This is a genomic window from Salinivirga sp., assembly GCF_035268865.1.
In the GTDB taxonomy this organism is placed as follows: Bacteria; Bacteroidota; Bacteroidia; order Bacteroidales; family Salinivirgaceae; genus Salinivirga.
In genome coordinates, this window is the sequence record NZ_DATFKB010000232.1 from 1 (window position 1) to 51,868 (window position 51,868).

General features: G+C 40.5%; 33 protein-coding genes and 1 pseudogene. 21 read left to right on the forward strand and 13 right to left on the reverse strand.

From position 1 onward, the window contains the following. Positions 1 to 329 precede the first annotated feature (329 nt). The 4 genes from VJ937_RS13875 to VJ937_RS13890 form a co-directional block, all read right to left on the reverse strand. Positions 330 to 1,358, reverse strand: a complete 1,029-nt coding sequence (locus VJ937_RS13875; RefSeq protein ID WP_324068052.1) for an aldo/keto reductase — start codon at positions 1,356 to 1,358, stop codon at positions 330 to 332. Positions 1,359 to 1,379: 21 nt separating this feature from the next. Next, positions 1,380 to 2,003 (reverse strand): flavin reductase family protein, encoded by a 624-nt coding sequence (locus VJ937_RS13880; protein ID WP_324068054.1) that lies wholly within the window; start codon positions 2,001 to 2,003, stop codon positions 1,380 to 1,382. Between the two features lie 14 nt (positions 2,004 to 2,017). Beyond that, on the reverse strand, positions 2,018 to 2,305 hold the full coding sequence (locus VJ937_RS13885; protein WP_324068056.1) for a TIGR03643 family protein: 288 nt from the start codon (positions 2,303 to 2,305) through the stop codon (positions 2,018 to 2,020). Between the two features lie 458 nt (positions 2,306 to 2,763). Then, complete coding sequence (locus tag VJ937_RS13890; RefSeq protein WP_324068059.1) at positions 2,764 to 4,191, reverse strand: sugar porter family MFS transporter; 1,428 nt, start codon at positions 4,189 to 4,191, stop codon at positions 2,764 to 2,766. A 322-nt stretch (positions 4,192 to 4,513) separates the two neighbouring features. On the opposite strand from VJ937_RS13890, the gene VJ937_RS13895 reads away from it, so the two are divergent. From VJ937_RS13895 to VJ937_RS13935, 9 genes are all read left to right on the forward strand, one after another. After that, positions 4,514 to 7,948 (forward strand): hypothetical protein, encoded by a 3,435-nt coding sequence (locus tag VJ937_RS13895; RefSeq protein WP_324068061.1) that lies wholly within the window; start codon positions 4,514 to 4,516, stop codon positions 7,946 to 7,948. 41 nt (positions 7,949 to 7,989) lie between these two features. Further along, a complete protein-coding gene (locus VJ937_RS13900) occupies positions 7,990 to 11,343 on the forward strand; it encodes an RICIN domain-containing protein (RefSeq protein ID WP_324068063.1) in 3,354 nt (1,117 codons plus the stop codon). Between the two features lie 288 nt (positions 11,344 to 11,631). Then, a complete protein-coding gene (locus VJ937_RS13905) occupies positions 11,632 to 12,381 on the forward strand; it encodes an acyl-[acyl-carrier-protein] thioesterase (RefSeq protein ID WP_324068065.1) in 750 nt (249 codons plus the stop codon). A 120-nt stretch (positions 12,382 to 12,501) separates the two neighbouring features. Further along, entirely contained in the window at positions 12,502 to 14,973 is a 2,472-nt protein-coding gene (locus VJ937_RS13910) for a TonB-dependent receptor (protein WP_324068066.1), read from the forward strand. A 141-nt stretch (positions 14,974 to 15,114) separates the two neighbouring features. Next, positions 15,115 to 15,831, forward strand: coding sequence for a 4-hydroxy-tetrahydrodipicolinate reductase (gene dapB / locus VJ937_RS13915; protein WP_324068068.1), 717 nt, complete (start codon positions 15,115 to 15,117; stop codon positions 15,829 to 15,831). 29 nt (positions 15,832 to 15,860) lie between these two features. Then, complete coding sequence (locus VJ937_RS13920; RefSeq protein ID WP_324068070.1) at positions 15,861 to 17,252, forward strand: S26 family signal peptidase; 1,392 nt, start codon at positions 15,861 to 15,863, stop codon at positions 17,250 to 17,252. 117 nt (positions 17,253 to 17,369) lie between these two features. Further along, positions 17,370 to 18,257 carry a signal peptidase I gene (gene lepB / locus VJ937_RS13925; RefSeq protein WP_324068072.1) on the forward strand — a complete coding sequence of 296 codons (888 nt, stop codon included), beginning with the start codon at positions 17,370 to 17,372 and terminating at the stop codon, positions 18,255 to 18,257. Between the two features lie 36 nt (positions 18,258 to 18,293). Beyond that, positions 18,294 to 19,574 (forward strand): serine hydroxymethyltransferase, encoded by a 1,281-nt coding sequence (glyA, locus tag VJ937_RS13930; RefSeq protein WP_057954424.1) that lies wholly within the window; start codon positions 18,294 to 18,296, stop codon positions 19,572 to 19,574. Positions 19,575 to 19,661: 87 nt separating this feature from the next. Further along, positions 19,662 to 21,689 (forward strand): M3 family metallopeptidase, encoded by a 2,028-nt coding sequence (locus tag VJ937_RS13935; RefSeq protein WP_324068074.1) that lies wholly within the window; start codon positions 19,662 to 19,664, stop codon positions 21,687 to 21,689. Between the two features lie 19 nt (positions 21,690 to 21,708). Here VJ937_RS13935 and VJ937_RS13940 read toward each other — a convergent pair whose 3' ends face one another. Together VJ937_RS13940 and VJ937_RS13945 are read right to left on the reverse strand one after the other, a co-directional pair. Beyond that, entirely contained in the window at positions 21,709 to 22,200 is a 492-nt protein-coding gene (locus tag VJ937_RS13940) for a SixA phosphatase family protein (protein WP_057954426.1), read from the reverse strand. 79 nt (positions 22,201 to 22,279) lie between these two features. After that, a complete protein-coding gene (locus VJ937_RS13945; RefSeq protein WP_324068077.1) occupies positions 22,280 to 23,551 on the reverse strand; it encodes an NAD(P)/FAD-dependent oxidoreductase in 1,272 nt (423 codons plus the stop codon). Between the two features lie 82 nt (positions 23,552 to 23,633). Here VJ937_RS13945 and VJ937_RS13950 point away from each other — a divergent pair, with 82 nt between their 5' ends. After that, positions 23,634 to 24,143, forward strand: a complete 510-nt coding sequence (locus VJ937_RS13950) for a hypothetical protein (RefSeq protein ID WP_324068079.1) — start codon at positions 23,634 to 23,636, stop codon at positions 24,141 to 24,143. A gap of 209 nt (positions 24,144 to 24,352) precedes the next feature. Then, positions 24,353 to 25,000, forward strand: coding sequence for an MBL fold metallo-hydrolase (locus tag VJ937_RS13955; protein WP_324068081.1), 648 nt, complete (start codon positions 24,353 to 24,355; stop codon positions 24,998 to 25,000). Positions 25,001 to 25,029: 29 nt separating this feature from the next. Here VJ937_RS13955 and VJ937_RS13960 read toward each other — a convergent pair whose 3' ends face one another. Then, positions 25,030 to 25,629: a hypothetical protein gene (locus tag VJ937_RS13960; protein ID WP_324068083.1), complete on the reverse strand. Its 600-nt coding sequence runs from the start codon at positions 25,627 to 25,629 to the stop codon at positions 25,030 to 25,032. A 136-nt stretch (positions 25,630 to 25,765) separates the two neighbouring features. Between VJ937_RS13960 and gcvP the strand changes: the two genes are divergently transcribed. Together gcvP and VJ937_RS13970 are read left to right on the forward strand one after the other, a co-directional pair. Then, the gene (gene gcvP / locus VJ937_RS13965) at positions 25,766 to 28,633 is read left to right on the forward strand and encodes an aminomethyl-transferring glycine dehydrogenase (protein WP_324068086.1); all 2,868 of its coding nucleotides are present in this window, start codon (positions 25,766 to 25,768) and stop codon (positions 28,631 to 28,633) included. An 88-nt stretch (positions 28,634 to 28,721) separates the two neighbouring features. Beyond that, positions 28,722 to 30,410, forward strand: coding sequence for an alpha-amylase family glycosyl hydrolase (locus VJ937_RS13970; RefSeq protein ID WP_324068088.1), 1,689 nt, complete (start codon positions 28,722 to 28,724; stop codon positions 30,408 to 30,410). A gap of 20 nt (positions 30,411 to 30,430) precedes the next feature. Here the strand turns inward: VJ937_RS13970 and VJ937_RS13975 are convergent, their stop codons facing one another. From VJ937_RS13975 to VJ937_RS13990, 4 genes are all read right to left on the reverse strand, one after another. Continuing rightward, positions 30,431 to 31,150 carry a septal ring lytic transglycosylase RlpA family protein gene (locus VJ937_RS13975; RefSeq protein ID WP_324068091.1) on the reverse strand — a complete coding sequence of 240 codons (720 nt, stop codon included), beginning with the start codon at positions 31,148 to 31,150 and terminating at the stop codon, positions 30,431 to 30,433. A gap of 16 nt (positions 31,151 to 31,166) precedes the next feature. Next, complete coding sequence (locus VJ937_RS13980) at positions 31,167 to 32,108, reverse strand: YihY/virulence factor BrkB family protein (RefSeq protein WP_324068094.1); 942 nt, start codon at positions 32,106 to 32,108, stop codon at positions 31,167 to 31,169. A gap of 95 nt (positions 32,109 to 32,203) precedes the next feature. Continuing rightward, the gene (nadC, locus tag VJ937_RS13985; RefSeq protein ID WP_324068096.1) at positions 32,204 to 33,046 is read right to left on the reverse strand and encodes a carboxylating nicotinate-nucleotide diphosphorylase; all 843 of its coding nucleotides are present in this window, start codon (positions 33,044 to 33,046) and stop codon (positions 32,204 to 32,206) included. Then, positions 33,039 to 33,428, reverse strand: a complete 390-nt coding sequence (locus tag VJ937_RS13990) for a DUF4783 domain-containing protein (protein ID WP_324068098.1) — start codon at positions 33,426 to 33,428, stop codon at positions 33,039 to 33,041. The genes nadC and VJ937_RS13990 overlap by 8 nt, the downstream gene beginning before the upstream one ends. Positions 33,429 to 33,604: 176 nt before the next feature. Between VJ937_RS13990 and VJ937_RS13995 the strand changes: the two genes are divergently transcribed. The 4 genes and pseudogenes from VJ937_RS13995 (at position 33,605) to VJ937_RS14010 (ending at position 40,001) form a co-directional block, all read left to right on the forward strand. Next, entirely contained in the window at positions 33,605 to 34,078 is a 474-nt protein-coding gene (locus VJ937_RS13995) for a 23S rRNA (pseudouridine(1915)-N(3))-methyltransferase RlmH (protein ID WP_324068099.1), read from the forward strand. 9 nt (positions 34,079 to 34,087) lie between these two features. Next, complete coding sequence (locus tag VJ937_RS14000; protein WP_324068101.1) at positions 34,088 to 37,765, forward strand: sensor histidine kinase; 3,678 nt, start codon at positions 34,088 to 34,090, stop codon at positions 37,763 to 37,765. 20 nt (positions 37,766 to 37,785) lie between these two features. Then, positions 37,786 to 38,037 (forward strand): annotated as a pseudogene (yidD, locus tag VJ937_RS14005) (membrane protein insertion efficiency factor YidD); the annotation flags it as partial. Between the two features lie 533 nt (positions 38,038 to 38,570). Then, the gene (locus VJ937_RS14010) at positions 38,571 to 40,001 is read left to right on the forward strand and encodes a hypothetical protein (protein ID WP_324068103.1); all 1,431 of its coding nucleotides are present in this window, start codon (positions 38,571 to 38,573) and stop codon (positions 39,999 to 40,001) included. 45 nt (positions 40,002 to 40,046) lie between these two features. Here VJ937_RS14010 and xerD read toward each other — a convergent pair whose 3' ends face one another. Then, on the reverse strand, positions 40,047 to 40,964 hold the full coding sequence (gene xerD / locus VJ937_RS14015) for a site-specific tyrosine recombinase XerD (RefSeq protein ID WP_324068105.1): 918 nt from the start codon (positions 40,962 to 40,964) through the stop codon (positions 40,047 to 40,049). Positions 40,965 to 41,322: 358 nt separating this feature from the next. On the opposite strand from xerD, the gene VJ937_RS14020 reads away from it, so the two are divergent. Both VJ937_RS14020 and VJ937_RS14025 read left to right on the forward strand, forming a co-directional pair. Further along, positions 41,323 to 42,867 carry an acyl-CoA carboxylase subunit beta gene (locus VJ937_RS14020; protein ID WP_324068107.1) on the forward strand — a complete coding sequence of 515 codons (1,545 nt, stop codon included), beginning with the start codon at positions 41,323 to 41,325 and terminating at the stop codon, positions 42,865 to 42,867. Between the two features lie 11 nt (positions 42,868 to 42,878). Further along, entirely contained in the window at positions 42,879 to 43,205 is a 327-nt protein-coding gene (locus VJ937_RS14025) for an acetyl-CoA carboxylase biotin carboxyl carrier protein subunit (RefSeq protein ID WP_324068108.1), read from the forward strand. Positions 43,206 to 43,348: 143 nt separating this feature from the next. Here VJ937_RS14025 and VJ937_RS14030 read toward each other — a convergent pair whose 3' ends face one another. Continuing rightward, positions 43,349 to 48,226 (reverse strand): C25 family cysteine peptidase, encoded by a 4,878-nt coding sequence (locus tag VJ937_RS14030; RefSeq protein WP_324068110.1) that lies wholly within the window; start codon positions 48,224 to 48,226, stop codon positions 43,349 to 43,351. A 207-nt stretch (positions 48,227 to 48,433) separates the two neighbouring features. Here VJ937_RS14030 and VJ937_RS14035 point away from each other — a divergent pair, with 207 nt between their 5' ends. Then, positions 48,434 to 50,578: a prolyl oligopeptidase family serine peptidase gene (locus VJ937_RS14035; protein WP_324068112.1), complete on the forward strand. Its 2,145-nt coding sequence runs from the start codon at positions 48,434 to 48,436 to the stop codon at positions 50,576 to 50,578. A gap of 517 nt (positions 50,579 to 51,095) precedes the next feature. Beyond that, positions 51,096 to 51,494: an endonuclease domain-containing protein gene (locus tag VJ937_RS14040; RefSeq protein ID WP_324068114.1), complete on the forward strand. Its 399-nt coding sequence runs from the start codon at positions 51,096 to 51,098 to the stop codon at positions 51,492 to 51,494. Positions 51,495 to 51,868 lie beyond the last annotated feature (374 nt).

Sequence of the window (51,868 nt, forward strand, 5' to 3'; positions counted from 1 at the left end):
AAAGGCAATAAAAGCAGTTAATACAAGAAGAGTAATAATGCTCCGCAATTGATAGTATTTCATTGTACGATGGTTTATAATGTGCTGATTTTATGAACCAGGCAAAACTAGGTATATTTTATTGAAACAAAATGAAACCTATGTGAAAAATGCATTTATATGGTGGTGCAATTAATACCCCTGGTTCAAAGATTACAACGATGCCCACAAACTCTGATGAGCGTTTAATCCGGCTTTTCGAAATAATTTGAATCAAGGTGCAAATCTATCAAGCTGTGGATAGTTGTGATGTGTATGTTTATCAGTTTATAAAAGGTTTTCTATTATTTTCAGGTTCTGTGGTTGTCTATTTGGTCTCCTTTTTCACTCAAAACAAACCCTTTAATTCTGTCTTGTTTTAAGAATTCATGAGGAAACCCCAGGGCAACAGCGCTAACTTTGTTTAATTGATGCATTTGTTCTTTATCAAGTTCTATGTTCACAGCATCAAGGCTGTCTTGCATTTGCTTTAACTTACGGGCACCCACAATTGGAATTACAACCTGGTTTTTTTGCATAGTCCAGCGTATGGCAATTTGAGCCGGAGAATAGCCAGTTTCACTGGCCAAATTGACTACAGCCTTAGCAATTTTATTGTTACGTTCACTCAGTCTTGGATTGTCAGCTTCCATGCGTTTGTCATCGTTGTTTGCTTTCAGGTATTTTCCTGTTAAGGCTCCTCCGGCAAGTGGAGCCCATGCGGTTACTGCCAGGTCACCAGCTTTTGCCATTGGCAGCAGGTCGCGCTCAGTAGTGCGTTCTATGAGACTGTACTCAACTTGCAGCGCATTAAAACGGGTCCAGCCACGTAAATCTGCTATGGCGTTAGCCTCTGACACAATCCAGGCCGGAGTGTCTGAAATACCGGCATAAAGAATTTTTCCGGATCTTACTAAATCGTCAATTCCACGAAGTATCTCTTCCGTTGGGGTTTGGAAATCCCATGCATGGAGGTATAAAACATCTATATGATCTGTTTTCAGCCTTTTTAAACTTGCTTCAACGGATCGCATCATGTTTTTGCGATGGTTACCTGCATAGTTTACATCATCGGGTTTGTCATACAAACTATATTTGGTTGCTAATACAAAATGATCTCTGTCGTGAGCTATAAAATCTCCAACATAGTTTTCACTTGTTCCTTCGGTATAGCGGTTTGCTGTATCGACAAAGTTCCCCCCTGCATTTACATAAGCGTCAAATATCTTTTTACTTTCTTCTTTCGTGGCGCCCCAGCCCCATTCTTCTCCAAAGGTCATGGTTCCAAGACTGAGCTCTGAAACACGTAGTCCGGTTTTTCCCAATACTTTATATTGCATACGATCTGCTTTTATGATTTTTTATTTTGTAAATTTTGGTATTTCACTCGTTCTTGCGTAAGGCAATGATTTGATTTTTTTTAAGCTATAGTAGTTATTAAGCCCGGAAACGCCTATTCCACCCAGCTTTTCCATATCAATGTAGCCATTGTCGGCCACAGTTTCATCCGGTATTTGGAGTAGCAATATTTGGCCTATCACAAGCCAGGTTTCGTTACTTTTTATAGGTATGATTTCTTTGAGCTTTAAACCTGTTTTTACCAGGCTCTCTTTTACAAAAGGTACCGGGAAGTTGTCAATGTATTCTTCACTGAGCGCGCACTGCTCAAACTCCGAAACGCCGGATTCAAATTTGGCTGAAGTGTAGTGCGCCTGTTCAATGAATGATTCGTGTACATGGTTGATGGTGAAAAAACCACTTTCACGAATATTGTTTAACGTTTGCCGTTTGGGCCGCGAAATATATCCCATATGAGCAGGGTTGCTGCCTATATGAACTACATTGCTTATAATAGCCAGATTTGTTTTACTGTCTGGAGATATGGTTCCAATAAGGTTTGCAGGCTTTATTCCGGTAATTGCATTGATAATATTTAATCTTCTTATTTTAGAAGTCTCTGCAATATCTTTTGAGGTTAGTAGCATTATGGATTGATGGTTTAACGTTTTGAGATTTTATTCATGGTAATGGCTCGTTGTCGGGTGCTTTTAAATCTGGATATCTCCGGATTTCTTTTTTTTGCATGTTTTTGACTTACCCCGCTATTAACACGCTTGCGCCAACGCTTGAAGCTTCCATTTTGTAAGTTCCTGCGCATAAGTGTAATTACATCCTTTTCAGGTAATCCAAACTGTAGATAAATAGCTTCAAACGGGGTGCGGTCTTCCCATGCCATTTCAATTATGCGATCAATATCCGCCTCAGGTAAATTATATTTTTGTCCCATTCTTAGTTTAGCTTTAAAAATCTAAACGTATATGGAAAACTTTTTGTTGAAATACGTAAAGGTCTACTTTGTTTTTTTTAGGTTTATTGAGGAGATATAAGCTATTGCAGAAAGGATTTTGTAGCCTCGTCAGGTCAGCTGATTTTACCGTACTTCTCTTCGCTATTTGTAATGGCGCAGTTGCGGGGGTACTAACGAAGACCATTAAGCGCACTTTGACAACGCTCAGTGAGCAACCGGTAGATTTGCCTGTGCAAATCGAAATGGCCTGTTATTGACAAATGTAATGATTGACGCTCGTTTCGATTCCCACTTGCTAACCGCCAAAGCGACTCAACGAACTCCGTAAATTGAAACTCCTTGTTGCCTTTTTGGGTTTTTCCGTCGGCCATTGAGTTGCATGTGGGATTGCATAGGCGAATCGAAATGGCCTATCACACTACCACACTATACTTGATTTATTGAATTCTTCCGTACTTGTTTTCCCAGATTTTTTCAATTTTCTCCAATGACCGCCCTTTGGTTTCAGGGATGTATTTCCATGTAACCCAAATTATAATTAAAATAAAAGCAATGAAAAGGAAATAGGGTAAAGACCCATTCCAGATTCCCCCGGTATTGGCTTTACTTTCAACAACCATAGGGAAGGTTTGTGATACCAGGTAATTTGAGGCCCATTGAACTGCAACAGCAATTGACATAGCTATGCTACGTATTGAGTTTGGAAACATTTCCGAAAGCATTACCCAAACAATCGGGCCCATCGACATGGCAAATGAACCAATAAATACCAGTATGCCAATAAGTGATACTATGCCAACATTATTGGTCATTAGCGTTATGCCGAGCATTAGAAAACCCGTGAGCATTCCTGCTGATCCGGCAAATATCAGTGGTTTTCTTCCCCAGCCATCAACGGTGAACATAGCCAGAAATGTAAAGGCCACATTAACACCTGCCAGCAGTATCTGCTGTGCCAGCACATCGTCCTGTCCAAAGCCCAGGGCCTTTTCAAATATGTCGGCGCCGTAGTACAATACAGCATTAATTCCGGTAAATTGTTGCAAGCCTGAAATCACAGAACCAATAAGTATAATGGGCAGTATGCTTTTTTTGAATATCGATTTCAGTGGCAACCCTTCTTCTTCTTTTATTGATTCGCGTATTTCTTTCATTTCTTGGGCAACCGCAGTTTCTCCAAGTACTTTAACAAGCACTTTTTCAGCCTCTTCTTTTTTGCCTTTGAGCATTAACCACCTGGGGCTTTTGGGTACGAAAAAAAGGAGTAATAAAAACAAGGCACAGGGTATAACCTCTGACCAGAACATCCAGCGCCAGCCTTCGTTAATATTGTAAGTTTGTCCTTTCCCGCTACCAATGAAATAAGTGGCCAGAAATACAATAAAAAAACCAATCACAATGGCCATTTGGTAGAAGGTAACCATTTTACCTCTTGTACCCGCAGGAGATATTTCTGCAATGTAAGTTGGTGCATTCATTGAAGCTAAACCTATTCCTAGTCCGCCTATTAATCTGAATACAACAAGCAACGATACCGATTCGGGCAGGAAAGCAGGTAGGCCCGATCCCCACGCTGATATGGTAAACAGTGATGCTGCAATAATTAATGAATGTTTACGTCCAGCTTTTTTACTCAATGGACCGGCTATTATCGCTCCAGCAAAACATCCCAATAACGCGCTGCCGACTACCCAACCTTTCATAGCGGCGCTTAATTCGAAATATTTGCTGAAATAGAATTGAGCTCCATTGATTACGCCGGTATCATAACCAAACAAGAAACCTCCAAGGGCCACAATCATGGCAATTGCAATCAGGTATAGCTGATGCTTACTTTTGAGCTGTTTAAGCGATTTGTCTTGCAAAATATTTGATTTTTTTGATTGTTGTATTGTAAGGTAAATGTAATGTTTTTATACAATTTATCCATATTAAGCGATTGTTTATTCCATCCTAAATTCTGGATTTTTCCGGATTTCATTTCAATTAAATCCTCTTTGATTAAGTTGAAGGTACTTTTTTACGCTTGTTTAGTTGTTTTATTATTAAAGTCAATAGCTTCAACTTATTCCATCATTTTTTTATTCCCTGATGCTTAATTCCGGCATTTGATCATATGTATATAGGTAATTTTATTTCATTTTTTATTATTTTGAGCAACTAATTATAAAAACAAAAATAAACATCATGCGAATTCAATCCCTTATTCTCCTTGTATTGTTTGGATTAACAATGTCTGTTTTACATGCACAAAAGCAAGTCAACATTCCCGGGTTTGGAACTTTACCTGTAACAAAAAATGGTGATAACTATCAAGTCACCCTGGATAATTATGGAACTTTTGATTTCAAAGGAACATTAAATCCTTTCGACCTTGAAACGGCCGTTAAAGTAGAACAACTAAAAGAGTTCCCCGGCTACGAGGTTATGTCAAACCTTGGATTAAAAGATATTAAATTAAAGGTATCCTCAGCCGGTTTATTTATCGGCGCAAAGGCTGATACAGAGAAAAACCTGAAGGTACTTTTCGATTTTTTAAATATTGAAGCACCCTATGTAACAATTAATACAAAGATCTCTAAATCGAGTTTCGCGCTTGAAAGCATTCTGAACTTTGCACGCGAACCTGTTATAGCAAAGGTGATTCCGCCGGCCGGAACAGAATTGCATGTAGAAAAGTTATCAATGCTTGCCGGAGCAGGAACAGGTGGAGCAAATATCAGTGTAATTACAGAAGTGCGTATGAAACCAACTAAATGGGATCCTGCGTTGAAAACAAAATTTGAATTGGCTTACAATTTACGAAATCAGGAAATAACAGGTAGCGGATCAATGATGGATACCTGGGCTGATCCTTTTGGACTCGATAAGCATTTGAAAAAGAACTCTATATCATTTACAAATACGGCAGTCTCATTTGGATGGGTAATTGGTGCGCCATCGCCCACAACACTTGGTCTTGCAGTTGAGAACGCCACATTTTTCGATCTTGAGTTTGGTGCAAAGATGAGCATTTCGCCTGCAAATGGTCAAATAGCACTTGAAGCCAATCGCAACAAAATGACCATGAACGATTTTTCATCGATATTGCGTGAAGGGTTTGGGCTCAGTGTTCCTGATGTATTCCCAAATAATGTATATGTAAAAGATGTTAAAATACTCTACTCTCCCAATGGAGGTGAAATTGGTGAGGTTGAAATTGAGCAGGGATTTGCTATGAAAGGAAGAGCAAACTTGTTGGGTGCTGTGGAAGCCGAAATCGACTATTTTGCCAACTGGGAAGATGGTTTTTACCTTGATTACAGGTTTGATGCTAACCTGAAAGATGCCCTTATGAAGGAAATCAAAAAAACGAATCTTCCACAAGCAGCTACAGAAAAGGTTTTAGGTACATTCCAGCTCCGTAAGGTTCACACGCACCTTGAGGCGGGCATGGATCTGAAAATGTCGGGAGAAACGCACGTGGAATTTGAGGTATTTGAAAAGACACACAAATTTGATATTCAGGCTTCTTTAGATCCTGAAACCATTGTTGATGCGATAATAGATAAAATAATCGAACAGAACGAAATGATGAAGATTGCTGGTGAGGTAGCCGGAACAGTTGGAAATGCTACCAAAAAGGCCTACGGCATAGCCAGTGATGCATGGAACAATGCAAGTAAATTTATCGGTTCAGCAAGCAGGCATATCACACATTCAAAATCAGACTGTGACAACAACTGCGTGCCTGATTTGGCAGAGGATATGTACACGCCGTTGCTAAAAGGTAGCAACGATGCCGTTCTTGCCTTTTATAAAGAAGTATATCCTCAGTTGATCAGAATTGTAGGTAACAATACTGCTGAAACAGTGAAGCTAAGAAATGATCTGGTCTGGAATGAATGGGTTAAAGTGGCTGGAAAAATCGATAGGGACTGGCATAAAATTATTTACGATGATACCTATATTTCATTTTATATCAAACCAAGCAGCGCCTCGAACGGAGGAAGAATTTACAGGAGGCTTGTACGTGAGCAAAGGGATAAACATATAAAGTTTCGAACTTTCCTTTATCGGAAGCTGATGAAAGATTTAGCAAGTCCTTCTCCCATTTTATTTTATGAGAAATCTGCGGGGCTTGGCGAGGTTTATGACATGAACTCGAATGGCAGCGTGGGTGCAAAAGTAGCATCAACTACGAATTGGAAAACCACCTGGTCTGAGGTTGAATATTACCGTGCAGGCGGTAAGGATATGGTGCTGTTTTATCAACAAGCAGACGGAGGATTTGCCGAAATGTACAGAGTGAAATCCGATGGCACCTTGAGTGGCCGGGTTGCATCAACAAAAAACTGGAAAGCAACCTGGTCGGATATCGAATACTACCAGGCCGGTGGCAAGGATATGATGCTGTTTTATGAGCATAAAGGGGGTGGCTCCGCAGCAATGTATGAAATTAAAGCCAATGGAACATTGGGAAAAAAGATAGCAACAACAAAAAACTGGAAAGCAACCTGGACGGACATTGAATATTATCGTGCGGGCAGCAAAGATATGCTTCTGTTTTATGAGCAATCCGGCGGCGGAGCTGCAGCTATGTATGAGGTTAAACCTGATGGCACATTAGGTGCCAAAATCGCAACAACAAACAATTGGCGGTCAAGCTGGTCAGACATTGAATACATTTCTGCTGAAGGAAGAGATATGATGATGTTCTATGAAAAATCTTCAGGTACTGCCGAGGTCTATGAAATAGGGGCAAGTGGTGGACTGGGAAGCCGGATAAAGCACATTGAAGACATGAAAAAAACATGGGGTGATATTGAAGCGGTTAAATCTCAGAGCATCGAAAGTCAGATTGAATATTTGAGAAACAATTGGGAGTCATTGAGTGCCGGAACCATTCATTCATCCCTTTTATTTTACGAAGACCAATCAGGGTCGGGAGAATTTTACGAAATAAATTCAAAAGGTGGTGCAGGTTCCAGGGTGGCATCGACAGATAGATGGCGGTCCACCTGGTCAGATGTTGAATATTATCGTGCTGGTGGCAAGGATATGTTGTTGTTTTATCAACAATCAGATGGCGGTTATGCAGCAATGTATACAGTAGAAGTCTATGGCACGTTGGGTCGCAGAGTAGCATCCACTAAATCATGGCGATCCACCTGGTCTGACATTGAATATTACCGTGCAGATGGTAAAGATATGTTACTTTTCTACCAACGAAAGGGAGGAGGATCGGCTGAAATGTATGAGATTAAAGGCAATGGTACTTTGGGCAGCAGGGTGGCAACCACTGACAGATGGAAATCCACCTGGACTGATATTGAGTATTATCGTGCAGGCGGAAAAGATATGATGTTATTCTACGAACAAGCCAACGGAGGCAGGGCCGAAATGTACCGAATTAATGATGATGGTACATTGGGTAATAAGGTGACATCAACGAATAGCTGGAGGTCTACCTGGACTGACATAGAATATTATAGCGCAAATGGGAAAGATTTTATGCTGTTCTACGAAAAGTCAACAGGTACTGGAGCAATTTATGAAGTTGCACCCAGTGGCGGATTAGGATCCAGGGTGGTAAATATTTCTGGTTGGAGAAAGACCTGGTCAGATATTGAAGCTCGCTGATAATTAAAACAAATATGGATAGAAACTTAAATTCACTTTTCATGAAAAAAATCATTTTTACACTCATCTTATTCCTTGCAATTACTTCAGTGTATTCGCAGGCAGAAAAAATTAGTATTCCAGGGTTTGGAACTTTACCTGTAACTAAAAGTGGTGATAACTATCAAGTAACCCTGGATAATTATGGAACTTTTGATTTCAAAGGAACATTAAATCCTTTCGATCTCGAAACCTCTGTTACAGTTGACCAGTTAAAGAAATTCCCCGGCTACGAGGTTATGTCAAATTTGGGATTAAAAGATATTAAATTAAAGGTGTCCTCTGCCGGTTTATTTGTTGGTGCAAAGGCTGATACAGATAAAAACCTGAAAGTACTTTTCGATTTTTTTAATATTAAGGCGCCCTACGTAATTATAAATTCTAAAATTTCTAAATCGAGTTTCGCGCTTGAAGGTATTTTAGATTTTTCTCGTGAACCTGTTGTAGCAGAGGTAATACCTCCGGCCGGAACAGAATTGCATGTAGAAAAGTTATCAATGCTTGCCGGAGCAGGAACAGGGGGAGCAAATATCAGTGTAATTTCAGAATTGCGTATGAAACCAACTAAATGGGATCCTGCGTTGAAAACAAAGTTTGAATTGGCTTACAATTTACGTAACCAGGAAATAACAGGTAGCGGATCAATGATGGATACCTGGGCTGATCCTTTTGGACTCGATAAGAATTTGAAAAAGAACTCTATATCATTTACAAATACGGCAGTCTCATTTGGATGGGTAATTGGTGCACCATCGCCCACAACCCTTGGTCTTGCAGTTGAGAACGCCACATTTTTCGATCTTGAGTTTGGTGCAAAGATGAGCATATCACCTGCTAATGGACAGGTTGCCCTGCAGGCAAGTCGAAACAAAATGACAATGAATGATTTTGCCCGAATATTGCGCGATGGATTTGGTTTGGATGTGCCAGATGTATTTCCAGACAACGTTTACATAAGAGATGCTGAAATACTCTATTCGCCAAATGGTGGAGAGATTGGGGAAGTTGAAATTGAGCAGGGATTTGCAATGAAAGGAAGAGCAAACTTGTTGGGTGCTGTGGAAGCCGAAATCGACTATTTTGCCAACTGGGAAGATGGTTTTTACCTTGATTACAGGTTTAATGCCGACCTGAAAGATGCCTTGATGAAGGAAATCAAAAAAACGAATCTTCCACAAGCAGCTACAGAAAAGGTTTTAAGTACATTCCAGCTCCGTAAGGTACACACCCGCCTTGAGGCGGGCATGGATCTGAAAATGTCGGGTGAAACGCACGTGGAATTTGAGGTTTTCGGCAATTCACATGATTTTAAGATGCAGGCTTCTCTCGACCCTGAGCGTATTATCAACAGTATCATTGACAAGATAAAAGCGCAATCTAAAATAATGCAAGTCGCCGAAGATGTTGTAAAAATAGCAGGATCAGCAGCTACGGCTTCAATAAAAACAGTGGAAAAAGGTTGGGCTGAAGTAAGTAAACGTGCAGGAGATGTGGCAGAATATCGGCATCACAATCCGTTACTTAATGGAGACCATCGAGGGGGAGATCGTTGTAAATCGCATTGTGTACCCAACAGAGCAAAAAAAATGGGAAACCCGGTATATGAAAAATCAAATGCTGCGGTAGAAGATTTTTATAACAAGGTAATACCGAAATTAGCGCTAATTGAGGGTTCGCATAAGCGAAAAGAACTTATTTGGGATGATTGGAAACGTTTAGTTAATAGTATTAATAAAAACTGGAAAAAAGTTAGAGACGATCAGCATTACTGGGGGTATGATAAAGACCAGGGAGATGTCGAACGTTATGGAAGACAATACCGAAGATTAATAGACGCCAAAAAAGCAAAACACAAAAAATACCGGTTACAAATATGGAAAAAAATGATGACCGAATCTATTGAGCCCATACCTGCAGAGTTCAATAAGCTTACCAATGTTTACTTTTTGAAGAATATGGCTAATGAGGATTATTATATAGATATTTCGGGTTACCATTTTACTGCGAAAAGAAAAAAGAAAACACCCGTTAGTGTGTATCCTAAAGATGGCGGCAGAAGTGGATTGCAAGGCATTGACCGGTTTATAAAATTCATTCCACATCCGTCTAGAAAAGACTATTTTTACATACAACCACAGCATTCCGACTATGTGTTTGATGTAAAGGGTGATAACAAAACACCTGGAAACGAGATAATTATATATCCCAAAAGCGATAAGCGAGAAGTTCAACTTTTTAAAAAAATACCAGTACCCGGAAAAAGGAATACGTATTATATTCAAAATAAAGAAAGTGGATTTTTAGTAACATCAAACGGAAAAAGCAAAGCGCTGACGCAAGAAAAGAAAACCGGAGCCGGTAATCAGCAATGGTATTTTGAATCGGCTCAGGCAACAGATATGGCACCCGTTAAAACTGACTATACTTTTGCGTTGCGTAATGTGGAAGCCAATCGACACCTTGACTTGCCAGGGAGAAGAGACAATGCAAAGAAAAAGGATGCCCACACTCAGCTTTGGAGTATGGATTACCATCCTGATCGTTACATTTCAATCAAAAAATCACGCTTTGAAGGCATTAATTATGTGCAGCATATGCATTCAGCGCATCATTATTGGGATATTGAAGGCGGCAGTAAAAGCAATGGGGCAAAGCTCCAGTTATGGACTCTGAACCGAAACGATAATCAAAAGTTCAGATTTATTTATGCCGGTTCGCCCATGACATTTTATATTGAAAATCCGGCAAGTGGCAAATTTTTAGATGCCTCCGCCTCAAAAATTAATCAAAACGGATGCCCGGTTCAAATATGGACTCCCGATGGCTCTGCCAATCAACAATGGAAACTGGAACCCGCCGGACCCAAATGGTTTGCACCCAAACGCAAAAAAGTAAAAGTAAAAGTAGCCTACAGTGATAAAACCTGGGACCTGGCAGGCGGTCCGGAAAAAGCCAAAGAAAAACGAAGCCGCGTGCAAATCTGGTCAGATGAAGAAAAAGTGGACCGGTATTATGTCATAAAGCGTTCAGGAGATCACGATTGGGCCTGGATGGAACTCCACGGCGGAATGCGTGTCGATGTGGAAGGCGGAAATGTCAGGGACAAACGTACTAAATTGCACACCTGGACAAGACATAACGGTGACGCACAAAAATTTGCCATACACCCCACAGGCAGATACACCTGTGTTATTTTTACAAAAGGTTGGAAAGTTTTAGATGTGGAAGGTGGCAAAATACACGATAACGGGCCCGACATACATCTCTGGGATAAGCACCTGGGGGCAGCACAACAGTTTCAGCTGATTGATGCAGAAACCGGAAAGCCCATTGATTTTACAAAGTATATAAATTAAAGGAGAAAGCTGTGCCGGTTGTAGCCGGTACAGCACATAGTTTTGCAGAAAAAGAGTTTGAAAGAAAAAAATACAAATTTCAGGTAAAGTAAGATTGTCTCAGAGGAGTTAATCAGTTATTTATAAGATTAATAGAATTCTGAGACAATCTTTTTTATAGATGTCTGCTTGAAAACTTGATCTTGTTTTTTTATAAAAGCCAGGATTATAATATTGTATAATTTTTTGTTGTATAGTCTACATTCCGAAACCTTTATTACCTTTGCATAGTATTAAATCACAACGTTTATGGATGTACTGCCACTTTATTTTAGTGAACATATCATCAAACATTACGAAATTGACGCTTCGGGTCGGTTTTCAATGGCAGCTCTTGCCAACCATGTACAGGAAAATGCAGCTGAACATGCACGCCGGCTAAAAGTAGGTTATCGCGACATGCTCCAAACGAATAATGCCTGGATGCTGGCGCGCGCGAGGTTTAGCTATTATACCAGCCCGAAATTAGGTTCGCACATAGAGGCCGAAACCTGGGTAAAAGATACAGATCGCATATTTTCATACCGTGATTTTCATTTTAAAGTAAACGATGAGGTTTTTGCAGTAGTAAACACTGCCTGGCTTGTCGCTAACCTTGAAACAAAGAAGATTGAGCCCGTAGAAACCTTCGTAAAAAATGCTTATAAATTGAAAGACCGTTGTTTGGTAAATGAGCCCATCCCAAAGCTGAAAGGGGTGGAAGGAAAGGCTGAACACGTTTTTATGCATGAGGTGAAGTTTTCAAGTATCGACCTTAATCACCATGTGAACAATGTGAGTTATCTGCAATGGTATTTGGATTATTTACCCAATGGCCTGGCCTTAAACCCGGTAAAAAATTTGATTATTAACTTTTTACATGAAGTTCGCCTGAGCTTTAAGGTCAATATTTATTACAATATCCAGGATAAAGACGATGGTGTGCATGTGAAATGTGAAATGGTAAATGCTGCTACCGATCAGGCTGCCTGCCGAATTGAGGCTGTACACAAAAAATAAAGTTGGATGTATAATAATTTGGCGCAATAAATGTTTATTAAGGCTGAACACATTTATTTTGCCAACTGAAATACTATTTTTGTGGCGGCAAATTTTTCTTCGAAGCGCAATTTTTAGTGTATGAAGTATTCACTTTTCTTTTTATTGCTTGTACTGGCATTGTCTGCAAAAACCCAAAGCACAGCCTGGGTAACAGGCCGGGTGACCGATATTGATAATTACCCGATTGAATTAGTGAATATCGTTGTTGAAAGTACACAAGCCGGTACGTCTTCAGCCTTTAATGGAAAGTATAAAATTATCGTCCCTGCCAATGAAGACATTCGCATTTTCTATACCAGGGTAGGTTTTAAGCGTGAAGTAATTGAAGTAAATTTAGAACCGGGAGAGCGCGAGCGGGTTGATGTGCAATTAGAAATGACTTCGGAAGAGCTCGCCGAGATTGAGATTGCCGAAGAGCGTAAGCGACATTCTACTACATACTACCTGGATCCCAGAACCATTGAACAATTACCAGAGGTAACGGGGTCTGTCGAAGGAATTATTAAAACCATGCCCGGTGTTTCGTCCAATAATGAGCTGAGTAATCAATATTCGGTACGGGGCGGCAATTACGATGAAAACCTGATTTATGTCAATGGTGTGGAAATATATAAACCATTTCTGGTAAGATCAGGTCAACAGGAAGGATTTAGTTTCTTAAATTCCGATATGGTTGCAAACCTTTCCTTCTCAGCAGGCGGATTTGAAGCCGAATATGGAGATAAAATGTCATCTGTACTCGATATTCAATATAAAAAACCAGCACGTTGGGGAGGGTCTTTTAAAGGTAGTTTAATGGGTGGTACTGTTACTGCGCATGGTAGCAGCAAGGATCACAGGTTAACCCACATAACCAGTTTCCGGTACAAGAAATCAGGCTACATACTAAATACCCTCGAAACAAGCGGTGATTATGACCCAACTTTTTCTGATGTGCAAACATATATTACCTACGATGTTACAGAGGATTTGGAAATTGGCTTTATTGGTAATTATTCCAATAATACTTATCAGTTTCAGCCATCTGACAGGGAAACAGATTTTGGTTTGGTAAACAACTCTTTACGCCTGAAAGTATATTTTGAGGGGCAAGAGGTAGATAAGTTTATTACAAGTCAGGGGGCTTTCCTTGTAAATTACAAACCTACAGAAAAACTTAAACTTAATTTTTCTACATCTGCTTTTATTAGCAGCGAATCTGAAACATTCGATATCCTGGGTGAGTACTGGCTAAATGAAGTAGACAGTAACCTGGGTTCATCTACATTTGGAGACAGTGTTGGAAGTCTGGCTGTAGGCTCATATCTCGATCACGCCCGGAATTACCTCGATGCCGTGGTATACAATGTAAGTCACCGTGGTGAATTGAAATCAGGGGCACACAATTTAAAATGGGGTGTAAAGTGGCAGGTCGAAGATATTAGCGACGAAATTAGCGAGTGGATGATGCTCGATTCGGCGGGATATTCTTTGCCACCAGATGGTACAAATTATTCTCCTTTCACCGATTCTGTTGTGACACTTTTTGAGACACGACGATTTACCAATTCTATTTACTCGAACAGGATTACAGCATTTCTGCAAGATAACTGGACTAAAACAATTGATAGTGCCAGTATTTACATAAACGCCGGCCTTAGAACACAATACTGGGATTTTAACAATCAACTTGTATTTTCTCCCCGGGTTGTTGTCGCTTTCGAACCTAACTGGACCAGGGACTGGCTGTTCCGGCTTTCAGGAGGTGCATATCACCAGCCACCTTTTTATAAAGAGGTCTTTGACCGCCACGGAAATAAAAACCAGAATATCAAAGCTCAGGAGTCATACCATATTGTGGGAGGGGCTGATTATAACTTTATGGCATGGCGCAGGCCTTTCAAGTTTGTGGCTGAAGTTTATTACAAAAAGCTGGAAAATCTTATTCCCTATACTGTAGATAATTTACGCATAATTTACGAAGGTGATAACAAAGCTGAGGGTTATGCCACAGGCCTTGATTTTAAAATCACTGGTGAGTTTGTAAAAGGTGTAGATTCCTGGTTATCGGTGAGTTTAATGAAGACCAGGGAAGACCTGAGAAGCGACTCTTATGTGGTTGAAGATGAGGATGGTAATCAATCCACTATATCTCCTGGTTATATTCCGAGGCCCACAGATCAGGCTGTAACTGTAAACCTGTTTTTTCAGGATTATTTCCCCGGCAATCCAACCTGGAAAATGCACCTTAACCTCGTTTATGGATCAGGTTTACCATTCGGGCCGCCCAATTCGCCCCGATATGCCGCAACAGCCCGAATGCCTGACTACAGGAGGGTTGATATTGGCATGTCGAAATCGCTTATTTCTTCACAACGAACCTACAAAAACCCCAAAGGACCGGTAAAATGGTTTGATGATTTATGGATTGGTGTTGAGGTTTTTAATCTGTTCGACATTAATAATACAATTTCATATACATGGGTTCGCGATGTATACAACAGAGAATATGCGGTGCCAAATTATTTAACCAGCAGGTTGTTTAATATTAAGCTTAGTGGCCGGTTTTAAGCTTACCCCTTTCAATTGTCCAAACAACCAGTTTCTTTATTAAAATGTATTCAAAATCGGCAGATTTATGCTAATTTTGGCACACCAAATTAATTCTGAATAGAATTGATTTAATTATTTTTTAACTACAAATCAAATGTAATGAATGTGCTTTTGATTGGATATGGCCGAATGGGCAAGGCCGTTGGAGAAATACTCAGGCATCGTAACCATTCGATTGTGAAAACCATTGACGAGGAAAATGCATCTGAACTGGACAGGCTTGATCCTGGATCTATTGATGTTGCCGTTGAATTTACCCATCCCGATGCCGGTTTTGATAATGTTATGAAATGTCTGCGGGCCGGAATACCCGTTATAACCGGAACTACCGGTTGGAACGAGCAATTACCCGAAGCGGAAAAAGCCTGCAGGGAGCATGATACCGCATTTCTTTATGCGCCTAACTTCAGCCCAGGTGTAAATATGCTTTTCGCAATGAATGAAAAGCTCGCAAAGCTCATGAACGGGCAGGCGCAGTATGAGGCCTCTATTGAGGAAACACATCATATCCACAAAAAAGATAAACCCAGCGGTACTGCTGTAAATCTCGCCACACAATTAGTTGACAACGTGGACCGTTACAAGAACTATACGCTGGACAAAACAGAAAAAGATAGTTTACCGGTTTATGCGCACAGAGAAGGAGAAGTTTTTGGCGATCATAGCATAACTTATACTTCAGAAGTAGATACACTGATGCTTTCACATCATGCGAAAAGCCGCAAGGGTTTTGCACTCGGTGCAGCGATGGCTGCTGAGTATGTGTATAACCGTAAAGGTGTGTTTACTATGAAAGATGTGCTTGAAATTGAATAATTTAACATAAGAACAATAACTACACAATAATGAAGAAATTCTGGAAAAACAAATGGTTTAAATTTTCCATAGCTGCTATCGCCTACGTACTTTGGGTAATATGGCTCGATAGTTATTTCTGGCTGCTCGGGCTGCCTGTAATTTACGATATTTATATCTCTAAAAAAGTGCATTGGGCCTTTTGGAAGCAAAAAGGTGTAAAGAAGCAAAAAAAGATTATTGAATGGGTCGATGCCCTTATTTTTGCCGTTATTGCTGCATCGTTTATCAGAATGTTCTTTATTGAGGCCTTTGTCATTCCAACATCGTCAATGGAAAAGACCATGAGAGTTGGAGATTACTTATTTGTAAGTAAATTTCATTACGGGCCCCGTAAACCAATGACACCGCTCTCTTTCCCATTTGTACATCATACCATGCCACTTAGCACCAAAACCAAATCTTACTTAGATTGGGTACAGTGGGACTACGAACGTATGCCTGGCCTCGAAAATGTAGAAAGAAACGATATCGTTGTTTTTAATTTCCCTGAGGGTGATACCGTTATTGTAGAACATCAGAACCAAAGCTATTACCAGATTCTTCGTAGCGAAGCTAATGCTATGATGCGTACCGACCGTACAAAAGGTATCATTAAACATTACAGTTTTTATGAAGACCGTGCCCGCGACCTCATTCATGATAACTTCACCATTCATGTCCGTCCGGTTGATAAGCGGGAGAACTATATTAAACGTTGTGTGGCCATGCCCGGCGATGATATTAAAATTGTAAACGGGCAAATGTATGTCAACGGACAAGCACAGAAGCATTTCGAAGATATGCAGTATAAATATTACATCTATACAAATGGAGAGCGCATAAATCCAAAAATTCTTCAGAATATGGATGTGTCGAATGAAGATATGCAGGTATCGCAATTAGATCCCGGCAAATATATTTTACCACTTACAAACGTTATGGTTAATAAACTGCGTAATTTCCAAATTGTTGATTCTGTTGTCAGGGTTGTTCATAATGGAGATGGCTCAGATTATATTTTTCCGCATGACCCTGTTTACCCCTGGACTGAAGATAATTTTGGCCCGCTGCATATTCCTTCTAAAGGACAAACCATTAATTTGACATTAAAAGAATTACCAAAATATGAACGAATCATTGATTTGTATGAAGGTAATGATTTGAGTGTGAAAGACAGCACAATATACATTAACGGTGAGCCTGCTGAAAGCTATACCTTTAAGCAAAACTATTACTGGATGATGGGAGACAGCAGACACAATTCGCAAGACAGCCGTTATTGGGGATTCGTTCCTGAGGATCATATCGTTGGTAAACCTTTATTTATTTGGTTGTCAATCGATAAAGATGAGAGCTTGCTTCAAAAAATACGTTGGGACAGGCTTTTTACGCTGATTTAAATTGTAGTATTTGAAAAAGATATACTGATATAAATTTAGGATGAAATCTGTTTAATGGCTCCATAAAGATGCTTCTTTGCAGGTTCATCAGATAATGTAACAAAATTATTAAGAGAAATGAAGAGAGTTTTTATTATAGCACTTGTTGTACTTCTGGCTTTAGGTTTTTTATTTCAGTTTATTTTTACCTGGCACCGCAGTGACGATAAAACCATGGAAGCCACCATAGAAAAAGGTGAATTGGTTTGGATTAATAAAGCTGCAGTTGGTGCATGGTTTTTAGGAATGAAAATGCCGGGATTAAGCTCAATTGAGCCTAACGATATAGTTTATTATGCCTATCCTGAAGATTTTGACAGCCCGATGTATGAGAAACAGCGGATGATTTCCCGGGTAGCAGGATGCCCCGGAGACCGGATCTTTATACGGGGGAAGATTTTGCATGTCAATGGCGAGGATATGGGATTCCCTGAAAAATCAAAACTCGGCTATCGAGCAATGTTCAATGAGGATGTTGATGTGCAGGAATTGCTGAATCATTACGACCTTGATCAGGCTGAAAGTGTTATCGACAGCCTGGGAATTTATGAAGTTCCACTTACTGAGGATATGAGCGACTCGTTGCAGAAGGATCCTAATGTAAATTATGTGCGGTTAATTAAACAAGTGCGGGGAGGAGCCAATCGTGTTTTTCCGAAGAGCCCATACCGATCGTGGTCTGAAGATGATTTCGGACCATTGGAAATACCGAAAGCCGGCGATATTATTGAACTTAACTATCGTAATTACGATATTTACCGAAACATAATCGTTCAGTTTGAGGGGCATGATGTGATTAAGCATAAGGGCGAAATCCATATAGATGGCAAAAAATCGAATTCATATACCATAAAGAAAAATTATTATTTTCTGCTTGATGACAATCGCGACCGTTATTTTGATAGTCGTGAATTTGGCTTTGTTCCCGAGGAATATATTCTTGGGAAGGTTATTGGCGCAGAATAATAAGAAAAAAAGGAAACACACAAAAAACACACAACTATGAAAAGAGATACTCAGGTATTTGACATCATTGAAAAGGAATACCAGCGACAAAAAAACGGAATTGAACTTATAGCTTCGGAAAATTTTGTAAGTGAGCAGGTTATGGAAGCCGCAGGCTCAGTAATGACCAACAAGTATGCCGAAGGTTACCCCGGAAAGCGCTACTATGGTGGTTGCCAACATGTGGATGAAACCGAACAATTGGCAATTGATCGCATTAAGCAGGTTTACGGAGCAGAATATGCAAATGTGCAGCCCCACTCAGGTGCTCAGGCCAATATGGCTGTGTTTATGACTGTTTTGAATCCCGGTGATACATTCATGGGACTTGACTTGTCGCACGGCGGACACCTTTCACACGGATCGCCTGTTAACTCATCGGGCATTCTGTACAATGCTATTTCATATAAAGTACGCGAAGAAGATGGCATGATCGACTACGATGAAATGGAGAAAGTTGCTTTAGCAGAAAAACCCAAAATGATCGTAGGAGGTGCTTCTGCTTATTCGCGCGAATGGAATTATAAACGTATGCGCGAAATTGCAGACAAAATAGGAGCAATTTTTATGGTTGATATGGCCCACCCCGCAGGACTTATTGCTGCAGGCCTGCTTGATAACCCCGTGAAATATGCACATATTGTGACATCTACAACGCATAAAACTTTGCGTGGCCCACGTGGTGGTATCATACTTATGGGAGAAGATTTTGAGAATCCATGGGGAAAGAAAACAAAAAAAGGCGTTGTGCGCAAAATGTCAGCACTCCTTAATTCAGCTGTATTCCCGGGTATTCAGGGTGGCCCTCTCGAGCACATTATTGCTGCTAAAGCCATAGCCTTTGGCGAAGCGCTTACTCCTGAATTTAAGACTTACCAGACGCAGGTAAAAAAGAATGCCGCAGTTATGGCTGAAGCATTTGTTAAAGCCGGCTATAAAGTAATTTCGGGTGGTACCGACAACCACTCAATGCTGATAGACCTCAGAACAAAAGCTCCTGAAATTACCGGTAAGCAAGTGGAGAAAATATTGGTTGACGCAGATATCACCATAAATAAAAACATGGTACCTTTCGACAGCCGATCTCCATTTCAGACTTCAGGACTTAGGGTTGGTACCTCTGCCATTACCACACGTGGTTTGAAAGAGGAACACATGCCTAAAATCGTTGAGCTTGTAGATAAGGTAATTATGAATATTGAGGATGAAAAAATTATCAGTGAAGTACGTAAAGAGGTGAATGAACTGATGAGTGATCGGCCAATGTTTGCATGGTAATTGCCTAAACAAAAATAAAAGAGAGGTGTTGCGTTTTTCGCAGCACCTTTTTTGAATAATTAAAAATACAACAGAAAATATTTCAATATGACGAACCCATTTTTTCAGAAGCAAGCGAGCCCTTACCAAACACCAGCGTTCGATAAAATTAAGATTGCACATTACAAACCAGCACTGCAAAAAGCTATTGAACAGGCCAGAGATCAGGTGAAACAGATTGTTGAAAATTCCGAAAAGCCTGATTTTTATAACACAATTGAGGCCCTCGAGCGCAGCGGCGATCTGATTGAACAGGTTGCCGGTATCTTTTTTAACCTCAACGAAGCAGAAACCAATGGTGAGATGCAGGCTTTGGCTCCGGATTTATCGGCCATGATTACTGATTTTGCCAATGAAGTAAATTTAAATCAGGAGCTTTTTAAAAAAGTAAAAGATGTGCGCAATTCAAAGCCTGATCTAAATAAGGAGCAGGAAATGCTGCTTGATAATACATATAAAAGTTTTGTGAAGGGAGGGGCCGATCTGCCTGAAAAAGATAAGGAACGATACAGAGCCATCACACGGGAGCTATCACAATTATCACTCAGGTTTAATGAAAATGTATTGGCCGAAACCAATGCCTTTGAGCTCCATATTACCGATGGACATGACCTTTCAGGCTTGCCGGATTATGTGAAAAGCGCAGCAAAAGAAGAGGCTGAGCACAGAGACAAAGAAGGGTGGGTTTTTACCCTGCATCATCCAAGCTATGTGCCTTTTATGCAGCATGCCGATAGTCGCCGTCTTCGTGAAAAATTATACAGGGCATTCAGCACCAGGGGCCATAAAGGCGACAAGCACGATAACAAAGAAATTATTCAACAGATTGTGAATTTGCGCCTTGAGAAAGCCCGCCTGCTAGGTTATGAGAATTATGCTGCTATGGTCCTGGAAGATCGTATGGCATTATCGGCTAACCGTGTAACCGATTTACTTAATCAACTTTACACTGCAGGGCATCCCCATGCAGTTAAAGATAAAGAAGCGGTGGAAGCATTGGCAAATGATGATGGCCTGACTAATGGACTACAGCGTTGGGACTGGGCATATTATTCGGAGAAACTCCGTAAAAAGAGGTTTAACCTGACAGATGAGATGACCAAACCCTATTTCAAGCTGGAGCGGGTCATCGATGCTGTATTTGATTTGGCCGGACAGCTTTATCAGCTCTCTTTTAAACCAAATAGTGACATCCCGGTTTATCATCAGGATGTAAAGGCTTATGAAGTTTATGAGGGCGAACAGCAAGATATAAAAGCTATTTTATACCTCGATTTTCATCCCAGGAAAGGAAAAGGTCAGGGCGCCTGGATGACTACGTTCAGGGAGCAGTCACAGCTGAATGGACAATATCAGGCCCCTTTTGTCTCTTTGGTTACCAATTTCACCAAACCCACAAGCGACAAACCAGCCTTGCTCACTTTTGATGAGGTGACCACCTTTTTGCATGAGTTTGGCCACGCCTTGCATGCCATGCTAAGCAATGTAACTTACGAAAGTTTATCGTGTACCAATGTGTATCGCGATTTTGTGGAGTTACCCTCGCAGATGCATGAAAATTGGGCTTATGAAAAAGAATGGCTCGACAAATGGGCATTTCACTATGAGAGTGGTGCCAAAATACCAGATGATTTAATAGACCGGATTCGAAAAGCTAAAAATTTCAATAGTGGGTATGCCAATGATCGCCAGGTTAGTTTTGGTTGGGTCGATATGGCCTGGCATACCCTGGAACAGCCTTTCGATGGCGATGTGGTGGCATTTGAACGGGATGTGATGCAAAAAGCTGAGGTGTTACCTCCGGCCGATGGTACTGCTTTTTGTACCGCATTTGGACATATTTTCGGAGGTGGATATGCCGCAGGCTATTATGGGTACAAATGGGCCGAAGTGCTCGATGCCGATGCTTTTGAACGCTTCTATGAGGAGGGTATATTCAATAAAACCGTAGCAAAAAGCTTTGCCGAAAATATATTGAAAAAAGGTGGTACAGCCCATCCTATGGAGCTCTATAAAGCTTTTAGAGGCAAAGAACCCTCTGTTGAACCACTATTGAAACGCGAAGGTTTACTTTAGAATTTTTACCGAAGTACGATTAAAGGTATTTTTTAGGGAACTCAAAAAAGTCAATGTCTCCGCTGCCCGGTTCCAGGTGCCACTCCTTTACATCGAACTTGAGGCCCAGGCATCCGGCAGTGGGGAAACTTTGATGAAAATTTTTAGAAAGCCTTATTCCGCTTTGCGATATGAAGGGATTGTGTCCGAAAATTATAACGGTTTCGATTTTTGAATCAAGGTTTGATAAGAAGTCTGCCAGCTGTCCTGTTGTATAGCCTTCATAAAGAAAATGTTCTTGCTCAATTTCCGCTGGAGTGTATTGCATTTCTTCGGCAAAAATTTTAGCCGTTTCCAGTGCGCGGTGAGCATCTGAACTTACCAGCAGGTCAGCCTTTATGTTGTTTTTAACAAGTACATTTGCAATTAATTTACTGTCTTTTCTGCCTTTTTTGATCAAACTGCGTTCAAAATCATTACCACTTTTTTCCTGGTCAGCCTTTCCGTGTCTTACTAATATTAGCCTTTTCATTTGTTGAGTTCCTCCTGATTCCTTTTCTTAAACAACCTAAGTGCAGCTAAATATATGAATTTAACGATATTTTTCCAACTTATTTTTTTATGGGTTTTACCAATATTCTGAGCGATTGATCTCTTGAAAAATAGCTTGTGGCCCAGTTAATGAAGATAAAAAGCCTGTTTTTTACGCCAACGATAGCCATCAGATGTACAAAAATCCAAACAAGCCAGGCAAAGAAACCGGTGAATTTCCACCACGGCAGATCCACCACAGCCATATTGCGACCTATTGTGGCCATTGAACCTTTATCTTTGTATTCAAATTTGCTTTGTTTGTTTGGTCTTAGTAAGTTTTTAGCCAGGTTCAGAGCTTGCTGTATGGCCACCTGAGCTACTTGTGGATGCCCTTTGGGGTACTTTTCTGTATACATTATCGAAAGGTCACCGAGTACATAAATGGCATTATGCGCTTTTAGCTGATGGAACTCGTCTACTATAAGTCGATTCCCTGCACCAACAGCGTTTTCATTCAGTCCTTCAATTTTTTTGCCCTGAATTCCTGCAGCCCATATCAGGTTTTTTGTTTCAAAACTTTGTCCGTCTTTTAGTGTAACTTTTTCATTGTCGTAACCCTCAATCTGGCTGTTTAAATGGACATCAACTCCAAGTTTTCTTAAAAATTCATGGGCTTTGTCACCCGCTTTCTTCGACATACTCCCAAGTAACCGATCTGAGGCTTCGAATAGCATTACATTCATTAAACTGAAATCAATTTCAGGGTAATCTTTAGGAAGTATATGGTTGCGCATTTCTGCTATAGCTCCCGCCAGTTCAACACCGGTGGGACCACCGCCAACAATAGCAATCGAAAGAAGTTGCTGTTTCTTGGTTTTATCGTTTTCGAACATGGCCTTTTCAAATGACTGTAAAATACGGTTGCGAAGGTAAATTGCCTCTGCAGTCGTTTTCATCGATAAACCATTGTTCTGTAATTCTTTATTGCCAAAAAAGTTTGTGTATGCACCCATGGACAGCACCAATTTATCGTAACGGAGCGTCCCAAAATCAGTTTCTATGGTTTTATTGTCGGCATTAATAGATTTCAGATCTGTATTTCGGTAATGAATATTGTTTTTCTTCTGGAATAGTTTTCTCACTGGAAATGAAATAGAACTGGGCTCAAGGCCTGCTGTGGCAACCTGGTAAAAAAGCGGCTGAAACTGATGAAAGTTCCTTTTGTCGAGCAAAACCACCTGGTATTTCGAACCAACAAGCTTTCTGGCCAGCTTGAGTCCTGCAAAGCCTATTCCTGCAATTACAATACGCTCTTTATCGTTATCTGGTATATTAAATTTGTCCATCAATCTGCATTTATGTTTTCAGCAATTCTAACAATTATGATCATTATGGGTTCAAACTGCAGGAATTATTATTTTTGTAGTATACATGAAAATCAAAACCCCACATATCGCATTGTTTTTAGTTTTAATTTCGGGATGTATTGAAATTGAAGATCCGTCTAATATTCCCGAAATAAAGTATAAAAATCACCAGGTATCCTATTGTGAAGATAATCTTGGTAACGAAAATAAATGCATTGATCTTTCTTTTGAATTAAAAGATGGCGATGGTAATATGGGGCTTTTAGATAGCGATACTATTCCACCTTTTATCGGTATTTATAAACATAATTTTTATTACGATTTATGGGTTTATGAAGACGGTGGTTTTCAATTGTGGAACGAACTAGCCATAAATTATTTTGATATTCCTTACATTGTTCCACAAGGGCAAAATAAGATATTAATTGCGGATGTATCAATTGATTTATCTTTTTCTGCAAGCACATTACCTTACGATACAATGATGTTGAGTTTTTACGTGTATGACCGTGACTTAAATCAAAGTAATATCGAATATACAGATACCATCATTTTTCAACAAAACCAACCTTAGCTTGTTTCATTTCAAGCTTGACTTAAGGGCTTTGTTTCAATACACCAAAAATTAATTTAAAATATTAGTGATTGACATTGATTAATTTATATTTGCGGCCCTAAAGCAAGTTTTAAAATTATTATCAAGTGTCGAAACTTTGTAGCCATTTTATATGTTGATCATACAAAGTCCTTGATCGCAAAAGAACTTAATAAACCAATTAAATCATGCAGGTAAGAAAATTTACATTTAATCCATGGCAGGAAAACAGTTATGTGCTATACGATGAAACAGGTGAGTGTGTAATGGTTGATATGGGATGTGTCTCAGATAGCGACCACCAGGAGCTGGCCGAATTCATTGATGATAAGAATTTGACTGTTAAATATATTATCAACACGCACTTGCACATCGATCATATTTTGGGGAACTATAAGTTAAAAGAGACTTACAATGTTCCTGTTCTGGCACATGAAAATGATGAGTTTTTACTTGAAAATGCTGAAACCTATGCTGAGCAAATCGGCTTTAAATTGCAAAGCCCGCCACCCGCAATCGATAAATATATTGATGAGGGAGATAAAATAGCTGTAGGCAACTTTAAGTTGCAGGTGTTACATATTCCGGGGCATACGCCAGGTTCTTTGGTTTTTTATAATGCTGAAGATGGTATATTAATCAGTGGTGATGTGTTGTTTTATGAGTCAATAGGGCGAACCGATCTTATTTATGGCAACCATGCTGCACTTGTAAAAGGTATAACGTCTAAAATATTGGGTTTACCTGAAACCACAGAGGTTTATCCCGGCCACGGGCCCAAAACCACTATTTCGCATGAAAAATGCAGTAATCCATTTTTGAAACACATGTGTTAATTACAGGTATTCGACAAGTGACTTTTATATTAATTGTTTCGCAAAATATTGATGCCTGCAGCTGTTATTAACCCGGCACCGCCTCCCAGTAAGGAGGCTTTAATCATACGAAACGCCCTTTGCTCTTTATACCCGTTTGTGTAGTATTCATTGTCTGATGGAACTTTAGGTTTTGCAGTCCAACCAAAAATTCCGATTGTTATTGTAGTGCCAAGCGGTACGAATGGTGCAGCAAATAAATCACCCTGATCCAGAAAGCCCATGCTGCTTGTGGTGGTATAGGTAATAAGAAACCAAGGCCAGAAACTGCCTGCTTGTTTACCATCAATACGGCCTTTAACAAGATTGCTCATTTGGGTTTTAGTCAGATCATATTCGCCTTGTGGTTGATAAACAACCGACTTTTCTTTTTGGTTTTGAATGGAATACACATCATCCAAATCAATGAAACGATATTTTCCTTTCTTGTTCAGGTATTTTAGTTCTTTGTAGTCGTTCTCATTTAGAATTTCAAACTCCGATGTCGAAAAAACATCCCCTTTGATGGTCGTAATTTTATTTTGTGACATGAGTACAGAACTCCCTGAACTCAGAATAATAGCAGTCAATACAACTAATATTTTTTTCATAGTAGAAATATTTACCAATTGGTTGATAAACATAAGAAAATTTCAAGACTTTTCCTTTCTAAGGTGAATCTTCTTTCTAACTTTGGACTGTTTTATCATGATTTTTGTAGTGTAACAAGTAAAAAAAAATCACACGATGAAGTTAATAGATAAATTTCAACTCAGACACATAGGTCCCAGGCCCGAAGAAATTGGACCAATGTTGGACAAAATTGGAGTGGGCTCCATTAATGAGTTAATGGATCAGGCCGTACCCAAATCCATTCGTTCAAAAAAACCGCTTAACCTTTCAGCTCCAATGAGCGAGCAGCAATATGCTGAATATGTCAGTAAAATTGCCAGAAAAAACAAGGTTTATCGTTCTTTCATAGGAATGGGGTATTATGAAACAGTAATGCCGGCGGTAATTCGTAGAAATATTCTCGAAAATCCGGGGTGGTATACTTCGTATACACCTTATCAGGCAGAAATTTCTCAGGGGCGGCTTGAAGCATTGCTCAACTTTCAAACTGTTGTAAGTGAGCTAACTTCTTTACCCATAGCCAATGCATCGTTGTTAGACGAGGCCACAGCTGCCTCAGAGGCTATGATTATGATGCATAGCAAACGAGCCCGGAAGTTTAAAAAGGGCGGAGATAAGCTTTTTGTCGATGAGGATATGTTTCCACAAACCAAGGCTGTACTTGAAACCAAAGCTGAGCCTTTAGGTATCGAAATTGAATATGGAAAGTTCGATGAAACAGAACTCGACGATCAGACTTTTGGTGCTATTGTACAATATCCGGCTGCAAGTGGACAGGTAAACGATTACCGTAAATTTGCCGAAAAAGCCAAAGCAAATGAAACTATGTTGGCTGTTGCTGCCGATATATTAGCACTTGCCATTTTAGTGCCTCCGGGTGAGTGGGGAGCTGATATTGCTTTTGGCAATACACAGCGTTTTGGTGTTCCTATGGGCTATGGAGGCCCACATGCAGCTTATTTTGCTACAACTGAAAAACTAAAACGTGCTTTACCCGGTCGTATAATTGGTGTTTCAAAAGACAGGCATGAAAATCCTGCCCTGCGTATGGCACTCCAAACGCGCGAGCAACATATTAAAAGAGAAAGAGCCACTTCAAATATTTGTACTGCCCAGGCTTTATTGGCTACTATGGCAGGTATGTATGCAGTTTATCACGGCCCACAAGGCCTTAAGGATACTGCAATGCATGTGCACAGCATGGCAGCAACCCTTGAGCAACAATTGGTAAAATTAGGCTATAAACAACTAAATGAGGGGTATTTCGATACACTTTACATAGAATTGCCCGACAATATTAAAAGTTGCGATATTCAGTCTCTGGCGCTGAGTAAAGAGATGAACTTTTTTTATTATGATGCACATCATGTAGGTATTGCAATTAATGAAAATACCGACATTAAAGATGTGATGGATATTCTTGATGTGTTTGCCCGGATAGCAAATAAAGAGGTTGAACCACAGGTGATCGAAGTAGAGCAGAATCGTTTTGAACCTGATCTACTCAGAACTTCTAAGTACCTGCAGGAACCAGTATTTAATTCATATCACAGCGAAACTGAAATGATGCGCTATATCAAGCGGCTCGAGAAACGCGATATCGCATTAAATCACTCTATGATTTCATTGGGTTCATGCACCATGAAGCTTAATCCGGCCAATTCCATGTTTGCCATAACCTGGCCGGAATTTGCCAATATGCACCCCTTTGCCCCGGCTGATCAGGCCGAAGGTTACAAAGAGCTCATTGATGAACTGGAGCGTGACCTGGCCGAAATTACAGGCTTTGAGGCTTGTTCCTTGCAACCAAACTCAGGCGCTGCAGGCGAATATACCGGATTAATGGTTATTCGTGAGTACCATAAAGACAAAGGTAACCACGACCGCAATGTGGTGATAATCCCATCATCGGCACACGGGACAAATCCTGCAAGTGGCGTTATGGCAGGAATGAAAGTGGTTGTGGTTGATTGTGATGAGAATGGTAATGTGGACGTGGACGACCTGAAGGCAAAAGCAGAAGAGCATAAAGATACACTGGCAGCCTTTATGATTACTTATCCGTCTACACACGGTGTTTTTGAGGGTCGCATACGCGAAATGAACCAAATTATTCACGATAATGGCGGATTGGTTTATATGGATGGAGCAAACATGAATGCTCAGGTCGGACTTACCAGTCCGGGAATTATCGGAGCCGATGTTTGTCACCTTAATTTGCACAAGACTTTCGCAATACCGCACGGGGGAGGAGGCCCTGGTGTTGGACCCATATGTGTAAACGAGAAATTAATACCATATCTGCCATCAAACCCGGTCCTTAAAACAGGTGGCGAAAAACCACTTAAGGCGGTGGCTGCTGCACCATATGGAAGTGCTTCTGTATTGCCAATCACCCATGCTTATCTTAAAATGTTGGGTGCAGAAGGGTTGCTGGCAGTAACTAAAATGTCAATTGTGAATGCAAACTACCTGGTAGCTGCACTTAAAGGATATTATGATGTGCTTTATACAGGTGAAACAGGTCGTTGCGCCCACGAAATGATACTTGAATGCCGAAACTTCCGACAGGAATATGGTGTTGATGCTACCGATATTGCCAAACGCCTGATTGACTATGGTTTTCATGCCCCGACGCTATCCTTTCCGGTTCACGATACATTAATGGTTGAACCTACAGAAAGTGAGTCGGTTCAGGAGCTCGATCGCTTTTCAGAAGCCATGATTTCCATTAAAAAAGAGATGGAAGATATCAAGAATGGCAAAGCAGACGAAGAGGATAACCTGCTAAAAATGGCACCGCACACAGCCGAAGAGGTTACCGCCGACGAATGGTCACATCCCTACAAACGCTCTGAAGCTGCTTATCCGTTGGAGTGGATAAGGATAAATAAATTCTGGCCACATATTGCCCGTGTGGATGATGGTTACGGCGACCGTAATCTGGTATGCACTTGTGCACCCATTAGCGAATATCAATAAACCAGAAATAAATCTGCATGAAAAGATCGTCACTAATGGCGATCTTTTCTTATTTTAGCTGTTGGATGTCAATAAATTAATGCGAAATATGAGTGTCAATATTTATCAGGTTTTCACGCGTCTGTTTAGAAACGATGCAGGCCAAAATATTTACAATGGTGATTTAAGTACAAACGGATCCTCAATGTTTAATCACTTTACGGAAAAGGCGCTTCATGAAATCCGTAATATGGGATTTAGTCATGTATGGTTTACCGGTATCATCAGACATGCCTCCTGTACATCTTTCGATGAACCCGGGTTGGAAGCCGATCATCCGGCTGTAGTGAAGGGGAAGGCTGGTTCGCCTTATGCTGTAAAAGATTTTTTTGATGTGGTTCCAGACCTGGCAGAAGATGTGGGCCATAGAATGAAGGAGTTTTATGATCTTGTTAATCGTTGTCATAAACAGGATCTAAAAGTGATCATCGATTTTGTGCCCAACCACGTGTGCAGACAGTATCAGTCAATTCAAAAACCTGAAAAAATACCTGCACTGGGTGCAAACGATGACACATCAATGAGTTTTTCTGCTGCCAATAATTTTTACTACATCCCCGGTGAGCCGTTCCAAATTCCGGAGGGAATAAATACCGAAGGTCTTCCGCCTTATTATGAAATGCCGGCCAAAGCTACCGGTAATAATGTTTTTGAAGCTCAACCACAAAAGACGGATTGGTATGAAACAGTTAAACTGAATTACGGGGTAGATTTCCGGCATGACTCCGCCACATACTTTGATCCCATACCACAAACCTGGTACAGGATGTATGAGGTGCTGCATTTTTGGGCCCATAAAGGTGTCGATGGTTTCCGTATTGATATGGCCGAAATGGTACCTGTTGAATTTTGGGGTTGGGTAGTGCCCAGGATAAGGGAAGATTTTCCGGAAATGCTGTTTATAGCCGAAATATATAAACCAGATGAATACAGGAAATATATTGAACAGGGGCATTTTGATTGGTTATACGATAAAGAGCAGTTTTACAATATCGTACGGGCTGTAATTGAAGAGAAAGTATCAGCCTCAGCCATATCTGATATTTGGAAAGCGCAGGAGGGAATTGATGCACATATGTTGCGGTTCTTAGAGAACCATGATGAGCAAAGAATAGCCTCGGAATTTTTTGCAGCAAATCCCGAAAAAGCCATTCCCGGGATGCTGCTTGCTGCAACCATGCACAAAGGCCCGTTGATGGTGTATTTTGGACAGGAACTGGCAGAGCAGGGTATGGATGAGGAAGGCTTTAGTGGTAAAGATGGTAAGACTACTATCTTTGATTACTGGAGGGTGGAGAAATACCAAAAGTGGGTTAATGGCGGCAGGTTTGATAATGAAATGCTTGACCAGAAAACAAAAGACCTCCGGGCTGCTTACGTTGAATTATTAAGATTTCGGCAAAAATATGAGGTAATACACTCTGGCGGGTTTTATGATTTGATGTGGGTGAATCAACATCTGGATACCGACTATGTTTACTGTTTTATCAGGCATTCAGATAATCAGGCAATACTTGTTTTACTGAATTTTGATACTGCTGACGATAAGCAACTTACATTAAACCTGCCTGTGCATGCCTTAAAGCATATCGGTTTGCACGAAACTAAAACTGTAAATGCCGGTGCTGTTTTGGGTAAACATAATTCCGTGGTGTTTAAACAAAAGGATAATCAATCATTGGAAGGGCAGTTTAAAATATCACCGTCTTCTGGGTGCATTTTTGAATTAACCCAATAAGGAAATTTCCCAAAAACATGCTAGAACTTAAAAATAAAACACCCGGGGAAATCATCTCTGATGCTTTCTTTAAATCTTTCAGCTTTTATTCTGTTGTCGAATTGGCCGGCAACAATGCGGTAAACTTTCATTCCATCCACAGAGGTTACCTGTATTGTGATATCCTGCCTAAGTTTCGATTGAATTTTGCGAACCCTTTCGAGCAGATTGACCATTTCTTTGTAACTGGCCAATTGTACGCCATAGCCAATTGGGCGTTTACTCTCTACTGAGAGGTTATAGAATTTGGGTTTAAACTGCACGGACTCACCTCCCTTGCCCTCTGCTTTTAGTTTTCCCGTTCCTGCTTCCTTTACAATGGGCGTTGCATTGTTCTTTTCCTGTGGCCGGTCCAATACTTCAAGTTTTACATTGCAAACACCATCTTTTATGAAATCAAGTTTTCGGGCTGCAGACTTGCTTAAATCTATTATACGGTCTTTTACAAATGGTCCCCGGTCATTTACACGTACTACCACTGTTTGGTTATTACTCAGGTTTGTAACACGTATGCGGGTGTTGAACGGTAATGTGCGATGCGCAGCAGTGAGTTTTGAATGCCAGTACTTTTCGCCTGAAGCTGTTGTGCGGCCCTCAAATTTATTGGCATAAAACGAAGCTTTTCCATATTGTATATCCTTTTGTGCATGTAGAACTAATGCACTTAGAATTAATATTATAATCACCGTAATTTTTTTCATGTTTTCTAATGTTTTGTTAAGTCGGGTCTTCTGAATGTTGCTTTTTAGCATTTAGTATGCTGGCATTAAGCTCAAATCCTACCAAAAGTACTAAAGCATTAATATAAAACCATAAAAGTAAAATAATTAACGTTCCGATGGAACCATATAGCGTGTTATATCGACTAAAATTGTTAATGTAAAACGAAAAACCCATTGATGAGAGTATGCCAAGTATTGTTGCAAGGGTGTTTCCGGGACTGAAGAATTTAAACTCTGCGTGCCTTGAAGGGGCTAAATAGTAAAGAAAAGATACAGCAAAATAGAACAAAGCTATAATTACAACCCACCGGCCAAAAAGGAGCATGTAAATTGTAAAGTCGTCTTGCAATATATTGGAAGCAACCAGAAAATTGATGATTTTTTCGCTGAATATTATCATGCCAATGGCGATGGAGAGTAGCAGGCTTAACAAAATTACAATTAAAAGCGAAATAGCTCTTCTTTCCAGCCAGTTGCGGGTTTCAAAACTGTTTACTGTTTCATTAAATGCACCAATTAATGTGTTAACACCATTTGTGCTAAAAATTAAAGCTGCGGCAAAACCAATTGATAGTAACGAACCTCTTTTATGCCTGGCAATGTCAACAATAGTGTTTTCTACCAAACTGAATATTTTTTGCGGCATTACATCCTGCATCAGGGCCATAAGCTCTGTTTGGAAACCTTCAATCGGAATATATGGAATGAGTGTAAACAAGAAAAGAATGGTTGGAAACACTGCAAGAAAAAAACTGTATGCAACTGCTCCAGCCCTGATGTCCACTGCCCCTTGTGTAATGGCATTCCAGAAATGACTGGCTACTTTGAGCAAACTTAAACCGGCAAATCCGGGCAACACAATTGCATCGGCCACTCTGGCCAGTTTGTCGCCAAATTTATCAGCCAGTTTTATTATACGTGCTTTCCATTGCTTCATCTGATATTTAATCTCGGGTTATCTCCGTATAACCTTTTTGTTTTGGATGTATTATATGCTTTCCGCAGGCTTTAATAATTTTTTCAGCGTTTTTGCTAAATTGCTTTCAGGCTCATGTCCAAACTGTTAATCTGGTGGGTCAGGGCTCCTACAGAAACGAAATCCACACCACATTCAGCAAAAGGGCGAACCGTTTCGAGCGTTATACCTCCCGATGATTCTGTTTCGCATTGCTTATCGATTACTTTTACTGCATAGCGGGTTTGCTCATAATTGAAATTATCAAGCATTATCCTGTCTGCCTTTCCTGTTTTAAGTATTTGCTCTACTTCATTCATATTACGGGCTTCTACTTCTATCGGTATGTCAAGCCCATTTTGCTTTTGGTAGAGGTGTGCGCGTTCGATAGCTGCTGCTATGCCACCGGCATAGTCCACGTGGTTGTCTTTTATCATCATCATATCGTAAAGCCCCATGCGGTGATTTTGGCCTCCGCCAATGCGCACTGCATCTTTTTCAAAATGGCGTAACCCCGGTGTGGTTTTTCTGGTATCTAATATTTTTGTATGCAGGTCGCTTATTTTTTCAACATATTCAGCTGTGAGGGAGGCAATACCACTCATTCTTTGCATAAAATTAAGTACAAGGCGTTCTGCCTGAAGTAATTTTTGTGTGTTGCCTTCAATAGTGAATGCAATATCGCCGGGTTTAATTTTTTCCCCATCCTTCATATGCCATTCAGCCTGCGAATCGGGCATAAGTTTACTGAAAATTGTTTTTGCGATATCTATCCCGGCAAGTATGCCTTTTGCCTTAATTCTTAATTCTGCTTTATTTGTAGCATCTTTAGGTATACAGGCCAGCGATGTGTGGTCGCCTGAACCTTCGTCTTCCTTAATAGCCAGTTCTATTAGTGTTTGTTTATGTAAGTTATTCATTCTCAATTCTAAGTTGGTGGATTTTTACTGAAACATCGGATTTTTTAAGTAGGAGGATCATCTTAAAGCTCCCATTTTCAGTACTTAATGTACCAATGATATAGCTGGTATTTGTTTTACCTCCCTGATGATTTATGTAAAAAGATTTTGGTTTGTGGGCCCTGAAAAATTTTTGCAAAACAAATTCGGCTTGTCTTGCGCTATAAATGTTTTCGTCCCCTTCAATGGCCATTTCAAGATTTTCATTAAAGAAACGAGCTACTATGCTTGCGTCTCCTTTCTTGATGCCAAGGTCGAGCTTCTTCGGCATTTCAAGTGCAGTTTGGCTATGTAAATGAAATGCAGTAATTAAAAGTAGTACAGTGCCGATTTGTTTAAGCATAATGGTTGGCTATATGATTTATTGTGGCTAAATTAATGTAATCGGTTTGTTTTTGCAATATTAATAAATTTGAGATTGCCTAAGTAAGGAGGCTGTAAAGGATTCTGTTGTGGTTTGGCATGTTTGTTGGTTTTATTTTGCTAAATTGGTGCATAAATTAAAAAAAAACATAGGCCTTGAAAGTCAAATTAGTTTGGATCGGTAAGTCAAATGGCAACTATATAAAAGATGGCATTGCAGAATTTCAGAAGCGGATAAATCGCTACCATACCTTTGACGTGGAAGAAATTGTACAGGTGAAAAATGGCGAGCGGTTAAAGCCAGGCGAACTTAAGAAAAAGGAGGCCGATTTGTTACTTAAACGTTTTTCTAAAGACGATTTTGTGGTTTTACTCGACGAGAGCGGAAAACAATATACAAGCAAAACCTTTGCAGCTTTCCTGCAAAAGCAAATGTTGAATGCGGTTAAACGCATAGTTTTTGTGGTAGGTGGGGCATATGGCTTCGATCAAAAAGTATATGAACGGGCGCAAATGAAGCTTGCATTGTCATCAATGACTTTTTCACATCAGCTCATCAGGGTTGTGTTTCTCGAACAATTATACAGGGCCAATACTATTATTCGAAACGAACCATACCATAATAATTAATCGCCGAATATGCTGATATTCAGAACAAAAATACTTCACGCTTTCATTGTTTTTGTTGTATTGGCAGCGCTGGCCTACAGCCTCTCTTTTTTTACTACTTTCGATAGCAGTTCCATGGTGGATACTGAACATATTGAAAAGGTTATTTATAAAAAGAAGCAAAGAACCCTGCAAATATTGCAGCAAACCGCCAATCAAATTGAAAAAAAAGGGTTTGAAGAATACCTGGAACACGAAACCCAGCCCCTGCAGGCTTTACATCAAAATGAGGGTATTGCAGTGGTTATTTACAAAAGCTGGTATTTGCGTTTTTGGCCCGACAATACCGTAGTTGTGCCGGAGGTATACGGATATAATATTTTTGAGGATCCGTTTATTAAACTGGGCAATAAATACTATGTGCCTGTACATTACAAAATGCCTGATTATGATTTGGTGGGGCTTATTTATATTAAAAGCGAGTTTGATTCATCTAGTGAAATGGTTGACGATCAGTTTAACCCCGATTTTTATTTATCCTCTGATATTAAAATTGTAAAAGATCCGCTGAAAGAACCCCGGGTTTTTGATGAGGATGATAATTACCTGTTCTCACTTCAGATAGAGAGCAAACCCATACAAAAAAGTGCTTATAGCTGGCTTATTTTTCTCTTTTTTACTGGTGCACTTATAGCTTTTTTTAGGCTCTTTATAATGCTGTTCCGATACAAGCGGTATGATTCCAACTATTATCCATACCTGATTTTTTCTTTGGTTTTTATTGTGGTATTGCGCATGCTGATGGTCAAATATCAGTTTCCGTTTTTTCTATATAATTTTGATCTCTTTAGTCCTGATTTGTATGCCAGTAATTGGATTGCACCATCATTAGGTGATTTGATTCTGAATACCCTTTTTGCGTTGTTTGTATTTTACTTTGCCCACAATGCAATTGATCCGGCAAAGATTCTGAACGTTAAAGATAAAAAAGCCGTTTATTTTTATTTGTCGGTGTTTATTGTACTGATCGGGGCTTTTATAATACAGCTTAACAATTTGTTGAGTACCGTTATTCGTGATTCTACAATTGAGTTTCAGCCCTACAAAGTTTTTAATTTATCCGGTTTTACGCTGCTTGCATTCCTGACCATTATAATCAACATCATTACGTTTCTGATTTTTGTAGATTGGGGTATACAATATTTTAAAAAGCACCTGAGAGTTAGACCAGCCGTTTGGTTTATCAATGGGCTGCTTATTTTGATTCTGTTGCTAAGCATATTTTTTGTACCGGGATTAAGCTGGCTAAGTGTCGCCTTTTATCTGTTATTGGTCAACCTTATGTTGTATTACCGTTGGTATAACAGGCTTAAATACAGTTTTATCCTGGTCTTTGCTGCGGCCTCGGCTTTGTATTTAACGCATGTAATTGATGTGCAGCATAATGAAAAACAGTTTGGACGAATGAAGCTGCTTGCGGTAAATCTTTCTTTATCGCAGGACTTTTATGCCCAAATGCGTTTTCAGGATATTAGCGAGGATATTCCGGCCGACCCCTACGTGGATACATTGCTGGCTGCGGAAAACGAAAATCAGGATGAACTGTATCAATACCTCAAAAGAGCATATTTTAGTAATTACCTGGCCCGTTATGATTTGCAGCTTGATGTATGTCATGACACTGATAGTGTTTTTGTAGAAGAATCCCCGGTTCAGTGGCAACACTGCAGGCAATATCATCACCGCCTGGCACTTGAAGAAGGAGAAGCAGTATTTAAATCCAATTATTTCTACATGGGCGAGGAAGATAGCCGACGCCAATATATGGGGTTGCATGATATTTTGGTTTCAGATGGAACGCATGTAACACTGATTGTAAAGCTCAAGGCCAAAATTGTGAAGTATAACCCGGGTTTTACACAGTTGCTTGACAAATATCGCAACGTGGGATCTTCTTTACTTGGTTCCTATTCTTATGCCCGCTATAATGAAAACAGATTGGTCTCTAAATTTGGCGACTGCCCTTATAGCCTTGTAGGCGATCCCTACGATCAGAGCGATGACGAGTACTCACGCATTTGCAATATGGATTATTGCCATTTGGTCTATAAGCAATCACCAGAAAATGTTATTGTGGTAAGCTACCCTACGGTTTCGTTTTTTCAGTTATTAATTAATTTCTCATACCTGTTTGTTTTTGTTTTCTTACTGCTGTCAATATTGGCGCTATACTACACCTATCAACGCAAAGGTATAGTGGTATCAAACAGTATTCGAAACCGTATTCAGTTTTCTATGATCGGGCTTTTACTAATCTCGCTTATTTTTATTGGTGGTGGCTCGGTTTATTACATTAGCCAGGGGTACGAAAAGAAAAATATGCAGGTAATTAATGAAAAGTTGCATTCGGTGCTTACAGAAATGCAAACTCAATTTGCCAATCACAACTCAATGCAACAATTCGATGTGGATTACCTGAATTTTTTGATGCAAAAATATGCAGACGTATACAATTCCGATATCTCGGTATTTGACATGAACGGAAATATGGTATCTACATCGAGACCAGAAGTATTCAAGCAGGATTTCTTAAGCCGAAAAATGGATTTTAGTGCCTTCAGGGCCCTGAAACATGAGCATCGGTTTAAAATTATACAGCAGGAGCAAATCGGGAAGTTGGTTTATTACAGTGCTTACGTACCTTTAGTGAACCGGGATAATAAAATGTTGGGTTTCGTGAACCTGCCCTTTTTTAGTAATGAAGATTTATTAACAGAGGATATATCAAGTATCATTGTTACGTTTATTAATGTTTATGTGCTATTGATTCTGCTAACCATTATTATTGCAGTGTTTATTTCCAACAATGTGACTCGTCCTTTGCAATTGCTCAGACAAAAAATGCGTCAGGTAGACATCAAAAAGCACAACGAACCCATTGACCTTAAAACAGATGATGAGGTAGGTGATTTGGTACGCGAATATAATCATATGGTTTCGGAATTAACCAGAAGTGTAGAGTTACTTGCACGCCAGGAACGTGAAACCGCCTGGAGAAGTATGGCACGACAGGTAGCACATGAAATTAAAAATCCGCTTACACCTATGAAGCTGAGTGTGCAACTTATGCTCCGGGCCTGGCAGGAAAAAGCACCCGATTTTGAGCAGCGTTTAGTAAAAGTAAGTAATACACTTATTCACCAAATTGAAACTTTGTCCAACATCGCAACAGAATTCTCAACCTTTGCCCGCATGCCCAATGAGCAAATAGAAAAGGTTGAAGTTAATACCATTATTAAATCAGCCAGTGCGCTGTATGATGAGTATAAAGATATTGAGATTGAGGTTGACCTGGATCAATCCCGTAACTTTAATGTTATGGCAGATAAAAGCAGACTCCTGCGAATGCTCAACAATCTGATAAAAAATGCTGCCCAGGCTATTCCAAAAGATCGCAAAGGGTTGGTTACAATGTCTTCGCAACAGGTGGGCGATATGGTGCTGATTAAAGTAACAGATAATGGTGATGGAATTCCTGAAGAAATAAGAGGTAAACTTTTTCAACCAAATTTTACAACCAAAACCAAAGGCATGGGATTGGGTTTGGCTATGGTTAAAAACATCGTAGAAGGATTCGGTGGAAAAATATGGTTCGATACTGAAACCGGAGAGGGAACAACCTTCTTTATACAATTACCTTTGGTATAACACTTGATGCAGTTAGCTTCATGAAAAAGACCATACTTATAATTTTATATCCATTCCAACTACTTTTAAAAGGCGTGGTTTTATTGATCGTATATTTTTACCGGTATGCTATAAGCCCTTTAACACCAGCCTCGTGTCGTCATGTGCCCACCTGCTCCGAATATATGGTCGAAGCTGTCAGGATACACGGACCTTTCAAAGGGCTGTGGCTTGGACTAAAACGCCTCTCTAAATGTCATCCGTGGGGCACCCACGGTTATGATCCGGTGCCTCCGCCAAAAGACAATGCTCATCAATATTACAAAAAAATGAACACCCTCAGGTACCGCTGGCCATGGAAATGGTTTAGCTAATTTTATGTGTATGATAATATAAGATCGGAGATCTCAAAAAAAAAATATTGTTGGTGTTGCTTATTGTTTTGTTACCTAAATTACATTACATATAGATAACTTACCAGGTCAGAGAAAATTAAGTTTGATTACTTCGTAATAATTTGTGAAAAAGACGCATCACTTGCACCGCCATTCATGGCGGTGTAATTAATGTACCTGTTTAAGAAATTACAACTTTGCAAGCAAAACTGGGTCTGGCTTAGCCTGATGAACTCAGCGGAGTAAGGGGGTGTATCTGTAAGCTGGCGAAAAGCGCTTTTTCACTACGTTCAAATCACTCAACTTAGGCTGTAATAAACACAAACCTTCATAAAATTTCGGATAATTGTGATGTTTAATGTGAATTTTTTAATAAAGATTAAATTTTATTCATTTTTTTTTAATTGCATTATCATTCAAAAAAAACAATTATGAGACACTTTCAGAAGCTATGTATTGCCCTTTTTGCGTTTTTTGCATACAATGCCAACGCACAAATTCAGGATTTAGATTTGTCCGATTATAAGTTACCGGAATTGAAACGGCAAACGCTGGGGTTCGATTTTGCCCTGAGTAACCGGGTTGATAAATCTTTTTATTCTACCAATTATTTTGAAGATTTTGAAGAAGAAATCATGAATAGCGCTGCTTTGAATTCACGCGTCATTCATACCTTTTATCATAATAGCCCATACTGGCAACAGGATTTTTATTCGAGCGTCAATATGGCTGCTGGTTACAGAGATGCCAAAGAAGATAAAGCATTGATCAATGAAACCCACCGGTTTAATGGAGGTTTATCATTATACCTCGTAAACCGTTATTATTTTCAGGGAAATGAAGGTTTTTTTCTGGGCGGAACGGCAGATGTTTCCTATAATTATAATTATTACAAAGAGTTAAATAACAGGGATAAAACCAATGAGGTTACGATTTATTTACCGCTTTCTATTGGATACGGCCGAATAGAACAGGTGCAGGATGCAAGACAGGCTGCCTATATTTATGAAGCATTGCAAAAACAAGGAAAAACAGGTGCCGTAAAATCATCGGAGGAGCTTTTGGAATTTGCAAGGTTCATATCTACCATAAAAAATGAACGGTTTTTCGATTTTAGGAACAAGCGTATCTATGAACTGGAAGAACTTGACAAGTACTTAAAGGAGAATGGATATATTGACGAACAAGATATCAGCTATTTCGCAACGCTATCGGATTTATGGTCATACGGCAATACGCCAATACGAAACACAGGATTCAGGGCAGAAGCTTTCATAAACCCCGGTTATGATTTGAATGAAACTTTATACAGAGGAGAATTCGATGATTTATATAATATGCGTGCCTACGTTTTAAAGACCGGTTTGAAAGCAACATATGAGAAACCTATAAATCTTTACTGGCAGCACTATATGAATGCGGATGTTTATTGGGGTACGGAAAAGTCGAGAATACGGCTTAGCAATTCCTACCTTGGCAAGTATATTTATCCGGGCGTTTATCTCGACCTGAACCACGGAGTAGGCTATTATCCCAATACCAGAACCAGTATCAATGCCTTTTATGGATTATCTATGGTGAAACATTTCGATAAAACTGATTTAGATGAGAATACTATGGGTATTAAAGGGCAGAACATCACTGCAAATCTTGGTTTTGATTTGAATTATTACATCTCACCACAAGTTCGGTTAAGTGCTGACTTAAATGTATATTACACGGTTAATAATGCAAAAAATGAGTATGTCGAGGTGGATTATATTGCTTCAGATCAGCCCTATTTCAACTACCAGTACCCTGGTTATCAGAAGAGCAGATTCAATTATGCTTTATCAGCCAGCTTACAATATTTCTTATTTTAATTTTTAATGTAATATTTCTGAAGCCATCCATTGGGGTGGCTTTTTTTATCCCCGCCCATGCGGGTGATACTCAATGAGGGTTTCTTTGAGGTAATGGCGATCGATATGGGTGTAAATTTCAGTAGTGAGAATGGATTTATGCCCAAGCATTTCCTGCACCACGCGTAAGTCAGCGCCATTTTCGACCATGTGGGTGGCAAAACTGTGGCGGAAAGTATGCGGACTGATGGTTTTATGGATTCCGGCAGCCTGCACCAATTGTTTGATTATGGTAAATACCATTACGCGCGTGAGGTGCTTGCCACGGCGATTTAAAAACACATAGTCTTCCTCATTTTTTTGAGGTTCCACATGCACCCTTTCGTATTTTACATAATTGATGATCTCTTTCATGGCTGTTTCTCCAATGGGTACAAGACGTTCGTTATTGCCTTTTCCTATTACACGGATAAACCCCTCGCTGAAATGGAGGTTGCTCAGCTTTAGCTCTGTCAGTTCTGAAACTCGCAGACCACAACCGTAAAGGGTTTCTATTATAGCCCGGTTGCGCTGGCTTTGTGGTTTACTCATATCGATAACGTTTACTATGGCATCAATCTCCTGGAGACTCAATACCACAGGCAATTTTCGTTTTGTACGTGGAGTTTCAAGTAGTTGGGCCGGATTGTGATCAATTATCTCCTCCATTTTCAGAAATTTAAAATAAGCTTTAATTCCTGACAAAATACGGGCCTGGGAAGTAGGAGAGAGGCCAATATCGTGAATCCAGTGCAAAAATTCACGTAGGGTTTTTATATCTGTTTTTTCAGGATTAAGTTTTCCTGAGTGCTCATCAGAGAATTGTGCTAACTTAAGGAGGTCGTGCATGTAAGCACTTATGGTATTGTCTGATAATCCCTTTTCGATTTGCAACCAGGCACGAAATGCATCTGTATGGGGTATATGTTGAGCCGGAACATCCATTGCGTAAAAATACCAATTCTCTCCAGAATATGAATACAAATTATATTTAGAACTGCATATAGAATAATTATCTTGCTTTGAGGTCTTTGTTGTTGCTATTTTCTATTGTAAAAGTGTATGTTTCTGATGGGAATAAACTAATTTGATTTTTTTGCTTCTGGGCAAATTCATTTATTATCTTTGATACTCAAATTAATAGATATCGAAATCATATTTCACGGGTGAGAAATGATTAAAAATGATTTTTTATCTTTAACCAATATTTCGTAATCTTGTAAATAATTTGTTAATATGGCCAATTATGGCTGCTAAATTACACGATAGGTTGTGATTTAATGTTAAACCAAAATTTGTTCTTATGTCATTAAAACAAAAGACGAAAGAGCTTTTAAAAAGAAGAGCCATTGCAGAACAGGGAGGTGGCGACAAGGCGATTCAGAAGCAAACTGCAATGGGTAAAATGACTGCCCGTGAGCGTATTTTAGCTCTTCTTGACAAAGACTCCTTCCATGAGTATGACCTTTTCGTGGAGCATGATGCCCGCGATTTCAACATGGATAAGAAGGTGCTGCATGGAGATGGTGTGATCACCGGTACCGGTACCATTTATGGTTCACCTGTATGTATTTTTGCACAGGATTTTACTGTAGCAGGAGGTTCGCTTGGTGTGATGCACGCCCGAAAAATCACCAAAATCATGGATCACTCGCTAAAAATGCGTGTGCCTTTGATTGGTATCAATGACTCCGGTGGTGCCCGTATCCAGGAAGGTGTAAACTCTTTGGCTGGTTATGGAGAGATTTTCTTTAGAAATACCCTCGCATCTGGTGTTATACCACAAATTTCAGTCATTCTTGGTCCTTGTGCAGGTGGGGCAGTTTATTCGCCCGCACTGACGGATTTTGTATTTGTGGTCGATCAGATTTCCAAAATGTTTATTACCGGTCCTGAGGTTATTAAAACTGTGCTCGGAGAGGAAATTACCATGGAAGAACTTGGTGGTGCACTTGTACAGGCAGAGAAAACAGGTAATGCACACTTTTATGCTAAAAATGAGATGGAGTGCTTCGATCAGATTAAGAAACTCATCACATTTATTCCGTGGAATAATGGTCAGAAAGCACGTGCATTTCCGCCAAAAGAACCACGTAAAGAGTATAAAATTGAGGATATTGTACCCAGCGATCCTAAAAAACCATATGACGTTCGCGACGTTATTCGCGCATTGGTCGATGACTCTGATTTCTTTGAAGTACAGGAGCGATTTGCAGCCAATATTGTTGTAGGATTTGGTCGTATTAACGGAGAAACAGTCGGATTCGTTGCAAACCAGCCATTGGTTTTAGCTGGTGTGTTAGATACCGATTCTTCTGATAAAGCTGCCCGCTTCATTCGTTATTGCGATGCATTTAATGTGCCGGTTGTAACACTTGAAGACCTTCCGGGATATCTCCCAGGGGTTGATCAGGAGCATGCCGGTGTAATTCGCCACGGAGCTAAGGTGCTTTATGCTTATAGTGAAGCAACAGTACCAAAAGTTACCATTATTTTGCGTAAAGCATATGGTGGTGGATATATTGCAATGAATTCACGTCACCTGCGCGCAGATTTTGTCTTTGCATGGCCAACAGCAGAAATTGCTGTAATGGGTCCGGAAGGCGCGGCTAATATTATTTTCCGTAAAGAAATCAAAGAAGCCGATGATCCCGAAGCTATGCGCAAACAAAAAGTGAAAGAGTATAAAGAAAAATTTGCGAACCCTTATGTAGCTGCAGCAAAAGGATATATCGATTCTGTAATCGAGCCGGAAACGACTCGTCGTATTTTGATGCACTCAATTGAGGTTTCGGCTAATAAGAACGTTGGACAACCGAAGAAAAAACACGGTATTCCACCATTCTAAACATTTGTACTATGGAGGAAAAAGCAAAAAAACCAAGGTTCAAAAGCTTTATTGTTGATGAAACGGTATATAAAACATACCTGACTAAAAAGTATCATGAGCGCAGAGCTTACGAACCGCATAATCCTAAAAAACTGATTTCTTTTATTCCGGGTACTATTTTAAAGATACTTGTGAAGGAAGGACAGAAGGTCAAGAAAGGAGACCCATTGCTCATACTGGAGGCCATGAAAATGGAGAACGAAATTCTTTCAGAGAGAGCATTTAAGGTTAAAAAAATTCATGTGAAAAAGGGCGAAACAGTGCCCAAAAATACCTTAATGATGGAATTCGAATAGAATTTGAATATAATATTTAGAAGGGCCGCCCGGGGAGGACGGCCCTTTTTAGTTTTTTTACATCAATAAAACTTATAGAGACAAAAACATAAAAAAAGGCTGCCCGAATGAGCAGCCTTTTTGAATATAGCTTTCTAAAATTATTATCGGCTGATGATAAAACGCTGTGTTTCCACTTTGTTTCCATCCTGTAATTTAATGAAATAAATACCTTCTGAAGCATTGTTCATATCAATGGTTGCCTGACCATTCACTTTTTCGGTGTGAATAGTGCGGCCAATGGCATTCATTACGGTAATATTGTAAGTGCCGTTTACCTCAATGTGGAAGGTTCCCTTGTTCGGGTTCGGGTACAGTTTCAGATTAGCTGTTGCAATACCGTTAATTCCAACCATGTTCACAGGTACGGTAACTGGGCCGTCTACAACGTCGAATGTTCCGGTTGCGTCAGGATATCCGTCCATGGTTACAGTGTATTCATGTGTTCCGGTTTGCATTTCCATTGAAGCATGACCATCTACATCGGTAGTCATTGGATCCATTCCAGGGCATGTAATGGTTGCGCCTTCGGCAGCTGCGCCATCAGCGGTAACTTCAAATGTAACCATGTACATTTCCATATCAAGGGCTACCTCTTCGGCTACATCGGCTCCTGAAACGGTAATGCTGCCTGTGGCATCATAATAACCTGTTGCACTTACTGTGTAATCATATGTACCGTCGGCAAGGTCAATGGTAGCAACACCATTAACACCTGTTGTAATATCAGTACTGTTAATGTTAACTGTTGCGCCTTCAATTGGGTTGCTGTCAGCATCAGTTACTGTAAATGTAGCCAGGTAGTTGCCCGGAGTTACACAGCTGATGTTGGCTTCCCAACCCGGATCAACTACACTACCGTCAGAATTAAACACAAAGGTTAGTGCGCCTGCTGCATTGGTAGCCTGAACCGATAAACCATCGTTAACATCATCGTAAGAACCAATTTGAGTAGCTGTAGCATCTTCTCCATCATAAATGGTCAGGTAATCATAACCACCCTCTGTTTCAAAGGCTACAAAATCTACACGACTTACTTTTCCGGTTTCTGCCGGGTAAATGGTGAAAGTCAGGTTCTCATCTGAGCTGTAGTCTCCGTCAGGACCACCTGTATCGAAGAATACGCCGTTACAGGTGGTAACAGAGCCATCCTGCATATAAAATACCGGTAACACATTAATCATATCGGTTACACTGTACGGATCAGAATCGCCAATTTCATTTGTTGCTACCAGTTCTATGGTGTAGTATCCCGGTGTGTTGAACTGAATGGCCGGATTCTGTGAGGTACTGCTTGTACTCTCTAAATATTCAAACTCCGAGCCTTCGGCTCCCGGTGTAACAGTCCATTGCCATCCGGTAGGTGTATTAGTCGACATGTCTGTGAAATGTACAACTTCACCCGGGTAAACGTCGGTTACATCAGCTGTAAAGTCAGCAACAGGTACCTCAGTCACTTCATTGATGGTGATGTAGTCTGTTTTAGTTTCCGTATCGCTATCAACGAGGTTAGTGGCTGTAAGCTCTACAGTGTACGAATTGGCTGTATTGAATTGTACAACCGGGTTGCGGGAAGTGTTATCTGTTCCTTCAACAAACTCAAAATCTGTGCCGGCAGTTCCGGGTGTAATTGTCCAATCCCATGATGTTGGCGCATTGGTTGTAAGATCGGTAAAAGCCACGCTCATGCCTGCTGTAGTTTCGGTTGGTGTAGCCTCAAAATCTGCCACTGGTGAATTTGGAGCAACCAGTATAATTTTGTAATCTTCTGTGCCGCCCCAGGTAAACGTACCACAAGGTGAAATACTACTTGAAGTTTCCTGCACGATAACACGCACAAACTTTTGACCTGCAGGTGCATCAGCCGGAATAGTGATTGTTCCGGTTGCAGTCCAGTCATTATCTTCCGATGCGATTTCCAGGGCTGTTTCGCCTTCATCATCAAAATCACCATCGTAGTTCCAGTCTACAAATACTGCAGCTCCTTTGGTGTAAGTTCCGCCACAACTACCAAGGGTAATTGATACATCATAGGTTGCACCAATCATAAATTCGTGAATCAATTCCGGATCTTCAGTGAAATCGTCATATTGACCACAGTCACCATCGGTATTGTTGGCAAGGTCGCCAAATTCGAAGTTCGTGAGGTCAGAATCTGATGAACTTGTTGCCCCTGATTCGCAGTATTCGGGTACAAAACCAATGATTACCTGCTTATCTGCTGAAGCTGTATACTGATCGCTGGCGCCACCTGTTACATTATTGGTCAGGTCAACCGGTGTGCCAAGTGGTGTGGCTGCATCTGCTGTAACTTGATATGTGGCAGTAGCGCTGGCTCCTGCTGCAATAGCTCCAACGGCAGCTGTATTATCTGTAAAAGTGAGGTATTCAGATCCGCTGTTAATGGTAAATGCACTGTTTACATTGTCTATGTCGGCAGCACCATTGTTATTGATTGTCAACACGAGGTTGGCTGTTTCACCCGGATCAAGAATATTGTCGCCATTGCCTGATCCCGTATCGTCGATGTTCATAACACCAACCGAAAGGACAGGAGCATCGACAACAATATTAAAATTGCTTTCCCATGTATATTTGGCATCATCACCTGTTGCTGTAACGGTGAATAATATGGAATGCTGATCAGGAATATCATCAGCAAAAGCCAAAGCAAAAGCATCGGCAATAGTTGTTGAATCGCCGGCATTAATTGTACCATAGGTTTCGTTATTGTCCGAAATAGTAACGTAGCTATCTTCTGTAGAGAGTGTTACGTCTACATTGGCAGCATCGTATCCACTTCCTGCTTCGGCCACGTTTTTCATATTTACATCCAGTGTAACAGCTTCTCCATAAGCTGTAGATCCGTTAACTGTATATTCATTCAATACAACGAAAGGTTCTGTTCCCGGCACTACATCCAATGTTCCAATATATGGCTGGTGGAATTGTCCTGTAATTACCAGGTCAGCAGTGGTTGGCGTTGTAAATGGATCAAACTCCAGTGTAAGCGATCCGCTGGCATCTGCAACAGCTGTAGTAATTAGTGTACCTCCATCGCTTAGAGCCACTCTTGCATATTCGGGCAAACCGGTAATGCTAAGTGTTCCAACACCTACAAATATAGTGCTCTGGTAGTTTGGTGTTATTGGGTCTGGGACACCGGCATAGGGTACTAATGAAGGATCACCCATCAGGTGATAAATTTCCCAGTAGTAAAGTTTTCTGCTTGAGCTACTTTCTTCTACTGCCAAATTTCCGGCAATGTTTACCTGTCCTGTTGTAATTGCCCAGTCTGCATATGGCTGGTCTGCTCCATTTTCATGGAACATCAGGTCATAATTACCATTTCCGAAGTCGGCATATTGTGGCTCCTCTACAGGCGATCCGTTACCAACGGCCCACCAGTAATCTTCGTCCCAATAGGTGCTGTTTGAACCACCCATGTATCCAATGGCGCCTTTGTTGGCAGTACGCAAAAGTGCTTCGCCGAAACATTCATTGTCATCGAATTTGTTTGATAAACAGCAGTTTCCGATTAAAACACCGTATTTCCCATCGTTGGTTAATGAAGGCACATCGCTTGTTGTAAATGAAGGTGTACCCCAACCAGATGAATTACAGTGTGCAGTGTAGTTACCCCAGGCAATACCTGCATTTACATTGGCAATGATTGAATCATGTACTGCGGCATTTCCGTTTGGAGGATCCTGCAAAAATAGGTGGTTGTTTATACCATGCTCGGCATTAAAATATAAATTATCTACATACCACATGGCACCATTTCCATACACGTCCTCCCAGCTTTCATCATCTCCTGCAACTAAAAGGGTTTGGTCGAGGTACGATGGATCTGCCATTTCGTATTTTTCATACATCAGTGTTTTTTCGATAATGGCATCAAGCTGATCGGTTGTTTGTGCTGAAAAACGGCCGTGGTTAATATCGGGAATCATGTCGCTGGGGCCGTCATAACAGGCATAGTAAAGATCGCTGACATGGCTTCCTGATTCACCGGAGAAAGCTGGAATCTGACCTATGTCACCTACTAGAAGCAGGAAGGAAGGTGCAGGATCTTCTGCTGTAGCACCATCATATAATCCCTGAAGGAACGATTGAATTGAAGTGGTTGTATTACCTACTTCAGGTTCGTCAGTATAACGCACTGTAGTAATTACGCCTGACATGTTCTTCCACTCAACGAATGGTTGGAGTGAAGTTTCGAACATGCGGTCGGCAATTACAATCATTTTAACCGGTTCGTTCTGATTTAAAGGTTTACCTTCCACTTTATGGTTCATGGTTTTGCTGAGTAGTGAAGAGAATACACTATTTCCGTAAATTTCCTTCATTTCCTCAGTTTTAGCCATATCAGCACCTTCAAAAGTTATTTCAACCTCTAAGTCAGTAACTACTCTAAGTTCGTTGGTTACCGGGTTGTAGCTGAATGGGTTAATGGCTATTGTACCCAAACGTGTGCCACGCATAATGCCCGATTCTTCGTAAACAACAATATCATTGCTGTAAAATGCATCACGGGCATAAGTTTTTTTGTTGAATTTGAATTCTTGTTCTTTACCTTCGTCACATTTTGCCACTGATGGCTGACTAGGATAGAGGTTGCCTTCAAAACCTCTTTCATCTAAACTGATAACTTCAGTTTTTTGAGAAAGAACTTTAATTTTAACATCAGCACCAAAAGGCACTTCAATTAATTTTGTTTTGGTTGGCAAATTAGGATTTCCTATATCAAATGATTTAGTAAATCCTTTTGAGTGAAGCATGAAAAAATTACCGTGCTTGTTTTCTTTTGCCTTTACCATTGCCTCGGCAACAGAAAGTTCAAAGTTAAAGCCTGTTTGTGTGATTTTTTCGACTTTTAGTTGATTGTCGCTCTTCTTAAAAACGAGCTTCTCTCCATTTGCAGCCCAGGCAGTAGCCATTATTGCCATCGCTAAAATGGATAATAGAATTCTTCTCATAGCGTATAGTTTTAGATTAAAAATCTATCAAATTTGTAAAAAAAATGTTAAGTTCACAAATAATTAGGGCACGTTAACATGTGGTTGTCATTATTTTTCAAACAGAATTTATCACGTGTTTTTGAGCAATAGAAGCATTTATTTGTAAATTCGTATGCACGCTTGAATTTTGTTTCACAAATTATGTCCAATATAAAATTTATAAAAATGAAGTATTTTTTTCCTCTGGCGTTGGCAGTATTAATGCTGGCCGCCTGTACACCCAAAAAAGAGAAACCCACAGATTTTCAATATCCTGATACCAAAAAGCAGGATGTGGTAGATGATTATTTTGGCCAAAAAGTAAAGGACCCGTATCGTTGGCTTGAGAACGACACCTCCAAAGCTACCGCGCAATGGGTAAAAGCTCAAAATGAGGTTACTTTCGGGTACCTGGAGCAAATACCTTTTCGCGATGCCATTAAAGAACGTTTGACGGAAATCTGGAACTATCCCCGCATTTCTGCACCCTTTAAGCGTGGCGGACATTACTTTGTGTTTAAAAACGATGGCCTCCAGAACCAAAGTGTAGCTTATATTAAAGACAACCTGGAAGATGAGGGCGAAGTAATTCTTGACCCGAATAAGTTATCTGAAGACGGAACAGTGTCTTTGGCAGCCTTTACGCCTTCTGAAGATGGTAGGTATTTGGCTTATGCCATTTCACGCGGCGGGTCAGACTGGCGGGAGATTTACGTGAAAGACATTGAAACCGGCAAATTGCTCGATGATCACATCATGTGGGCCAAGTTTTCCGGTATTACATGGTACAAAGATGGTTTTTTCTACACCCGTTACCCAAAACCTGAAGAGGGTAGTAAGTTGAGTGGTGTGAATGAAAACAATAAAATTTATTATCATAAACTGGGTACACCGCAATCAGAAGATGAGCTCTTTTATGAAGACCCTGAGCATCCCGAGTGGGGGTTCGGTGTGGATATTACCGAGGATGAAAAGTACATGATCATTTACGTAACCGAATCTACCAGCGGCAATGCATTGTATTTTAAAGATCTTAAAGATCCGAATGCAGAGATGCAAACACTGGTAAGCGGATTCGAGAAAGATTACAGTGTAATTGACCACATCAACGGACAATTTTTGATCAGAACCAACGATGGTGCTTCGCGGTATCGTATAATGGCTGCCGATCCGGCCAACCCGGCCATGGAAAATTGGACCGAATTCATACCCGAAGAAGAAGGCGTATTGCGCGGTATTAGTCTCGTTGGCGGCAAAATGATTGCCAATTACATGAAAGATGCCCGCTCACAAATTAAAATCTTTGACCTGGAAGGTAACTTCCAACACGAGCTGGACAATGACGTGGTTGGAACCATCAGTGGTTTTGGAGGTAAGCTCGAAGATGAAATCACGTTCTACACCGTGACATCATTCACCACACCTTCTACTGTGTACAAATACAACGTGGCCGATAATAAATCGGAGCTTTATCAGCGTAGTAAGATTGACATTGATGCCTCGAAATATGAGTCGAAACAAGTATTTTACGAAAGTAAAGATGGTACCAAAGTACCCATGTTCATTACCCATAAAAAAGGCCTGGAGCTCGATGGTGACAATCCAACACTACTTTACGGTTATGGTGGTTTCAACGTGAGTTTGACGCCTTCATTCAGTATCACCCGACTGATTTGGCTCGAAAACGGCGGTGTATTTGCCATGCCTAACCTGCGCGGTGGCGGCGAATACGGCGAAGAGTGGCACAAGGCCGGTACGAAATTGAACAAGCAAAACGTGTTTGACGATTTCATCGCTGCAGCCGAGTATCTGATTGATAACGATTACACATCGTCCGACAAGCTGACCATTCAGGGTGGATCCAACGGTGGATTGCTCGTGGGAGCTGTAACCAATCAGCGTCCCGACCTGTTTGCCGTAGCCCTGCCCGCAGTAGGTGTGATGGATATGCTGCGTTACCATAAATTTACCATTGGCCGCTATTGGGCCACCGACTATGGTACCTCAGAAGACAAAGAGGAGATGTTCAACTACCTGATGAGCTACTCTCCACTGCACACTATAAAGGAAGATGCCGATTACCCGGCTGTATTGGTTACCACGGCCGATCATGACGACCGTGTAGTACCTGCACACTCATTCAAATACATTTCTACCTTGCAGGAAAAATACGACGGTAACAATCCCGTAATGATTCGCATTGCCGTAAAGGCAGGACACGGAGCCGGCAAACCAACCAGCATGGTTATCCAGGAATATGCCGACCTCTGGTCGTTTGCATTCTACAATATGGATGTAACACCCAAATACGAAGTAAAAGAAAAAGAATAGATAAGTTTATGCAGCTATTAACGGCAAGGTTCTTAAGCCTTGCCGTTTTTTTGTGGCGGGTGTGGCAAAAGCCGGCGCACCCTCACTAACGCTTCCCGATTCTCGGGACAGGCCCTGAAGGAGCGGACTTCCTACTGCGCAGCCGATCGAGCGGATTTGACTTCGTCGAGCTCCTTTCAGTCGGTTAGCTTCGCTGAGCTCCCTACGGTCGGTTGCAATCCGTTCGCGACGAACAGTAAAAACAACAAACGCTATAAAAGAGGCTGCTATAATGTGGCCTCTTTTTTTGCCTCCCCGGCACCTCACTAATCCGCCAGCTGGCGGAAGAACCCCCACCGCGCAGCCTGCACAAAATTTCTACGCTACGGCCATGAGCACCAAAACGAACGAAATTACCTGTAATCAGGTTAGTGTTCTGTAATACAACCTGATCGGAGCGTCCCTTCTCCTCTCAGGAGAAGGACAGGATGAGGTGATATTGCCAAAAAAACAAAAATTTGTAACTTAACTCAAAAAAATGGTTTATAAGTCCCAGAGTACAGATGATAATCTTCATCTAGGTGCCAATGGTAAACGTTTCAGTGATGCCAAATTTATGCGCAAAAACCCTACAGAAACAGAAAAAATTCTGTGGCAAGCATTAAGAAACCGGCAATTGAAAGGATATAAATTCCGTCGGCAACACCCATTATTCCATTTTATTGCCGACTTTTATTGCCATGAAATTAAATTGGTTGTTGAAATTGATGGGGACTACCATCAAGACATAACTCAAAAGGAAAAAGACGAAGGCAGAACTTATGAGTTAACCAAATATGATATAAAAGTAATCCGTTTCAAAAATGAAGAAGTTTTAAATAATTTAAATGATGTATTGACACAAATTGCAAAATTCATTAAAAATATAGAAACATAAAACTACTTTCCCCTCCCCGCACCTCACTAATCCGCCAGCTGGCGGAAGAACCCCCACCGCGCAGCCTGCACAAAATTTCTACGCTACGGCCATGAGCACCAAAACGAACGAAATTACCTGCAATCAGGTTAGTGTTCTGTAATACAACCTGATCGGAGTTTTCCTTCTCCTTGAGGAGAAGGTTAGGATGAGGTGATATAACGGAGCACTCCTTCTCATTGAGGCTGTGTCCGATTACCAGCGGAAGAAGGTTAGGATGAGGTGAATAGCCGGAACAGGAAACCGAAACTGACACACTTACCTGTCTCCCCGCACCTCACTGATCCGCCAGCTGGCGGAAGAACCGCCTGCACGCAGCCTGCACAAAATTTCTA

Bases quoted from the DNA above. Each gene is read 5' to 3' on its own strand.
- VJ937_RS13875 (WP_324068052.1), bottom strand. From the start codon at position 1,358: ATGCAATATAAAGTATTGGGAAAAACCGGACTACGTGTTTCAGAGCTC.
- VJ937_RS13880 (WP_324068054.1), bottom strand. From the start codon at position 2,003: ATGCTACTAACCTCAAAAGATATTGCAGAGACTTCTAAAATAAGAAGA.
- VJ937_RS13885 (WP_324068056.1), bottom strand. From the start codon at position 2,305: ATGGGACAAAAATATAATTTACCTGAGGCGGATATTGATCGCATAATT.
- VJ937_RS13895 (WP_324068061.1), top strand. From the start codon at position 4,514: ATGCGAATTCAATCCCTTATTCTCCTTGTATTGTTTGGATTAACAATG.
- VJ937_RS13900 (WP_324068063.1), top strand. From the start codon at position 7,990: ATGAAAAAAATCATTTTTACACTCATCTTATTCCTTGCAATTACTTCA.
- VJ937_RS13905 (WP_324068065.1), top strand. From the start codon at position 11,632: ATGGATGTACTGCCACTTTATTTTAGTGAACATATCATCAAACATTAC.
- VJ937_RS13910 (WP_324068066.1), top strand. From the start codon at position 12,502: ATGAAGTATTCACTTTTCTTTTTATTGCTTGTACTGGCATTGTCTGCA.
- dapB (WP_324068068.1), top strand. From the start codon at position 15,115: ATGAATGTGCTTTTGATTGGATATGGCCGAATGGGCAAGGCCGTTGGA.
- VJ937_RS13920 (WP_324068070.1), top strand. From the start codon at position 15,861: ATGAAGAAATTCTGGAAAAACAAATGGTTTAAATTTTCCATAGCTGCT.
- lepB (WP_324068072.1), top strand. From the start codon at position 17,370: ATGAAGAGAGTTTTTATTATAGCACTTGTTGTACTTCTGGCTTTAGGT.
- glyA (WP_057954424.1), top strand. From the start codon at position 18,294: ATGAAAAGAGATACTCAGGTATTTGACATCATTGAAAAGGAATACCAG.
- VJ937_RS13935 (WP_324068074.1), top strand. From the start codon at position 19,662: ATGACGAACCCATTTTTTCAGAAGCAAGCGAGCCCTTACCAAACACCA.
- VJ937_RS13940 (WP_057954426.1), bottom strand. From the start codon at position 22,200: ATGAAAAGGCTAATATTAGTAAGACACGGAAAGGCTGACCAGGAAAAA.
- VJ937_RS13950 (WP_324068079.1), top strand. From the start codon at position 23,634: ATGAAAATCAAAACCCCACATATCGCATTGTTTTTAGTTTTAATTTCG.
- VJ937_RS13955 (WP_324068081.1), top strand. From the start codon at position 24,353: ATGCAGGTAAGAAAATTTACATTTAATCCATGGCAGGAAAACAGTTAT.
- VJ937_RS13960 (WP_324068083.1), bottom strand. From the start codon at position 25,629: ATGAAAAAAATATTAGTTGTATTGACTGCTATTATTCTGAGTTCAGGG.
- gcvP (WP_324068086.1), top strand. From the start codon at position 25,766: ATGAAGTTAATAGATAAATTTCAACTCAGACACATAGGTCCCAGGCCC.
- VJ937_RS13970 (WP_324068088.1), top strand. From the start codon at position 28,722: ATGAGTGTCAATATTTATCAGGTTTTCACGCGTCTGTTTAGAAACGAT.
- VJ937_RS13975 (WP_324068091.1), bottom strand. From the start codon at position 31,150: ATGAAAAAAATTACGGTGATTATAATATTAATTCTAAGTGCATTAGTT.
- VJ937_RS13980 (WP_324068094.1), bottom strand. From the start codon at position 32,108: ATGAAGCAATGGAAAGCACGTATAATAAAACTGGCTGATAAATTTGGC.
- nadC (WP_324068096.1), bottom strand. From the start codon at position 33,046: ATGAATAACTTACATAAACAAACACTAATAGAACTGGCTATTAAGGAA.
- VJ937_RS13990 (WP_324068098.1), bottom strand. From the start codon at position 33,428: ATGCTTAAACAAATCGGCACTGTACTACTTTTAATTACTGCATTTCAT.
- VJ937_RS14000 (WP_324068101.1), top strand. From the start codon at position 34,088: ATGCTGATATTCAGAACAAAAATACTTCACGCTTTCATTGTTTTTGTT.
- VJ937_RS14010 (WP_324068103.1), top strand. From the start codon at position 38,571: ATGAGACACTTTCAGAAGCTATGTATTGCCCTTTTTGCGTTTTTTGCA.
- xerD (WP_324068105.1), bottom strand. From the start codon at position 40,964: ATGGATGTTCCGGCTCAACATATACCCCATACAGATGCATTTCGTGCC.
- VJ937_RS14020 (WP_324068107.1), top strand. From the start codon at position 41,323: ATGTCATTAAAACAAAAGACGAAAGAGCTTTTAAAAAGAAGAGCCATT.
- VJ937_RS14025 (WP_324068108.1), top strand. From the start codon at position 42,879: ATGGAGGAAAAAGCAAAAAAACCAAGGTTCAAAAGCTTTATTGTTGAT.
- VJ937_RS14030 (WP_324068110.1), bottom strand. From the start codon at position 48,226: ATGAGAAGAATTCTATTATCCATTTTAGCGATGGCAATAATGGCTACT.
- VJ937_RS14035 (WP_324068112.1), top strand. From the start codon at position 48,434: ATGAAGTATTTTTTTCCTCTGGCGTTGGCAGTATTAATGCTGGCCGCC.
- VJ937_RS14040 (WP_324068114.1), top strand. From the start codon at position 51,096: ATGGTTTATAAGTCCCAGAGTACAGATGATAATCTTCATCTAGGTGCC.